Genomic DNA, 57,671 nt, shown 5'->3' with positions numbered 1-57,671 from the left:
GTGGCCGAAAGATGGGTGAAACCTTGAAAGTACTTGTCAATCGGGGCGGGTTTGTTCGCGAAATTCCAGTTACGCTTACTCAAAACCCATTGGTAAGTTATCGTCTGGAGCCACTACCTAATCAGACGGCAGAGCAAAAAGCACTCTACAACAAGTGGTTGTATATCAAGTAGCTGGTTTTTAAACGGAGAGGCACGCAAAGCACAGGGTTTTACATTTTTAGTGTAAATAATCCTGTGCTTCTATGTTTAAGTGGCTACCTGAATTTTACAAAAACAGGCTCGATTTTACCCCCACCCCCTGAAGGGGGCTTAGTTCATCGTGGGAATAAGCCCCCTTCAGGGGGGTGGGGGTAAGTTATTAAAAATCTGATTTTTGCGCAGGTTCTAAGTCATCAACGTTTCAGATACTTATTATCGATCGAAGATTTATTAGTAAGAGTGGTTATTGCCAATCAGGATTTACTTCAATGTTGGACGGAGCGTAATTAATGTATTGTACAAACCGGGGTTCTCTCGACCTATTTGGAGAACTACCATGCGGTAAAGCCTGATGCCAGATAATAAAGTCACCCGCATTGGCAGCGATCGATAGGCGTAGTGCCGAAAGCATGAAGGTTCTGCGTTCTGGGATTGGCCTGAGGAGGCAGTTGGGTAATCCAGTCGGCGATTCGATGCTGGAATCCAGGCACTAAGGTAAAGGCTCCCTGATTAGGCTGGGTATCGGACAAGTAAAGCAGACCCTGCAGCCCAAACGGAATTGGGAGAGTTAAGCTGACATCCCAATGTAGATTAGGTCCAGGAAATTGCCAGCTTTCTGTTTCGGGTGGATTAAAGCCGACTCGGTCGGTAGATACCCACAAATCCGTTCGATTCCGCAACTGTTCGTAGGCTTTTCGGATACGAATCGACGAGCGGTTCCTGGCCAAAAGTGGATGTTGAAACAATTGAACCATGATTCCCTGTTGCATTGGGCTGGGCCGGTACCATGTTTCGGACTTATAGCGGTCAATATCAATGGAATCACAGATCAGCTGAATGGTTTGATCGCAATCCTTGCGAGAAACTGCATTTCGTACAATCACATAGCCATATGTATCCCAGTGCGTAATATCCTCAAACGTAGCGCATGACCTAACGATGAGTTATGATGTGAATTTGGCCAACAATGGCTACGCCCGAATAATTAGTGGGTTATAGGGGTTTCATTGAATCTTCCACAATAGCCAAAGGCGACCAAGCGGTCGCCTTTGGCTATTGTGGAAGATTGCCAGATTCAGAAAGCTCGGTTGCTGTTGATCCAAATTCCTTTTTAAACGCAAATGAAAAATGCGATAAATCTTCGAATCCTAGATCCTGGTAAATATCTGTGACTTTTTGCCCTTTTTCTTCAATCAGGAAACGGGCTTCCTGTAACCGTCGTTTCACCAGCCAGCGATTGGGTGTTTCATCAAAAATGGTTTTGAAGTCTCTTTTGAAGGCCGACAAACTTCGCCCGGTAAGGAAGGCAAAGCGCTTCATGTTCACGTTGAACTTATAATTCTTTTGCATAAACGCTTCCAGATCTACTCGGCCGGGAACGCCATAATCAAATAACACATCCGATAATTCTGGCTGTAATGCCAGGAGGATCAGCAATAATTCCTCCCGTTTTAAGTCAGAAAAAGTAGTGCTGATAATGCCGGAACCATTGTAGTAAGGTTCCAGCGAGAGTAGAAAGCTGTTGATTAACTTATCTTTTTTGATCCGAATGAACGCATCTTTTGACGTGTGCTTTTTTAACGTTATGGTGTGCTTTTGCTGGAAATTTTTCAAAAATGGTTCATCAAAAAAGATAATGACTTTTTCGAACTCGTTGTTCGATTTTATTTTGTTGTAACGGGCCAGTCTGTTTTTACGAACCAGGCAGCTTTCGCCGGGGCTGAGTATATAGTGCTTGTTGCCGTCATAACCGTTCATGGTTCCCTTTGCCAGAAACAAAAAGAAATGCTCGGCAATGAATTGCTCCGGCGATATAGCCGGGCCTACGAAACACGATTTTATTTCCGTTATCTTCATTGCTTTGCCTGCAATTTTATATCCTGTACTTCCAAAATAGATTTGCTATATCCTTTGGCTACGCAGTTAATCATGGCCAGTCCTACTTCCCGCATGGTACAGGTCCAGTTAGGGAGAATGGATAGCCATAATGGATAAAAAGCTTCGAAAACACGGTAAATCAGCCGCACGTTCTGTTGCCCTTTTACCGGTTTCATAAATCCAGGGCGAAAAGCATACACGGCTTTAAATGGTAATTTCAGCAACGCATTTTCGGTTCGCCCCTTTACTCTTGCCCACATAACTTTTCCCTGCTCGGTACTGTCGGTACGATTTCCTGAGACATAGATGAAGGTCATTGCTGGGTTGATTTCTGAAAGAGTTTTGGCAAATGGAACGACAAAATCATACGTCTTTTTGGTAAACGATGCTTCATTTTCGCCAATACTACTGGCGCCCGCGCAAAAAAAGCAGGCATCATATTTTTTTAGTTGCGCACTGTACTTGTTGATGTCTGAAAAATCGTTTACAATCAACTCGCTTAGTTTTGCGTGTTTACGGGCCAGTGACCGTCTATTAATGATAAGCACTTCTGTTACTACGGGGTTTTCTAGGCAGACCAGCAAAACGCCTTCGCCTACTAATCCTGTTGCACCGGTGATGATTAGTTTCATGGCTATTTCGTTTTTACAATACCTAAGTTGATTAAACTAGTGGCAGTCGCTAAAATTGCCTCTTCGGTAGAACGTGGTTTCCAGCCTAGTTGCGATATGGCTTTTTCACTGCTTGCTCTTTTTACCATGCCTAAATACGGCTCAACCGCTTTGAGTTTCGGATTGAATAGGGCCAGTAATTTAATGAGCCAATTTGGTAATTCTCTGGTTGGGACATTTGCGGCTTTTTCGCCCAGATTTTTTCGGAGCACATTAGCTACATCCAATAGCGAAAAACCGTCTCCGGCAACGGCAATAAAGCGTTGTCCGTTAGCCTGAGGCATGGTCATCGCTTTCAAATGCAAGTCGGCAACGTCACGGACATCCACGTAGCCCGAAATTAGTTTAGGGCAGGCTGTCATATCACCATTCAGCATTTGTTTAATATTTTGAATGGAATGCGAAAAATCGTCCGACAAAATGGGCCCCAGCACACCTGTAGGATTTACTACGGCAAGTTCCATTCCGTCGCCTTCCGTTTCGATAAAATTCCAGGCTGCTTTTTCCGAAATGGTTTTCGATTTTTGATAAGGAGCCACGGTTTCGTTCAGTACTGTCCAGTCTTCTTCCGTGTAAGGGGTAGTTTTTACGGTACCCATACCCACTGCTCCGAAAGCCGACGTAAGTACTACTCGTTTCACGCCTGCTTTCCTGGCTGCCCGAAGCACAAACAGTACCCCGTTTTCGGCCGGGATAACGAAATCATCCTCTGTTTTGGCGTCTGTATGAGGTGTAGGCGACGCTACGTGAATAACATACTGGCAGCCTTCCGTTGCTTTTTCCCAACTCGATTCGTTTTCTAAATCAGCTTCCGCAAAAGATAACCCCTCAACTGAACGCAAGCCGCCTTCTTTCAGCATTTGTTTTACCAGTTCAGATTTGTTGAGTGACCGCAGGGTAGCTTTTACCTTATACCCACTCTTGAGCAACGCAATGATGCAATAAGAGGCAATAAATCCTGAACCTCCAGTTACTAATACGGTTTGTTGAGTTTCCATGTCATGATTGAACGTTTGATACTGCAAAGTTCAGCCATGCTATGGAATTGTGATTTGTTGAAAAGTCCAAACTAGTTTGTTGAAAAGTTCAGATTTTTCTAACGAAGACCTATGGGGTAGCGGGTAATCACAGTTTACTGACCAATGTTGCCAACCCAAAGAGTGTATTTCTTATTCGATTTGGCTGGTTTCTGAAAGCCTCGGAGATCGTTGCCTACTACTACAAGGTCAGTCTGTGGAATTGTTTCCAACTGCAGAAACATAGAACCTGTCGACTGAAGCCGGGGCTGACAATTCGCAATACGCACTTTCTTGCTGGCGGTTACGCGGATATAAGCTTCACTTTTGGCCGAGTGCATCGCTGTAACGCCATCCACTATTGCCTGATCCACATCGTTGAGCACAACGGCTGGTCGATCATCCGATTTTTGATAGGACAAGTGTAGGTTATGCATCGAAAAGTTGCGGACATGGCGTACCTGAAAACCATAGGCATTGTTTAAACCAAATTGCTCCGCATCTGGATATTTTTTCTCATTCTCCGGCAGAGCTCGCTGAGCATCCTCCAAGGTGCCACCTCCAGCAAACGAAATGGAAATATTCGACAAATGCACATTGTCGAGTTCATGACCAGGTAATCCAGCCACTAAACACCCCAGCTTAGACGCGCCAGTAGCCACGATATTCGATAATTGCACATTCCGGAACGTACCAACCGGAACCTCACCCTGATCTTTTTTATACGGCCTTGCCCGGTTGCCTAGTCTCAGAAAAATGGGTACCTGTGGCCCATCGATTCGGATATTGTCGATGACAATGCCATCCAGTTGACCGCCATCTACACTGGCCAGTGTTATACCACTATTGCCCCGAGGATTGCCGTAGATAGCCTTATCTGAAATGACAGAGGGCCGTACTACACAATTGGTAATGGCAATATTCCGAAACCCACCCGACGACTCGGTACCGCATTTAATGGCATTGCAGTGGCTACTGAGGATACAATTGCTGATCACGACATTGTCGACGGGCTTTTCATTCATGCTCTTCAAGGTAATGCCATCGTCGTCGCTATCGCCAAGGCAATTCACAATCCGTACGTTTTTGCAACCGTCGATGTCCATCATATCATTGTTTTTATTGCTATGATTAAACACCTCAATGCCATCGATCAGCAGGTCTTCGCAGTTTAAGTAATGTTGCATCCAAAACCCTGAATTCCGTAGATGCAGTCCGCTGACCGTTAATCCTTTCACGTTAACAAACCAAAGTAGAAATGGTCGGCAGTTGTAGTTTTTAGGGAAGAACTGTGAACTGTCAACAAACGCGCTTCCCTGCCCATCAATCGTACCTTGCCCTTTCAGGGTAATATTTTTTTGACCCTCGGCATAAAAAAGGGCAAAATGAATATGTTCACTACCGTAGTAGGAAATAGCTGGCGTAATAACAGGATACTGCTGTATATCGGTGGCGCCTACCAGGGTGGTACTGGCAGGTATCTCCAGCGTTATGTTGTCTTTCAGAAAAATGGTAGCCGTTACGTACTTTCCTGCCGGAAAGAAAACCGTTCCCCCTCCCTGAGCAGCGCATTCGTCGACAGTTTTCTGAATGGCTTCGGTATCCAGCGTATGGCCATCCCCTTTAGCGCCCCGGCTTTTAACCGTAAAAACGTCGGATTGCTGGGCGAATGCAGGGGTACTCAGCCAGATTAAGGCAAGGAAAAATAACCGTTTATACATACACGACATTCTACAATGATAAGCGCAGCCATCTCAATAGTTTTGTCGTTGTCTATTGTCCGGCCACTGTGTATACATACTGGTTTGTGGCTCAATCGTACCTGTTTTAGAATGAGAATTTTCGTGAGGTGTGAAACAGAAAAAGGCGACCAGTTGGTCGCCTTTTTCTGAAGTATAATGGGCTGATGTTTAGAAAAATACACCCAGAGATAGCATAAGGTTTGTGCTGCGATTACTGGTAGCAACCGTCGGTGTATCAGCACTGCTGGGTAACTCAAAAGGAGAGTAACCCGATTTATAAGTTAGGTAAGAACCCGATACGTCAGCAAAAAAACGATCGTTTCGGACGCCCAGCCCGGCAGTAAGGAGCAGTTTAGAGCGGTCGGCTTTGGCTACTCGATCCAGGTCGATTTTATAAGCGCTTGGCATATAGGCTACTCCGCCCCGTAAACGAAGAATGCCCGCCCGAATTTCGGCACCCGCCCGAATGTTGATCACATTCTGATAGGTATCCTGAACAAAGCGCTTCACATCGTTTTTGAAGTCGGTGTTGTCCTGTGCGTTCGTGAAGGATGAGGTACGTACCCGCATTCCCTGGTAATTCACATACTCTGCCGTTGCGGTCAGGAAGCCAATTTTGCCATTACCGATAAAGTAGGTAGCACCACCTGATGCCCGTAATGGGGTTTGTAGCGAATACGTAAAGTCATTCGACGGATCAACCACATCGACATAGTTCGTCTTCAGTTGCAGATTAGGATCTTTGGCGACTGCCGTCAGGGTTTGGCTAAATGTTTCGTTGGCGCTACTGAAAGTAGGAGTAACGATTGTTGCACCTACCTGAAGTTGCGGAATTAGTTTATAGATAAGGCCAAACGTAGCGTTGATCCCGTTGCCTCTTACACTTAAGCCATTCGTTTGGCCATAGTTCGCAAAGGTTTTCCCATTTACAGGCGTTTCCAGAAAGACGACCTGCGAATCATATTTCAGGTGGGTTAAGGCAATTGAGCCACCAATGTACAGCTTGTCGTCCAGGTTTCCCGAATAGGCGAATGTCCATTGGGAGTGCGCACCCGAGCGAGTAATGGTCGAGCGTTGATCTTTCTGCGTAGTAGCATCATACCGCGTATAAGGCGGTCCTGAATAACTTGGTGTTGTGGTTGTAGTCGGGTTAATCAGAAACAAACCATAGGCCGCAGCCTCTTTAAAATCGGCCTGACGATTATTGGGGTCAAACCCGTTGATCAGTTCCGTTTCGCTATACTGCGCTGCATTGGCCGAATTGACATAAGTCTGCGCAATAGACGAGTTTGGATTGTTATTTAAACCACGGGCATCAACATAATCAAAGAAATTCGCTGACTGCGAGTAGCCTACACCAAACGAACTTCGGCGCCAGCGGCCACTGCCGTTGTTGTTTTTTCCGGGTAAAATAAGGCTCAATTGCCCAATGCTCACTTTGCCGCTGCTACCGGTTGTCTGTTGACCTAAAAACGTGCTCTGATTGTTAGCTGATGTAAACATCGGGCTAATGCTAAGTTCCGAACGGTTATAGAAGGCTAAACCGGCCGGGTTGCCTCCTAGGTTACTGGCATCACCACCCAATGCTGAATGGTTACCGCCAATGCCCCGGAAACGAGCGGTGCCATTCTGATTAAAATCGGAGTAGCGAAAAGCATCATCGGCGTAATCAAAAGCAGCTCCCTGACTAAAAGCCAGATGCGATGCGACCATGAAAGCTACTGTAAAAAAGGAATGTTTATTCATATTCATAAAGCTTTATAAAGCGAATAGGTGGAGTGTAAATGGCTTCAAATCTACGCTACGAGCTTGTTCTTAGAACAGATTACTCTATAAACGTTTAATTACCCCGTTACAAATATGTGAGCTCCACAACACATACAAAACGAAAATCCCCGCTAATTGTCTAATCAGCGGGGATTTTTATTTATAATTTAATTCCTGTTAGCGTGGACCACGTCCGCCACCGCCTGAGTGACCACCGCCACCACCAGAGAATCCACCACCTCCCGAAGGAGCGCTGTAGCTTGGTGCGCTGTAACTACGGCTTGGTTGGCTGTAGTTTGGCTGGCTGTAACTCTGTTGAGGTTGGCTATAGCTACCTCGGCTGCTTTGGCTCTGATAAGACGAAGATGGCTGCTGGTAGCTTGGTTGATAACTGCTTCGGCCGCTACCGCTGCTATAGGTAGAACCACTGGTCGAAGGTGTGTAGCTACCCCGATTGCTCTCACGTGGCCGAGCATAGTATTCGCTATTGCCATTGCTGGAGCCGCTATTGTAAGAAGGAGCTACTGTGTTGGTGCTAGTCCGTCCGTTACTGCTCGAACTGTTGTCGTAGTAGTAACTTCCGCGATTGCTACCACCGCTAGGACGGGCATAATATCCATCGCTTCTCGATGTTGAGCCTGAGTTAGCACTCGTACGGCCACCTGCTGGATTATACGTCCGAGCCGAGTTATCAAAAGGAGCTGAATAGCGCCCTGCCGAACGATCGGCTGTTCGGGCATAGGTCCGGGTGCGATATGGGTCAGCACCAACTACATAAGCGTTGTTGACGTATGAGCCACCGTAATATCCTCCGCCATAGTACGACGAATAGAATGGGCTATAATAACCACCGTATCCATACGCATAGGAGCTATAGAACGGATCATAAAATGAGCCATAGCCGAATGGGCTATAAGCAAAAGCACTGCCGTAGAAAGGAGAGTAGAACGGCGAATAGAATGGACTGCCGAAGCCAAATCCAAAGCTGTTGTAGCCATAACCACCCAAACCCATCCCCATGCCCATTCCTAAACCGAGACCGCTATAGAAGCCTGTATTGTTGTAGCCCCAACGGTTCCAGCTGTAAGCCGATGTTGTAGCGGCATTGTAGCCATTTACAAAGCCTGAATTGTAAGCGTTTGAACCATTGTCGTTCCAGCCTGGATCGGGCGAGAGACCCCGATTTAGTTTACGGGCACTTAACTCGGTGTAATACTCATCGGTGTTGTTCGTGCCCATTGCGCCATACTGCTGATCGTCTGCGTAATCAGGATTGGCATTTCGGAGGGAACGTTGCTGCTGGCGGTCGTAGCGTTGGAGTGAACGACTCGACTGCTGGCCACTGTACCCATCCGACTGTCGATTGCTGGCATAGACTGGTGCATTACCAGAAACACCATACAGATCATCCGCTTCGCTGGTGTTCTGCGCAGTCTGGCGGCTGGAGGTACAACTCCAGATACTAAACAGAGCAGCCAACGTCAGATAAGAATATAGTCGTTGCGTTTTCATTTGGCAAGGGAATTAAAGTAACAAAAACTCGTAAAAACTGCCATTTTAATCTATAACACTAGAATGACAGGTTTGATTACAAAAATAGAGTAAAAACCTATCTTTGCAAGTTATCTTTTAGTTAGATTCCATTTTGTACATAAAGGTTTAATCCGTCTTAAAAAAAAAGTTAAGAATAGTTAAATATAGTCAAGAATAGTCAAGTGTGGTCAAGTATGGTCAAGGGTTGTGAGGAATAGTCAGGTATGGTCAGGAGTTGTCAGGAATGCTAAGCATTTTTTGATTAACCTTGACCAATCTCGACAAAACCTGGCCACTCTTCACTACTCCTGACCACTTCTGACAAACCCTGACTACCCTTAACCATTCCTGACGAGTGAAAACATGGCAAAAGCAATTCCATCCCGTAGTGAAAATTATTCCGAGTGGTATAATGAGTTAATTAAAAAGGCTGATCTGGCCGAAAATTCGGCCGTTCGGGGCTGTATGGTTATTAAACCCTATGGATTTTCGATCTGGGAAAAGATGCAGCGTGCCCTGGATGATATGTTTAAGGAAACAGGGCATTCCAATGCTTACTTTCCTTTGTTTATCCCCAAGTCATTTCTGAGCAAGGAGGCCTCACACGTAGAGGGCTTTGCTAAGGAGTGCGCCGTTGTTACACACTATCGGCTTAAAAATGCGGAAGATGGCTCGGGGGTGATTGTTGACCCAGAAGCGAAACTGGAAGAAGAACTGATCGTGCGGCCTACATCGGAGACGGTGATCTGGAGTACCTACAAAAACTGGATTCAGTCGTATCGGGATCTGCCCTTGCTGATTAATCAGTGGGCCAATGTAGTTCGCTGGGAGATGCGGACGCGGATTTTCCTGCGTACAACTGAATTCCTCTGGCAGGAGGGACATACTGCTCATGCGACCTCCGAGGAAGCACAGGCTGAAACCCAGCAGATGCTGGATGTGTATGCACAGTTTGCCGAAGAGTGGATGGCCGTACCGGTGATCAAAGGGGCTAAAACGGCTAACGAGCGTTTTGCTGGTGCCGAAGATACGCTTTGTATTGAAGCTATGATGCAGGACGGGAAAGCGCTGCAAGCAGGCACATCGCACTTTCTGGGTCAGAATTTTGCAAAGGCGTTTGATGTGCAGTTCCTGAATAAGCAGAACCAGCTAGATTACGTCTGGGGAACGTCCTGGGGTGTTTCAACCCGTTTAATGGGCGCGCTGATTATGGCTCACTCCGACGATGATGGTTTAGTGTTGCCACCAAAACTGGCACCTATTCAGGTGGTTATCGTGCCAATTTATCGTACTGAAGAACAACTGGAGTTGCTGACCGCCAAAATCAAACCGCTGATTCAGGAACTGAAAAAGGCAGGCGTTTCGGTGAAATACGACGATTCGGATGCTAACAAACCAGGCTGGAAGTTTGCTGAATACGAATTGCGTGGGGTGCCCGTTCGGTTAGCGATGGGTGGTCGTGATCTGGAAAATGGCACAGTCGAAATAGCCCGTCGGGATCTGAAAACGAAAGAAACGGTACCGTTCGACGGACTGACCGAGCGGATAAAAGCGTTACTTGACGATATTCAGGAGACGATTTACGCGAAAGCCAAGACCTTCCGGCAATATAATACCTTCCGGGTCGATACGTTCGAGCAGTTTCAGGAGCAGATCGAGAAAGGCGGCTTTTTGATGGCTCACTGGGATGGTACTTCCGAAACCGAAGAAGCCATTAAAGAGGCTACCAAAGCAACCATTCGTTGTATTCCATTTGATCAGGAAGCGGAAGAAGGAGTTTGCGTTTATTCGGGTAAGCCATCTAAAGGACGCGTTGTGTTTGCCAGAGCTTATTAAGTCTGGTCAGGTATAGTCAGTAAATAGTCTAGGGTGGTCAGGAATTGCCAGGTGTAGTCAAAAGCGACTTACCTAAACGGGCAATTTCTGACCACCTTTAACTAGTTCCGGGCTATACCTGACCAGTAACCTGTTCATCGGCTGAAACGGGTGATCTGCCGATATTTTCCGGGCTTCGGTCTATTGCGTTTTTGGTAGTGAACGAACTGCAGTTGTTTTGATACAAAAACTGTAGTCTTAGTAAACTCCAAAACTTTTACCTATGCGTACCAGACGTTCGTTTCTTCGCGATGCCGGAGCTTTAACCCTGGGTGGCCTTGTATTGCCCGAATTGACTAAGGCCGATTCCTTGTTTTCTTCTGTTGCTTCCCGCCCCATTGGGCTTCAGTTATTTACGCTGTTTCGCCCCATGAGCGACGATCCGAAAGGGACGCTCGAAAAAGTAGCGGCTGTGGGTTATAAGGAAATAGAATCCGCATTTAGCTTACGGGAAGGGTATTACGGTTATAAAGCGAAAGAATTTAAAGCATTGGTGGAAGGACTAGGCATGACCTGGCGGGCTCACCATGCCATGGGCGCACCGTTTAAACCACGGCCAACACCACCCGCCAGCACAACGGGAGCTGCCGGTGGGGCTGCTCCAAGGCCAGCTATGGATTTTTCCAAGATACCCCCCATGCTCAGCCTGCGTGATAATTACCAGCAGCTTGTTGACCAGGCGGCTGAAGGTGGATTGAGTTATCTGGTTTGTGCCAGTACACCCGTTGCCACGCTCGACGAGATTCAAAAGTCGATTGAGGTATTTCAGAAAACGGGTGAAGCGTGTAAAAAAGCAGGGATTGGGTTTGCCTACCATAATCACGCGACTGAATTTGACCCAGTTGAAGGAGGAAAAACGCCCTATGACTTGATTCTGTCACAAACCGATAAGGAACTGGTGAAGATGGAATTAGACTTGGCCTGGGCAGTCAAAGCGGGTAAAGATCCCGTTAAACTATTCAAGGAACACCCTGGCCGTTTCCCCTTATGGCATACCAAAGATATTAAGGCCGACCTGAAAACAATCACGGAAGTTGGCAATGGAGTTGTCGATTTTAAGAGCGCGTTTGCTGCGGCTAAAACGGCTGGTCTAAAGTATTTCTTTGTGGAGCAAGATATGGCGGCTGAGCCAATCGAGAGCATCACGACCAGTTACAATTACCTAAAAAAACTGCAAGCCTGATAGCCTACCGCGATGAAAAATCTACAGTTTAACGCTAAAAAATGGCGTCCGCGTTTGGTTGGCCCGCTAGCCATTTCTTTACAGGCGGTACTTGTTCTTGGGTTGGCGTCTTTTGTTGTGCAGGACGATTCTCCCTCTCAAAAGCCTGACGATAGTCGCTTTACGCCTGTACTCGTGGCCGATGACCTGGACGAACCTATGACGTTTGAGGTGTTGAAAGATGGCACCGCTTACATCATTGAGCGAAAAGGCGGCTTGAAAAAATACGATCCGATCACAAAAACCGTCGATTTGATTGCCACGATACCCGTTAATACGAAATACACCTCGGCAGAAGGTAAGGTATCGGAAGCCGAAGAGGGATTGATGGGTTTGAGTCTTGATCCCAATTTCTCGACCAATCACTGGCTATATCTATACTACGCGCATCCAACGGAGAAAAAACACCTGTTGACTCGCTGGGAGGTGAAGGATGATAAATTGGTGAATAACTCCGAAAAAATCCTGATCGAAGTACCTACGCAACGGGAGGTATGCTGTCATACCGGTGGAGGGATGACCTGGGATCGGGCCGGAAATCTTTACTTAACCGTGGGAAACAATACGGGCAATCAGCAGGCGGCTCAAACCGACGAACGCCCTGGGCGCAGTAGTTGGGACGATCAGGGACATGCGGGTAATACAGATGATCTTCGGGGTAAAATTTTGCGCATTCACCCGGAAGCCAATGGCACCTATACGATCCCGGATGGCAACCTCTTTCCAAAAGGGACAGCTAAAACCCGCCCTGAAATTTATTCGATGGGGCATCGGAATCCCTGGCGGATTTCAATCGATAGCAAAACCGGTTATGTGTATTGGGGCGAAGTGGGTCCTGATGCTACCGCCGATTCTGAAATTGGCCCTCGTGGCTATGATGAACTGAATCAGGCCCGAAAACCGGGTAATTTTGGCTGGCCGTGGTTTGTTGGTAATCGGCAGGCGTTTCCTGTTTATGACTATGCCGAGAAAAAGCCGCTGGAGAAAAAAGACCCCGACCATGTTGTCAATAATTCGCCCAATAATACGGGTCTGAAAGAATTGCCTCCCGTTGCCCCGTCTTTTATTTACTACCCGTATGGTGTCTCGGAAGAGTTTCCGCTAGTCGGAACTGGCTCGCGTTCGGCCACGGGCGGACCGGTTTATCATCAGGCTGATTTTAAAGGAGCAAAACGCCCCTGGCCCGCTTATTATGAGAACAAGTGGATCATCACCGACTTCTCCCGTGGCTGGATCATGGCCGTGACGATGGATGCTGAAGGTAATTACAAATCGATGGAGCGGGTAGTGCCCAACTACCATCCTGTTGAGCCGATCGATATGAAGTTTGGCCCCGATGGCGATTTGTACACCCTTGAATATGGTAGTAACTGGTTTCGTAAAAGTGATAATGCGCGGCTGGTTCGAATCGAGTACAATGGCGGAAACCGCAGACCCGTCGTCGAAGCATCAGCTAGTAAGAAAGGCGGGGCTATCCCCTTAAATCTAACACTGTTAACCAACGGTACGAAAGACTTTGATGGGGATAAGCTAAGCTATCAGTGGAAAGTAACAGGGCCTGGCATGACCCCTAAGGTTTTCAATGTCGCTGAGCCAACTGTTACGTTCGATAAAGCAGGTGTTTATACGGCCACGTTGACTGTAACTGATTCAAAAGGAGCGGCTAATAGTAAATCTGTGAAGATCATTGCCGGAAATGAGCCACCTGCTGTAGCCGTTAACCTGGCTAGTAATAAGACGTTTTTCTTTCCGGGTCAACCCATTCGGTACGCGGTTAGTGTAGACGATAAGGAAGACGGGGACTTAACCAACGGAAAAATTACCCCCGACAAAGTAGCCATGAGTATTGACTACACATCAGAAGGGTTTGATTATGCCGAAGTCATGCAAAGTCAGCGGAGTGTCGATGCCTCTACACAATATGCCGTTGCGCAAACACTGATTAGTCAAAGCGATTGCAAAGTATGCCATCAGGTCAATACTAAATCGGTTGGGCCCATGTTTACCGCAATTGCAACGAAGTACAAAGGTAACGCTGGCGCAACCGATCAGCTGGTGAAGAAAATTCGGAGTGGTGGAGTAGGCGTGTGGGGCGATGTCGCGATGCCCGGTCACCCAGCTATGTCGGTGGCAGATGCAGAAGTCATCGTAAAATACATTCTGAATATAAACGATAAAACGTTCAGCTCGCTGCCGATGCAGGGAAACTACAGTGTCAAAATACCCGAAGGAGATAATGGGAAGGGTTCGGTGCTGGTACGCGCAGCGTATACGGATCGGGGTGGCAAAGCCGTTCCCATGCAAACTTCCGAGCGGATGATTGTATTGCATAGTCCGAAAATGAATGCGTCGGACGCCCCGATCGTTCATGGTGCCGATTTAAAAGCAAAGGGAATGGGCAAGGGTATGAACGTGATTCCCTACACTAATAGCTACATTGGCTACTATCGTATCGATCTGACAGGCATAAAACAATTAGATTTTGAAGCTTCTGCTCAACGACGCGAAGGCAGTTCGGGGGGCGCTATTGAAGCGCATCTGAACTCGCCAACAGGGCCACTAATTGGGGAAGCTAACGTTGAACTGGCTCCCGAAGTCGATATGGCAAAACTAATGGCTCAGATGGAGTCGGGGGCGGCAACAAAACCCGGAAGCACAACGGGAGCCGCCCCGGCAGCTAATCCTTTTCGGCGTCCGGTTCCTTCGGTTAAAATGGCGTTGAAAGACACCGAAGGAATTCACGACATCTATTTCGTCTTCAAAAACGACCAGGCCAAGTCGATTCAACCGCTCATGACGCTGTCCGGTATCAAGTTTATGGAAGCCGTGGGACAGTAGAGTAGTAGTTTGATGTTCGAAGTCCGATGTTTGACGTTAGTCTGCTTGCTTAACGTCAAACATCGGACTTCAAACATCAAACCCCAATCCTGAGTTGGTAAAAATTGATGAGAAAGTAAACTCTTGTCGGAAGTTCCGGTATTTTTGCCGCAGTGTTTACAACAAACCATTTGTATTATGGCACAAGCAAAATCTGGTGACACCGTTCAGGTGCATTACACAGGCACTTTAACTGATGGAACTATATTTGATTCATCGGCAGGGCGCACACCGCTGGAATTTACAGTTGGTAGCGGTCAGGTGATCAAAGGATTCGATGAAGGTGTAGCAGGCATGAACCCAGGCGAAAAGAAAACCATCAACATTCCTGTCGAGGATGCGTATGGAGCCGCTAATGAAGAAATGATTTTTACCCTGAATCGTTCTGATATTCCGGATGATATTCCACTCGAAGTAGGCATGACCCTCAATATGCACGAAGATGGCAATCCCCGGCCCATCCCGGTTATTGTTCGTGATTTGACAGAAACGAATGTTACACTCGACGCAAACCATCCGCTGGCAGGGCAGGAGTTAACATTCGAGGTGGAGCTGGTTGGTGTAAAATCGCCTTCAGGGTTGATTCTGTAGGAATTTACTAAGTTGATTTGTGGAGTAATTGGACCGTTCAGGATGGTCCAATTACTCCACTTTGTTTTCAAGCATCAGTAAATCGCCCAGTTCACGTAGGGCCGTTTGTATCCCCCGCAAATTTGCTCGGGCAACATAGGCCGCCAGCGCAACCGTGATGGCTCCCACATTAAGCGCAAGAGTAAGGTTCCGAATACGCCTTAGACTGGCTTGTGCATCGGCAGTAGCCTGTTGAACATTGGTCGCCATAACCGATGCATTGACAAAAGCAGGGCGAGATGCCTGCGTTTCAAGATCCTGTGCCCGATTTAGTAAGCTATTCTGGTAAGCATTCAGATCCAGATGTTGTTCGTGCGAAAGCTCGGGCCAATGTATTACCTGATACTCGTTCAGAGCCTGGGCCATGGTACAGTAGCCTCGTATTATACCAATACGTTGATCAGGGGTAAAATCTTCCATAGACAGATAATGCAGCATATATCCTCCATCAGGGAAATGGTTGGACTTTAATAGTAAAATAAGTCACTATCGATTAATTACCGGGCTAAGTTTTGAACGAACGGTCAAAATAAACTTAACCCAAAACCTAAACTTTGGGTTAAGTGGTCATGGATTTGACAACACATGCTACTGGCTATGCCTGTATTAATTTAACCCTGCAGGCCAATAAGGTTACCACAAATAGGGGAATGATCAAAAAGACATTTTCCGAGAAAGGCATTGCTTATGCGTCGGAACTGGCCTTGAAAAATGTACAGGATTTACTAAAGATTGTAGACTGGAACCTTGAAAATGGCTTTGGCCTGTTCCGTATATCATCTGATATATTTCCTTGGGCTTCTGAGTATCGGCTCGTTGATCTTCCTGATTTTCCAGACATTTGGGCTACGCTTAAGAAAATTGGTAGCCGCCCAATCCGGCTGACGATTCATCCCGGTCCATTTAATCAACTTGCTGGACAAGGAAAGACACTTGACAATACCATTAAAGACCTTGAAACACACTCAGAATTGTTTGATCTAATGGGGCTGAAGCCATCGCATTGGAATAAAATAAATATTCATGTAGGAGGCACATATGGTGATAAAGCGGCTACATTGACCCGTTTTGCCCAAAATTTCAACTTACTTTCTGACAACCTTCGAGCTCGTTTGACGGTTGAAAACGACGACCGACTGAGTTTATATACCGTTACAGATTTGGTTTCGCTTTACGAACGTACGGGTATCCCAATTGTCTTTGATTACTTCCATCATCACCTTAACCCAGGCTACCAAACAGAAAAGGAGGCTTTTATGACCGCTTATAATACCTGGGATGTACGACCTGTATTTCACTACTCTGATTCCAGACAGCTACATGAGGACCCTCAGGCCCGACGAGAAGCCCATGCCGACTGGCTCTATTCAACCGTAAATACATATGGTAAAGAGGTAGATATCATCTTTGAATGTAAAATGAAAGAATTAGCTGTTCAAAAATTGATTCATCAATAAGCTGTAGTTGTATAACCTGTTGACTATTAAAGCGTTGTTAGTCAGTGTAAAGGAGTAAAGTCTATGAGCAACGAGTTCCTTTACGTGACTTTTTAGGATTCGAATTGTCTGAGCATTATAAGTTTCTAATACATCATGAAACGTAAAACAATGCTTCCGATTCCTGGTCCCTGGACAGTCATTCTTTTGATTGCTGCAGCACTGGTTTGCTTGGTAATCAGGGCAATTTTAACGTAGTGGTTGTAAGTAGAGTGTAGTTGACTTCTAATATTTAGTAGCGTATAGGTAATTTTAATGCTACACATTCCATCAAATGTTAATTTGTAGCATGAAAAACAAGCTGTTAAGATTCCTATCTCTTATTTTTCTGCTTTTTGCCATTTCGCTTCTCGGCCTTTCTGGCTATGCGCTTTATAGCGGCAATCTATTACTTGCTTCTCTTTGCTTTGTTTCGTCAATCAGTTGTACACTCATCGGAACGGCCTTATCAATGAAGTCGGCTTAAGTTCGACTTTTACATAATATAATTATTTTGACTTTTTATTGTGATGTAATTTTTCCGAGAATTAGTTGATAATCGGGACAAACTAATACGAGTCAACGAACAGGAATGTGCTTGCTTTTTCTTGATAAAGTTATATTTAATAAAAGCTCTTTAAATTCGCTCACAACATCGTTATTGGTACTGTCTGCCCTAATATCGTACTAAAAAAAGCCCCGTACTTTGTGAAAAGTACGGGGCGGAATCAGTGGTTTGGCCAGGCTTGTCCGAAAAGACTGACCATACGTGTTGAGAATGGGTAATGAACTAGTTTGACAGGATTCGCTGTCTATTTCAGCTTAGTGCTGAATATCGACACGAGTTGTAAACTGCTTCTGATTTGGGCCAACTACGAATGTATAGGCACCAGCAGGTAAGCTCGACAAATCGAAACGGCGAGTAGAACCTTTGAACGAATCAACTTGAACCAGAACGTTCTGTGGATCGTAGATAGCCACCATAGATTCGTCTACGTTTTTAGAAGGCAACACCACTTCGAATTTGTTTTTTTCGTAGGCAGTTAGCGTTGGTTCAGCCACTTGCTGTAAATTACGCTCATCGATGCTAACAGCGTTTGCTTTGATAGTCACCCCTTGCGACATCCACCAGGCGTTGTTGCCAGCCGTCAGAAAATACTGACCATCGGGTAAACTGTTCAGATTGAACGAGGTTGCCTTTTGGTTGTTTTTAGAAATGATTCCCCGATAGAGAACGTTGCCATCAGCATCAATAAGTGCCAAGTCAACCGCTGCTCCCGGCTTTGTATAAACACGTAATTTCTTTTGTTCGGACTTCTCAACTTTCACACCACCCATTCCTGAACCATTGTCTGCATTGGCAACTCCTGTGCCGGCTAGACTCCATACTGACAAAAGTACAGCGATTGATAAACGGATCTTTTTCATTGGTTTGAAATTTTGTTTTAACCGATACAAAGGTGTGGGGTAAACACGATTTAATGCAATAGTATAATTCGTTTAAAGCCTTTTTTGGGTGAATATTCATTTAAAAATACAATTTGATATAAGTTTAGTGGGCCGATTATTGAAAAAGTACAACAAGTCCCTATAAATAACGTATGAATTGTATTTTTCTAATAATTTTAAATTATAGGACTATCTTGATTTGCAGGAATAGAATTTATTGTTATAATACAAATCGTGGATTTTTGACTAAAAGTAGTGTGTTATAGAACCGTGCGTTTTCTGGTTAAAAGCGCTTGAAATCGGATGATAAAAATGAAAATTGGATGATTCTTATCGGACCACTAGCTGGATCGTCTACTTTGTAGCGCAATTAATCATTGAAATAGTGATATTTAACGTTCGATTAATTGACAAATAGATGCGGGCTTTAGAGTGGCAACGGAAGATTTATCTAGACGGATTTGCGGGGCGGGTTTCTAAAATTCCGGCCAGTATGCTTCAGTTGAAGCAGGCGGCTATCCAGAAAATGACACCGGTGGCAAGTGCCTATATTGTAGGCGGGGCTGGGAATGAACAAACCGTTCGGGCGAATCGGCAGGGGTTTGAACGGTGGCAACTAGTCCCGAAAATGCTTCGTAATGTTGAAAATCCCGATCTGAGTATTGAGCTATTCGGACAGAAACTACCCTCGCCGATTTTATTAGCTCCCATTGGGGTTTTGGAAATGGCCCACCCCGAGGCCGATCTGGCGGTGGCCAGGGCTGCTGAGGCAACAGGCATACCCTATATCTTTTCCAATCAGGCGTCAGTGTCGATGGAAGACTGTTCGGCCGTAATGGGTAATTCGATGCGTTTGTTTCAGCTTTATTGGAGCCGTTCCCGCGAGTTGGTCAGTAGTTTCGTTCAGCGGGCTGAAGCCTGTAAGTGCAGCGCCATTGTACTGACGCTCGATACCACCATGCTCGGTTGGCGGACCCAGGATTTGTCGTTGGGACACTTACCTTTTTTGCACGGAAAGGGCCTCGCACAGTACACCTCTGATCCCGTTTTTCAGCAACTTTTAGATGAGTACATCCAACAACCGCCCAAGGCTCGCCCAACGATTACAACGACAACCATTCGCCATCTACTAGGTGCCGTTCGGCGTTATCCAAGTGGATCGTTCCTACATAAATTACGCTCTGGACGGGCAATGGGGGCGGTTTCGTTGTTTTCGGGTATTTATAGCAATCCAACCATTACCTGGGATGACCTCGCCTTTCTGCGGGAACAGACCAAGTTGCCAATTCTCCTCAAGGGAATTTTACATCCCGACGATGCGCGCCGAGCCGTTGATTACGGTATGGATGGCGTTATTGTCTCGAACCACGGGGGAAGGCAGGTCGATGGATCTATTAGCACCATTGAAGCGTTGCCTGCTGTTGTTTCTGCTATTAATGGACAGATTCCGGTACTGTTGGATAGCGGTATCCGAGGGGGGGGGCGATGTAATAAAAGCTATAGCCCTAGGCGCAAAAGCCGTATGTGTTGGACGCCCTTACGTGTATGGACTTGCCCTGGATGGGCAGGCTGGGGTAGAAACAGTTATTCGGAATCTGCTTGCTGATCTTGAACTAACACTGGGCTTAATCGGGTGTAAAGGCTTGTCAGAGATTACTGCCGATAGCCTTCGCTTTAGCTAACGCAAGCTTTAACTGCACGCTGAGTCTGTGTATCTGGGCATATTAAATTCATTTAATATGCCCAGATACACAGACTCATTTCGGGTAATAATCCATAAATCGTTTGTAGTTTGCCGCTGATAAGTCTTGTTCAGGCAGATTAAAGGTTACTAAACAGGAATAACTTTTAAACCAAATGTATCGGCTGCGACTTACACTTAACAAATACAGCTTTACAAGATATGGATCAAGTATTGAAGGGACAAATTGCCATTATAACCGGGGCAAGCAGCGGTATTGGAGCCGGTGTGGCCAAGTCGATGGCGGCTGCTGGGGCTACTGTTGTTGTAAACTATCCTGTTGAGGCCACGAAGCCGGCCGCTGATGCCGTATTAAAAGAAATTACAGATGCGGGTGGCAACGGCATCGTAGCTCAATGCGATGTTAGTAAAGAAGATCAGGTCATCAAGCTATTTGCCGATGTGGTGGCTCAATTCGGCACTGTCGATATTCTGATTAATAATGCGGGTTTGCAACGCGATTCGAAGTTCGACGAAATGACCCTCGATCAATGGAATACAGTCATTAGTGTCAATCTGACGGGACAGTTTTTATGTGCTCGTGAGGCAATCCGGGAGTTTTTACGCCGTGGTCCTCGTCCTGAAGTGTCCGCAGCCACCGGAAAAATTATCTGTATGAGCTCTGTTCACGAACTCATTCCCTGGGGTGGCCATGTCAACTACGCCACCTCAAAAGGTGGGATTAAAATGCTGATGCAATCATTGGCGCAGGAATACGGTGATCGTAAAATTCGGGTCAACAGCATTTGCCCAGGAGCCATTCAGACGCCAATTAATAAAGCTGCCTGGGAAACCCCGCAGGCGCTGAACAGTCTGATGTCGTTGATTCCCTATAACCGAATTGGTCAGCCTCAGGACATTGGCAATTTGGCCGTATTTCTTTCGTCCGATCAATCAGATTACATCACTGGAGCCAGCATCTTCATCGACGGCGGCATGACCGTTTTTGAAGGCTTTTCTACCGGCGGATGATTTTTTATATAGGATGTATGATGTAGGATATATCTTACCTCATAGATCCTACATCATACATTCAGTAACGTGACAATTGAACAGCAACGTTTAGACGATACAATTTGGCGGCTGTGGGGTCCATATGTTTCCGACCGCCAGTGGGGAACCGTACGTGAGGATTACAGCTCTAATGGTGATGCCTGGAGGTATACAACGCACGATATTGCCCGGAGCTATACCTATAGGTGGGGCGAAGAAGGCATTGCAGGCATCTCCGATGATCGGCAACAGCTTTGTCTTGCCCTAGCGCTTTGGAATGGGAAAGATCCCATTCTGAAAGAGCGCTATTTCGGTCTGACGAATAGTGAAGGTAATCATGGCGAAGACGTTAAAGAACTCTACTATTACCTCGATAATATTCCAACGCATTCGTACCAGCGAATGCTTTACAAATACCCGCAGACTGCCTATCCGTATCAATGGCTTTTAGACGAAAACCGTAAACGCACCCGTCTGGACCCCGAATTTGAGCTGCTCGATACGGGAATATTTGATGAAGATCGCTATTTCGACGTGTTTGTGGAGTATGCCAAAGCGGGTCCGAAAGATATACTGATGACGGTGACGGCGCATAATCGTGGTCCCGAAGCGGCTGAACTTCATTTGCTACCTACGCTTTGGTTTCGGAATACCTGGATATTTGGCGATGACTCAGATGGAGTGCCCAATTATCGACCGTCGTTGGTATTGCAACCCAACGGAACGGTATCGGTCGAAGATTCTGATCTGGGGCATTACGTACTGCATGCCGAAGGACAGCCTGACTGGTTATTTTGTGAAAATGAAACCAATCAGGCCCGCCTGTACGATACCCATTCCGGATCAACTTACCCGAAGGACGGCATCAACGATCATGTGGTGCAGGGAGCGAATACCGTCAACCCAGATCATACGGGTACTAAAGCGGCCGCTCATTATCAGTTCACGATTGAAGCGGGTGGCTCCGCTCAGATACGGCTTCGGCTTGAAGCGCCGGGAACGGCAGTGGCTGATCTAATCGCGCCTTTCACCGAATTTGATCAGATCATTGCGCAGCGTAAGGAGGAAGCCGATGAGTTTTACGCCCATATTCAGCCCGAGGAAGCAACACCTGATGAAAAATTAGTACAGCGTCAGGCATTTGCCGGGATGCTGTGGAGCAAACAATACTATTACTACGATGTATCGCGCTGGCTGGCTGGCGATCCGAATAACCCACCGCCACCGCCCGAACGGGCCTTAGGGCGTAATCATACGTGGCTTCAGCTCATTAATGCGGCAGTTATTTCAATGCCCGACAAATGGGAATATCCCTGGTATGCGGCCTGGGACTGGGCGTTTCACTGTGTAAATCTGGCCATAATCGATCCGGGTTTTGCCAAGCAACAGCTTATGATGTTGACCAACGAATGGTTCATGCATCCGAATGGCCAGTTGCCTGCTTATGAATGGAATTTCTCGGATGTGAACCCGCCCGTGCAGGCGTGGGCAGCCTGGCGAATTTACCATTCTGAACTTGAGCGAAAACCACCAGGCGAAGAAGATCGAACATTTTTACGGGGTATTTTTCATAAACTGATGCTCAACTTTACCTGGTGGGTAAACCGGAAAGATGAAGCGGGCAATAATATTTTTGAAGGCGGATTCCTGGGCTTAGATAACATTGGCGTTTTTGACCGAAATACCGTTTTCCCGGATGGCAGTCATCTGGAGCAGGCCGATGGAACCAGTTGGATGGCCATGTATTCCCTCAACATGATGCGCATTGCGCTCGAATTGGCTAAGCATGACCTGGTATACGATGAAATGGCGACGAAATTCTTCGACCATTTTCTGTACATCGCAGGCGCTATTACCAATATTGGAGACACGCACGTAGGCTTGTGGGACGAAAACGAAGGGTTTTTCTACGACCAACTTCGAATGAATGACGGCAGTGTGCAACGGATGCGCGTTCGAACATTGGTGGGCCTTATCCCCATGTTTGCTGTTGAGGTATTGGAGGATGAATTGATGAAGGCAAACCCGGCCTTTCTGAAACGAATGGTTTGGTTCCAGAGTCACCGGCCGGATCTGTACAATCAGGTGTCACGATATACGGAAAAAGGGGTCGATGAAAAGCGGCTGCTCAGTCTACTTCGGGGTTTTCGGTTGAAGGCCATCTTATCGAAGATGCTCGACGAGAATGAGTTTCTAAGTCCACATGGCATTCGGGCCGTGTCAAAGGTTTACCGGGATCATCCTTACGAGTTCACGCTGGATAACACCACCTTCCGATTAACTTATACCCCCGCCGAAAGCGATAGCGGTATGTTTGGGGGGAACAGCAACTGGCGCGGGCCTGTCTGGATGCCGACTAACTACCTGATTGTAGAGAGTTTGTATCGGTTTTATGGCTATTTCGGGGATAGTTTTACGGTTGAGTACCCAGTCGGGTCAGGTCAACAGGTTACCCTTAAAGAGGTGGCAAGTGGCCTCGCCAATCGACTCATCAGTCTGTTTACCAAAGATGAAGCTGGCAAACGCCCCGCCTTTGGACAGCATTCGAAATATCAGGACCCCCATTTTCGCGATTACGTACTGTTTTACGAGTATTTTGATGGCGACAATGGGCGGGGTGTAGGCGCCAGTCATCAAACAGGATGGACAGGTTTGGTCGCCGAATTAATCAGCCGAAAATATGCGAACTTAAAGTGAGAATAGACTTAGGTATAAACATAAAACGAGAGCAGCTCAATCAGAACTGCTCTCGTTTTATGTTTATGGTATGATTGAAAATCTGCTCAATTAAGCGCGTGCCGGGCGAAGCACCATGAAGCGTTGTTTAAGCAGGTAATAACCGCCAAACAAGAGGCCACTAAAAAATAGATCACCCATAACGCCATTTAAGAAAAAAGAAGTGCCGTTATAAAAAGCTAGACCAGCCGCATAGCATGTCATCAGGCCAGCCGCTGTTTGTGGGTAATAAGAGCTACCGTACCAAACGGCGAAATTGGTAACCAGAAAAAATAAAATCGACGATGTGAGCGAGGCAATGGCAATCCGACCAGCCGTTGGACGCTGTAAAGCCCATAAACCCAGTAACCAGGTTAAACCAAAGCTGATATACACAGCGCCCATACTGCCATGAAAGCCAATCAGCGCATCGCTCAAGAGCATAGCCGCAAATGGGGCTACTAAACCGATCCACTTGCGTTCGAAGGTAGCTGCGCCAAATAAAGCCAGAGCCGCTACTGGCGTGAAATTCGGCCAGTGGGGTACCAGGCGGAACAAAGCAGTAGCAAGTACTAAGGTCGAAAGGGTAAGTAAGCGAATTTGGAGTGGCTTCATGGTAAAATCAGCGGTTAATAGATTGACTCGTGTATAACAATGCCCTCGGCAGAATCGGTTCAACTAGGCGATAACCTGGGAAATGTACGTATGTATGGCAAAGGTAACTCCATAAATAGATACAGCCAAGCCCATTTGTATCAGAAGAAAGATGAAACCCATCAAACCACTGATGCTGAAATGAGTTCATAGGAGCGTACTAGCCATCTCTACCTTATGTATAGTTTACTCCTTGCCACGATTGATTGGGATAAAATGTTTACGCCTTCTATGTCTCTTTGGGAAATAGGGGTTCGGGGTACGATTACGTATTGGTTCTGCTTTGCCTACATTCGGTTTTTTAGGCGTGGCGCTGGTCAGCTTGGTATCAGCGATTTATTGTTGATTACGCTTATTTCAGATGCATCGCAGAATTCAATGGCAGGAGAATATACCTCTGTTACAGAAGGTTTTGTTCTGGTGGGTATTCTGGTTTTCTGGGATTATGCTATTAACTGGCTTGGGTATCGGTCGGTTTTCTTTAGTAAGATAGGGGAGCCCGAACCAGTTCTGCTCATTAAAAATGGAGTCATGCAGCGCCAGAATATGAAAAAAGAGCTGATTACCCCAACCGAGCTAACCGGCATGTTACGCGAACAGGGAGTCGATGATATGGCCAGCGTAAAAGCATGTTACATCGAAGGTAGTGGAAATATCAGCGTTATCTCCAACTAAATTCCATTCATCCTGAGTATCGACCATTCATCCCTAAAAATAGATTTTTCTTAATAATTAGATAGTTGTCTAAATAATTAATTAGATATTTGTCTAACAGTTTAATCATATAGCGATGAATAACCTCTTCAAGGCCTTAAACGATCCCACCCGTCGGCAGATACTGGACCTGCTGCGGGAGGGAGATCTGAACGCTGGCGACATTGCCGAGCGATTCGATATGACGAAGCCCAGTATTTCGCACCACCTCGATTTGTTACGTCAGGCTGGGTTAGTCGAAGCCACCAAGCAGGGGCAGTTTGTCAATTACTCCCTGAATACGACCGTTCTTGACGAGCTGCTGGCCTGGCTGATGAGCTTTCAGAAAACAGAAACATCAATAACTGAGAAAATTCCTGAACAGAAGAACTAAACCGATCAAGTATGAAAACTAATTCAACACCAACCGAACTGCTGATGATTGCCGTTATGTTGGCTCCATTGGCTTATATGGGCATTATCTGGAGTGAATTGCCCGCCGAAATAGCCATTCATTATGATTTGAAGGGTAATCCGAATGACTGGCAACGAAAAGAAACCGCTGCTTTATTGATAGGAGGTATCTCGTTATTTCTTTACCTGATGCTTCGATTTTTGCCTGCTCTCGATCCTAAAGGTCAATTGCAGAGCGCAAACTATCAAAAATTACGCTTTGCCGTTACGCTCCTGTTTGCCGCTATTATGGGCTGGTTATTTTACATAGCTGGCCACCCAACAGAAGGTAAGGCGACAACGGAAGTCGTTCTGGCACTGGTTGGATTGCTGATTGCAGGTATGGGAAATTACATGACTACCGTAAAACCCAACTGGTTTGTGGGCATTCGTACTCCCTGGACATTAGACAGTGATACTGTCTGGCGTAAAACACACCGACTGGGTGGCTGGCTAATGGTAGGAGGTGGCCTATTGAGTGTCGTATTGGCATTGGGGTTGCCCTTGCCTTATAAAGTAGGGGGCGTGATGAGCGTTTTTTGCTTGATTACCCTGATTCCGGTTGTCTATTCGTACATACTGCACAAACAGGAAAAAGAGCATCAGCTTAATTGATTCCATCATAGCCATTTGTTCAATTAAATTCTCCCACTTATGAATCGTCTGCTTACCGCTGCACTATTTCTGATAGCTAGTTGCCGCATTGCCCTGGCTCAAACCGAAGAGCCAATTCACTACAAAATAACGGAGCCCGCTGGTGCCGATCTCACGCTCGATGGGACATTGACAGTGCCTGACAATGCAACCAAAGGGGTACCTGTGGTGCTATTGATTGCTGGTTCTGGACCGACAGATCGTGACTGCAACAGCACCTATGGGTTTAAATCGAATGCCTTTAAAATGCTGGCCGACAGTTTAGTTCGGCAGGGGATCGCCGTAGCCCGTTATGATAAACGCTACTCGGGTACCAATTTGAAAGCCGCTGTAGCCGCCGTTGGCACCGACAAACATCGGTTTGATTATTATGTAAGTGATGCCGTTGGATTCATTCACCAGCTACAGGTCGACAAGCGGTTTTCGAAAGTGATCGTAGCCGGTCATTCCGAAGGGTCGCTGGTAGGTATGCTGGCGGCAAGGCAGACAAAAGCGGATAAATATATTTCCATTGCGGGGGCGGGTCAGAATATTGCCGATGTCATGAAAGTGCAGTTTCAAACGGCGCTTCCCGACACGCTTCGCTCATTGGCAACGGTTATATTGGACTCGCTAAAGGAAGGGTATCCAGTTAAACGGGTGAATCCTTTTTTAGCGACTATGTTCAACGCTAAAATGCAACCCGGTCTGATTTCCTGGATGAAGTATGACCCGGCTGTCGAGATTAAAAAATATGCGGGGCCAGTCTTGTTGATCAATGGGAAGCACGATATTCAAGTTGCTACCAGTGAGGCCGAACGATTAAAAGCGGCTCGTCCAGATGCTACTCTGGTGCTCATTGATCGGATGAACCACGTGCTGAAGAATGCCCCCCTTGATCGGGCTGCGAATATAGAAACGTATAATCAACCCCATTTACCACTCACGCCCGGTTTAGTCGAAACCATTGCGCGATTTGTGAAAAAGTAACAGCCAGGAACAACACTTAATTGGCCGAGTAATGTTGCAAATACGCAATCAGTCGCTCAAAATGCACTTGCTCGTACGGATTTTGGGTTAGCCGGAGCAGTAATTGCCGATAGGTGTCTACTAAGTCGTCGAAGTATGGGTTATGATTTAATCGGGCGGCAATCAGGCCTTTATAGCAACGATGCGTCTGATTATACACATACGTACAGGGCTGATTGGGCTGTTCGTTCAACAACTGATCAATTGTGGACAGGATAGAGGCCGAATCCAGAAAATTGAAGCCGTATTTATTGAAGAACAATTCAATTTTTCCACAAACATCGGTAAGCGCTTCGCCCGAGTGAATCTTGTAGCGAGGAAACTGAGCGCCACTAAAGCGATTAATCGACAATAGGAATGTATTGGCATCGAGCCGACAATCGGGCTGATTATTCAGGAATTGCTGCGCAATTTGTTCAACCTGCTCATTCCGGCAGCCAAAATTTACGTCCAGCATGGTATCATCGACATAAAACACCGACGATAAAATGATATTTTGAAATCCGCCGGTACTAATTCGCCGAAACTGTTTTTTTTCGGGCAACAGCGCAAACTCATGCTCCGCAAAAAACGGAGTCAGGTGCTGGTAGAGGTTCGTTTCGAAAGGAGTAATGGTCATCTTAGGAGAGGAATCAAGATCAAGATTAGGCTATACCCATATAACTACTAGAATAAAATTAAGTTGATAAATTTTCCTGAAATAATGTAATTAAAGTGACCTTTTGGCCAAAAACTTAGTAAATGCACGGATTGGCGAACTAAACGAGCCGGGAGTAAGTTAACCAGAACACATATCGAAAGAAAAGCTGAGTAAATCGTCTTTTTTGAGGTATGGTCAATATGGGGGCGACTGGAATTGACAGCTTGCTGAGGTCGCGTGTAAGCATGCCGGGAGTTGACGGTATTTCCCGCCCAAACAAATCGTCAAAACAATAACTGGCGAATATAACTACGCCATGGCTGCCTAATCCGGAGGATTAAGCAATAGCCATTGTCTCCCCGGCCTACGTGCTGCTGGCTGGATCAGGAGGCATCGACTCGCAGCGCTGGTCTGGATAATGGTGTTGACAACAGACGAGACAAAAGCACCTACGGATGAAGCTTGGTCTGGTACACACCGGGCCGATTCCCGACAATCCTAAGTGTACCTAAGCATGTAGAAAGCGCGTTGGTTTCCTTGACTGGACGAGGGTTCAAATCCCTCCGTCTCCACAAAAAGAACAAAAAACCCCGAAATCAGCCTGATTTCGGGGTTTTTTATAGTTGACAAATAGGAGACAATGTCTAAAGTGAAAAAGTGCCAAAGAGCTTTGAATATATTCTTATGTCGTAATAATTTATGTTATTAATTAGATATATTTTGTAGATAATAGATAAAATGATGTAGGGCTTACTGTAAAATAATAGGTAAAGTAGAGAAATAAGGTCAAATAATTTGCTGGCCAACTAAAATATTTTTATTTTTAGATTAAGTCGTTAAAGTAACAGAAATTTTAAATTAGGTCTATTCTATTAATAACTGTTAAAACTGTGAGATTCGAGGTCATAGAAATAATAGAAAAAGCAATAAATGACAAATCAATTATGCTGGATTTGTCGGCATTAAATTTACGTGATATTGAGCTCCCCGTCGAAGAACTTAGTAGGATTTCCTTCGTGAATTTAGATGATAATTTCCTTAATTCTATACCAAAAGATTTGTATAGAATGGAATTGACCTCTCTCTCAATTTCAAACAACGAAATAGGAGAATTATCTGATGATTTTAATAGTCTTAGTCATTTGAATTTTCTTTATTTAAATGGAAATAAACTTAAACGCCTTCCGAAAAGCTTTGCTGAATTAGAATTTTTAACTATTTTGAACTTGAGCGATAATCAATTTGTAAAATTTCCTAGAGTTATATCAAAACTTAAGAATTTAGAGGATTTGTATATTAGTAGGAATAGATTGCATATTTTTCCTAAAAATTTTTTTAATAAAAAAATGCAAATTGAAACTCTTGATATTTCTGAAAATGAATTTAAAAGTATTCCAAATGAAATTGAGCACTTTTCAGAAATGACTAAACTGCTGGCTTCTAGGAATAATATAAGCAAATTGCCGCCAAATATTGGTCTGAATTATTCATTAAAAGAATTAAATATTTCAGAGAATAAATTAACTGATATACCACTGAGTCTATGCTACCTACCTAGGCTTGAAACACTTAGTCTAAGTTATAATAAATTAATAGATATACCTTCAGAGATTTCTAAACTAGTAAACTTAGAAAATTTAGATATAAGTAATAATGAAATTTCTGATTTGCCAAATAATATACAATTATTGCCAAAATTAAAAACATTGAATATTCGAAATAATAAAATAGAAGAATTTTCTAAAGAACTTAAAGGCTTAGAACGCTCTGATTTAATATTGGATTACCGAGATAATCCTTTTCTAGAACGGGCCTTCTTTCGTTCACAAAGTTTTACCAAAATTTGGCAAGGTGTGCCAATTCAATTGCGCGAGATACTTAAGATTTACTTTAGTGGATTTAATACATTTTACTATCAGCGAACCCAAAAAGTAATCACCTTAAATGTAAATAACGAAAGTGATGGCTTGGTATTCGAGGTTATCCCTGACGAGAATATAGATCCTGAATTGGTGGACAAACTACTGAAAGAATTCTTCGATATTCTTAAAACAAAGATACATGAAGGTGCCGAAACGGGTATGGTATATCCTAGTCCCACAGGAGACCCAGCTATTATATTTGCCCAAACTTTGGCTACTAATTTTACTCAAAATGCCAGCTTAGTTCGGTTTTCTACAGAAAAATACATTTCCAATCAAGATATACTGGCTGGAATTTATGGCGCTATAAATGAAATGGAAAGTGGCTTAGATCAACTTATGCAAATTAGCCAGAAGTTGACACTAGAAGTACAACAACAAAAGCAAAAGTTTGCTCGCTTAGAAGGTAAATCTGAGGCCCAGCAAGAAGAGATAATCCGACGTCAACAAGAATCTATCTTAGCTATCACAAAACCCATACATGTAATTACTAACGTTACTACTAATGTTATAATTAAGCAGCAGATTGGTAACGATTTTAGTAACTTAAGGGAAGTGGTTGATCCTTATTTAAAGGAATTTCAGCGACGTGAAGGAGCTGATTTGCAGAAGGAAATTGATAGTGCCTCCCAAAAGCCAGAGTTGAAGAATGAAGAAAAAAATACCCTAGGAAAACGAATCGGTCGCTGGATTGAAAATACAAAGGGAGCTGTCAAGATGGCCAAAGACGCCGGCGAAGTTATCCCGGAGGTTGTTAAGTATTATGATAAGATAAAAGACTTTGCTGAAGGAGTACTTAATAATCCTGAATTAGCTGAATCGATTAAGCAGATTATGGATAACTTCATGAGGCCCTAATTAAAGTAAAATCGAAAAAGTAATAACAGAACTTTTACATAATCAATAAAATATTAGACAAAATGAATGAATTAGAAATTATTGAATCAATAGTTACTAAATTAAAGAAGGCAAACATAGAGGTAGAAATACTAGAGAAAGACGTATCTTTTGTTGAGGATGAAATTGAAATTGCAAAATTTATAATAGCTAAATTTGCGAAAGAAAGAGAAATAGTTAATATAACATTTTTGCCTGCTTACTCTAAAGAGAAGATTTTAAATAGTAATATTGAAAATTATAAATTTATTAAAGGTTATGAAGCGATTTGGTCTTCAAATAAAGACACTATTGAGTGTGAATTAAATCCCGTTCAGAGGAAAGCTATGATAGGGATTGGGTTTAATTTTAAACTTCGTAGACTATTTAATACAATAAAACCGATAGAAGAAACTGGTCTAATTAACGATAGATACTATTTCCCACCTTCAAACGATGGTATTAAAATTTCGATTGGAACATCAAGTGTCGATTTTAGTATCTTGACCTCGTCTCGATATAAAGAGCACCGTATAAAAGATCGCCTTACTATCCAGATAGAAAATGTAAAAATTAATACTCATGATGAAGCGAAAGATTACCTAGAAAAAATTGGAAATTCTTTTTTATTTAAACTTGATTTTTCAATAAACTTTGGCCACTACCTCGCTCAGGATAAAGAACCTAAGAATAGAGCATCTAGAGTTAAGATTGATTATGATATTGATATAAGTTTCCCGATGTATGAATATGATAAAGAGCCTATATCTTTTTTTTGGTATGCAAGATCATCCGGTGAACTACCACTACTCCAATTTCTCGCTTTTTATCAGATATTAGAATTTTATTTTCCTGTTTTTTCTGAAAATGAAGCACATTATAGAATAAAAAATATTTTAAAAAACCCTGGTTTTAACGCTAACAAAGATTCAGATATTGCCAAAGTGCTTTCTACTGTCAAAATAAGTAAAGGTCAAAAGGGATTTGGCTCAGAATTGGAGCAATTAAAAGCAACAGTAAAGAGCTGTATCAACGATAAAGAATTGAAAGAATTTATTGAATTAGATAATGAGTGTAAAGATTATTTTTTGGATAAAAGCTCAATTAGCCTTTCAAAAAAAAAAGATATTAACAACTACCAAAGAAGACATCTTAATGGATGTTTGCGAACGTATATATGATATTAGATGTAGAATAGTTCATACAAAAACTACCGATGGGTCATATGACCTTTTAACTCCAACTTCACCTGAAGTTAAATATTTACGTCATGATATTACTTTAATTGAGTTTTTAGCTAAAAAGATTCTTGTGGCAACTAGTAGGCCGATATGACCAAATGAATATAGCATAAATTTCACTTATGCTATATTTATCCTATTTCTAGATTCTATTTCCAAATTTTTTCTGAAAAAATAATAATAAACCTGTATTCGTTATAGTCTAAGTTTCCTTTTCTTGTTTGGATATTAGCGCTCGATAGCTTTTAGTGAAGCTTCTTCTGCGTTTTCATTTTCTAGTTCTTCATTGTTTTTATTATCGGATGGGGCCGATTCTGTTTTATTCGACTTAGTTTCAATGAATTTAATTAGACCCTCAAAGTTATTCTTTTTTGTAATATCGATAATGCCTGTTCCTGGGTTGCTATTCACCTCTGTTACATAGGTCTGGCCCATTTTTTCACGAATTAGATCTACTCCAGCAAACTCTAATCCTACCGCTTTTGCAGCTTTAATACACATGGCTGTTTCTGCTTCGCTTAGATTGATGGCGCGGCCATAACCACCTTTGGATAAATTCGCCCTAAAATCGCCTTGGCTGGCTGTTCGCTCCATTGCAGATACTACTTCATTTTCAATCACAATAGAACGTATATTGTAGGCCGTTAAGAGGGTGGGAGCGCCATTGTAAGAAAAGGCTTGACAAGTCCAGCTATTGCCTTCTTTGGCTAAAATAACTTAGATTACCCAATAGGAATGAATGCGCTTCACTGTGACCGTTGTGGTTTCGATATTGTTGTACCAGACCTGAGTACTGATCAGAAAGCTGATCTGTCACTTCTGTATAGAGAAGGAAAAAGCTTGGCTGTAGTGGAGCAACTACGAAAGATCAGCCATTTGAGCTTTTCTCAAGCCAAAGCTGTACTGCTTCATATGACACCCATACCAGGGCATTGCCATCGATGCAATTTTAGCGTCTTACTGGAAGGGAGCAGCTTATGCCCAAAATGTAAATCCGTAAATCTGAACTGGTAAGATTGATATAGCTTTTACGTATATAAATAGGTCGACTAAACTACTGTAGATTATTTTTTGTCATGTTTCCTTCGTCAGCAGGACAAAAACGCCCTTTCAAAATAACCTAAGCTATTAATACTTGGGTACTTAGTCTAACCTTACTCTAACCAGCCAACCGGTTTGTTAGGCGTACGACCATCACTTGGCACACAGGTCGCCGTCGGGTAATCCTTGGAGCCATAGCCCCCCTGGTTAAAAGGTTGGGAGGGCGGGCGGTTATTCAAGGCGATAAATAGGCCCGGCGGGATACCTGTCGCGTCACGTCGGTCAATCCAGTCCAGCGAGGTGGCCACTGCCGAGGCCGTAAAATAGCCAATCACGCTTTCATGTTCATTGGCCAGATTGCGCACGTTACCCACTAACGCTGTGGGAGGAGTAGCGGCCACACCCCCGTTATTCTGGGTCTGCTCTTCCACAGTCCGGTAGTACTGATAGGCCTGCCGCGTAAGCGAAGATTGCCGAAGTTGCACTAAGCAGGCATTCTTTTGGTAAAACGGAATCTGGGCCACTGAGCGGCCCAAAATCAGTCCCCCGTTACTGTAGACATCATCGAACACGTTGGTGGTGTAATTGTGCAAAATCTCCCAGCATTGGGTGCGACAGTTGTAATCGTAAACATAGTACCCATTATCATACTTCTGTCCATAGCAGTCTTCGACCAGAAATGGCGGGGTTGTCAGTGAGTAGATCGCATACTCATTATTCACACACGTTCGGCACCAGTCCTGTTTCTCCCACAGCAGCCAGTCCCAGCGGTAATAGTTGTGTTGATCGGCGGGGTCCTGAAAATCAATGGTTATATCATGCGCTCCCCGGTATTGATTAATGGAACCATCGCCAAGGATAGCGGGTAAACTCGTGGGGTTGAATTTGGTATGGATGCGGTCAATAGGAGGGACCGTGGCCATCACTTCGGTTGTTGACTGATAGTGTGTACCATCCTTAAGGGTAAAGCGCAGTTGGTACGCGTGACCCGGTTGGGCTCGAAAGCCTGCTGGAGAGCGGTAGGCCCCAGCTGTGTCGGTCTCGGTGAAAACGAGCACCTGGGCAGAATCAACCAGAACCTCCACCAGTGCACCTGTGATGGGCAGGCTGCCAAAGCGGCCCGTCAGCGAGTCGGACTTGGAGCGATTAATGTGAATCTTTTGATCCTCGTTGAGATTGGTCAGCGTAGCGTCAACCACAATCACGTTGACCCGCTGGCTCATGGGAGTCTCCAGCATATCCACGCAGGCGGTCGGCAAGATGAGCGTCGTCAGAACAAGGAGCAAAAATAGACTAGTAGCACGCATAAACAGGTTGGGGTGGAGTAGGTAACAGGTAAAATACAGTGAGTTGTGAGTTCTACTTTACGAATTCCAGGCTTCGGTTAGTACAGGCAACCTGGTTGCCCAAAGGCACGTCCAAAGTGCCCGTCAACGAACTGTATTCAATCTGTTTGGTGAGTAAGCGTTTCCAATCCTAACAATCAGTTCTACTAAGTGGTTAACCCTCTGTTCGTCGTGATGATACATACATAATACGGCTGGCAAGGGATTGCGAACAATCAATTAATGATGAAGGAAGGTATGATGGACGAAAACGAATCATCGGAATTGACGGAGGACGAAAAGCGGTTGTTTGCTGATCTGATGCCCGAAGACCTCAGCGAAATTCTTGATACCGGTGTCAACCGGCGGCATTTCCTCAAATTGATGACACTGGCGGGTGGCGGTATCCTGGCTGCCCAGTCGGCAGTAGCCGAACAGTTAATGACCCGGCCCTTTAACGAAGCTGCTCCGGCAGACTATGCATTGGAGAGTATTGAAAATGGGGTGAACGTTTCGTTCAAGGTCAATGGTACGGCCCGCAAACTAACCGTCGATTCCCGGATGACATTACTCGATACCCTGCGGGAACGACTTGATCTGACGGGCTCCAAAAAAGGGTGTGATCATGGTCAGTGTGGTGCCTGCACGGTCATCATAAATGGTCACCGGGTGTTGTCGTGCCTGACATTGGCTGCGAGTTGCGAAGGAAAAACGGTGCAGACGATTGAAGGACTGGCGCAGGGCAATTCGCTCCACCCCGTGCAGGAGGCTTTTCTGAAACACGACGGATTCCAGTGCGGCTTCTGTACACCCGGCCAGATTTGCTCGGCGGTGGCGATGCTCGACGAAGCGAAAAAAGGTCATCTGAGCTACGTTAGCGAGACTGTCCGTCAGCCTGCGGGGCCAGCAAAGCTTTCTAATGAAGAGATTCGGGAGCGTATGTCCGGAAATATTTGCCGGTGTGGCGCCTACCCTAATATTGTCGCTGCCATTCAGGAGGTTCATAGTGGCAAGCCTGTCGAACAGGTTTTTCGTTCGGTTTAATTTGTTAGCAACTGTATCTTATGAGACCGTTTACCTACAGCCGAGCTACCGACCCGTCGTCGGCGATCAAAATGCTGGCCCAGAACCCAACCGCCAAATTTCTTGCGGGCGGTACCAATCTACTCGACCTGATGAAGGAGGACGTTGAACGACCGGGCGCCCTCATCGACATTTCCGAACTAGGTTTGACTGATATTAAGCCACTAACCACCGGAACGAACCAGGGCGGTATTTCACTGGGTGGCCTTAGCAAAAACACCGAAACGGCAAACCACCCGCTGGTCCGGCAGAACTACCCCTTGCTCACGCAGGCCATCCTGGCGGGCGCATCGGGACAACTGCGGAACATGGCGACCAATGGCGGGAATCTACTGCAACGGACCCGCTGCCCGTATTTCTACGAAGTAGCTATGCCCTGCAATAAACGTGAACCCGGGACTGGTTGTGGTGCCCGCGAAGGTATCAACCGGATGCACGCCATCTTTGGCTGGTCGGAACAATGCGTAGCCGTCTATCCATCCGATATGGCCGTTGCCCTGGCAGCATTGGATGCGGTCGTTAAGGTTCGTAACGCCAGCGGGCAGGAACGATCGATTCCGCTGGGCGATTTTCACCGGCTCCCAGGTGATAAGCCAGAGCAGGACACCAACTTACCGCATGGCGAACTGATTACGGCCATTGAACTGCCGAAGAACCGATTTGCCGATAAGTCGTACTACCTCAAAGTCCGCGACCGAGCTTCGTATGCCTTTGCGCTGGTATCGGTGGCAGCTGCTTTGGAGATGGATGGAGCGAGCAACCGAATTAAAGCTGTTCGTATTGCGATGGGGGGCGTTGCCCACAAACCCTGGCGGGCGTTGAAAGCCGAGCAGCTACTGGTTGGCAAAGAAGCCACCGAAGCCAATTTCAAACTGGCCGCTACCGCTGAAATGGCTGAGGCCAAACCGCTGGCACACAATGCATTTAAAGTTGAACTGGGTAATCGAAGCATCGTTCTGGCCTTGCAAATGGCCATGAACGGCGGCAAAGCATAAGCGCAATACATCCCATGAAGGAAACAACGAAAACAATCGGCACGCCCATCAGTCGGATCGACGGGATTGCCAAGGTAACGGGTAAGGCCGCTTATTCAATGGATCATCCGGTCAAGAACCCAGCCTATGCGATTCTGTTTAAAAGCACCATTGCCGCCGGGACGATTCAGAACATCGACACCGAAGCCGCAGAGAAAGCCCCTGGCGTGCTGGCCGTAATTACGCATCAAAATGCGCCTAAACTGAACGTTAAAGGTGGTTTGCGCGGGGGAGCACTCCTCCAAAGTCCCGAGATCGAATTTTTTGGACAGAACATCGGCATCGTAGTGGCTGAAACTTTCGAACAGGCCCGCTATGCATCGCGGCTGATCCATGTTACGTACGATAAAAAAGAGCCTAAGGTCGATTTTGATAAGCTGGCCAGTCAGGCCCGTTTGCCAAAGGATAAAGAGAAAGCTGACGCCAAACGGGGAGATGCCAAAGCCGCACTCAGTCAGGCAACAATTAAAGTGGAGGAAGTGTACGAAACACCCATTGAACACCACCATCCGCTGGAACCTCATGCCGCTATTGCCGAATGGAATGGCGACAAAGTGACGCTGTATAGTAGTGCCCAAATCGTGAATGGGGCGCAAAGTGCAGCAGCCGCAACCTTGAATCTGAAGCCCGAACAGGTGCGTATCGTATCGCCCTATGTTGGGGGCGGGTTTGGTTCGAAAGGTGGGCAATGGGCTAATCTGGCGCTGACGGCTGTAGCTGCCAAACAGGTGAATCGCCCCGTTAAGCTCGCCCTTACCCGCCAGCAGATGGTCAATTCGGTGGGTTTGCGGCAGCACAACCATCAAAAAGTAAGTCTGGCCGCTACGACCGATGGAAAACTGACAGCACTGGCCCACGAGATTACGACCCACTGTGCCATCAACGATGAGTTTGTTGAGCCTTGTGGCGATTGCTCAAAAATCATGTACGACACGCCTAACTCGCTCATTACGTATCGGGTGGTGCCCATGAACCTGATTCTGCCGACCTATGCGCGCGGTCCCGGCAAATCGACGGGCAGCTTTGCCCTCGAATCGGCGATGGACGAGCTAGCCTACAAGCTAAAGATGGACCCGATTGCGTTTCGAATCAAAAACGAACCCGAACGCGACCCCTCGAATGGCAAGCCCTGGTCGTCGCGCGCAACGGTGCAGTGCCTGCAGGAAGGTGCCAAAGCCTTTGGGTGGGACAAGCGAAACCTTGAACCACGTCAGAACCAGCAGGGTAATTACTGGATTGGCTATGGTGTTTCGGCCGGAACGTACCCCGCTCACCAGCGACCGACTTCAGCTTCGGTGAAGCTGAAACGTACAGGCGATGAGGTGATTGCTACCGTTGAACTGGCCGCTGCGGACCTGGGTACAGGAACCTACACCATCCTGACGCAAACGGCTGCCGATGCTCTGGGATTACCCATCCAGCAGGTCAAGGTGAAAATTGGTGATTCGGATCTTCCCCCGGCCGCTGGTGCGGTGGGTTCAGTAGGAGCTGCCAGTTATGCCAATGCCGTGAACGATGCTTGCCGGAAGATTACGGACGAATTAGTGACGAAATCGGGCAAGCAATTTTTTGTTCCGCCAACGGCTGCGCAATTGATGCGCTCCGAAAAACTAACCGACTATCAGGTCCGGGTAGACTCCAAGGCACCTGAAAGTGCTGAAGATTATTCGGCTCATAGCTTCAACGCCAATTTTGCCGAAGTAGCCGTCAATAAATCGACAGGCATGATTCGGGTTAATCGTTTTCTGGCAGTGACCGGAGCAGGCCAGATTTTGAATCCTAAAACTGCCCGTTCACAGATCATTGGTGGAAATGTCTGGGGCATCGGCATGGCCTTGACCGAAGAGTCGGTTGTGGACCCACGCTGGGGTAATTTCGTTACCCGCTCTTTCGCTGATTATCACGTTCCGGCAAACCTGGACATCGGCCAGCTGGATGCTATTTTCATTCGTGAGAATGACACCCATGTTAATACACTGGGAGTAAAAGGAATTGGCGAAGTGGGTATTGTGGGCGTAGCAGCCGCCGTGGCCAACGCTGTCTTCAATGCGACTGGCAAACGGGTTCGTGAACTGCCAATTACGCCAGATAAGGTGTTGTAAGCGATTGAACTTCATTTAGCGTTGTACGGAATTTTTAGCCCTGGATTTGCAATCCTAGGGCTATTTTTTTTGCCAGTTCAATCTCGTTTCCAGCTGTAGAGAGCTTCGCTTGGGTGGAGTAGACTATTACTGTGTAGACGATTTTCTTAGGCCAAAAATTAGGAATTTCAACTGATTCCTGTTTTGTAATGATAGTAAAAGTGATACAAGTGAAGCCACCTGAATTAGTATAAAACATACGTTGGAGAAAATAATCGATTCGAGAACTCACTAAGTCGATGCGGGAATTAATAAGGTCAAACATGTAATTTTCTCTGCGGATTTATATCTGTTTTAAAAACAGCTCAGTAGAGTTTTTCTAGTCTCCATCGTAGTGAAAGAGCCGTCTTTAGATGCCCTATTTACAGGTTTGTTTTATAAAATGGAGAAAATTGGGTACTAAAAATGGCAGTTCTGTCTAAGAATATATCGAAAAAAGGCTACTTAAAATGGAATTATAATTTGCCGACCAATTGTGAATCGGGGAGAAATCCACAAAATTATTTTCTTAAATTATCCCGATGGTTAACAAAAATTAATGAGTAGGTATTTGCTATTTGTTAATCACGTAATTTATTCAGGCACATAGGACTTGCAGTAAATCCTGAAAGATGGTTTATAAATTGGAAATAATAAGTATTGTCAATAAACTTGACTTTTTCGTAAGAAGACTTACTATATTTGCGCTTGAGGAACTCCGTTAACGATAACTAAATTGTCGAATGAAAGCAAAACAAATTCGCTTCTTTTCTCTTGACGAGAACAGTGAAGCTAAAAAACAAAAAAAGAAAAGTACAGCTAAAGCCGCTCCCGTTACAGGCTATATTTCGTCTGCTGGCAAAGTCGTATTCCCTGACAAATCGATTGCTCAATTAGGTCTTGATCCATCAAATAACCTATTTCAGGTAGGAACCCAGGAGGGCAAACGCAAAATAAAGTCGCTCTACTTAATTCCTAGTACAAGCGAAAATCAAGAGGCATTTGAATTAGAAAAAGCGGCTAAAAGCCACAGCATTTCGTTGCCATTCATCCTGCAGAAAGGCGGCATTGACTTTGCGAATGTAAAATATACGTTCACGGTTAAGCCTTTCGACTACGATAACGATGTTGTTGGGTATGAATTGAAGTTAACAAACGATAGCCCAAAACCTGAATATACAGGAAAACCACGGGGCCGTAAACGTTTGACTCCTGCCGCTGAATAAGATTTTTGTAAACATAAATTGGGAAACCAATTAGCAATACAGACGAAAAAAGCGGACACATCGTCCGCTTTTTTCGTCTAAGCCATTTATAAAATTAGGTATTGAAAACAATATCTTAGCGCCTAAATCCATATCATTTTCGCCGATTAGAAGCCAATTATAGCAGCGTTTAATTTTAGTTTAATCTGCTCCAAAAACAAACAACAGACTATGAACAAAGTTTCCTGATTATGACCCGCGATCAACTCGATAATCTTATTTTACAGGGAGAACATACCCGTTTAGAATTCAAACGTCAATTGTCATCACCGGATCGAATTGCCCGTACACTAGCTGCTTTTGCGAACACATCAGGGGGAATTTTATTAATTGGCGTGGCCGATAATAGCAAAATTGTGGGCGTCACATCTGAGTTTCGGGAGATTGAAAAGATTGAATATGCAACCAATAAACTCATTGAGCCTGAGTTAAGTATTAGCTACGAAACAATAGCGCCTGATGGTCGACTGGTTTTAGTTATCAGTGTTACCGAGAGCGACGAAAAACCTCATTACGTGCTGGATGATTCCGGAAAACGCACCATTTATGTCCGGGCGAAAGATAAATCCGTTCCCACGAGTAAACTGATTATTACGCCGGATATGGCCAACCGCGAACTACTCAAATCGCCAATGGCCAGGACGCTGATCCAATATCTACGGAAAAATGATCACATCACGGCCGATAAATTCGCTAAGCTTATTAATATCTCCGATTACCGGGCTGGTAAATTGTTGCGCCAACTTGCCGAGCGTGGCTTGCTTATTTTGATCGATAAACCCAGGCCGGTTCGTTATGCACTTAAACTGGCAGAGTAATCAAATCGTATCTTTGCCCTTATGATGACCTCGGAGCAAGAAATTACAAAAGAGATAATTACTGATTTTTTTAAAAGTTTACAGGATCGCATCTGTCAGTCGCTTGAAGAAGTCGATGAGGCAGGGCGATTTCACGAAGATAATTGGGAGCGCCCTGGTGGAGGGGGAGGCCGTTCTCGGACAATAACGGGAGGCAATGTTATTGAAAAAGGGGGCGTTGGGTTTTCAGCTGTTTATGGTGAAGCGACAGAAGCTACTTTACGCACGCTGCAACTCACGGAGCCCGCTGATTTTTATGCTACTGGCGTTTCCATCGTATTGCATCCGCGTAGCCCCATGGTCCCTATTATTCACATGAATGTTCGGTATTTTGAGATGAGTACCGGTCACTGCTGGTTTGGTGGTGGTATCGACCTTACGCCCCATTATGTAGTTGAAGATGATGCTCGCTGGTTTCATCAACAGCTTAAAAATGTCTGTAACGATCATGACGCAGGTTATTACGATAAATTTAAAGCCTGGGCTGATGATTATTTTTACATTCCTCATCGGCAGGAAACGCGAGGAATTGGCGGTATTTTCTTTGATTATCTCAAACCGACAGATGCTTCGCACAAAGCTGATTTGTTCTCCTTTGTACAGGGTGTAGGTAATTCTTTTGCGCCTATATACACCCATTTTATGAAGCAGAATCGTGATTTGCCATTTGGTGAGCACGAAAAAAACTGGCAGTTATTACGTCGGGGCCGATACGTTGAATTTAATCTGGTATGGGATCGGGGCACTAAGTTTGGCCTCGAAACAAATGGGCGTACGGAGTCAATTTTAATGAGTATGCCCCCGCAAGCCAATTGGATTTACGATTTCAAACCAGAGGCAGGTAGCAAAGAAGAGCAGACAGGACAATTCCTTAAAAAAGGGATTAACTGGCTTTAAGTTGGTATCGGAATTTCACTTTTTATCGACCTTTACCAGAGGTGAGATAGAGCCAGGTAAATAAGTCTGTTGGCTGTTTGCTCTATCCCTGCTAACGCTTTGTGAGTCTACTGTTCGAAGGCCCAAGTGATGGTTCCCCGAACAGTAGCTAGTTGTTCTGAAAATAGTGCTTTATTGGCTCAAAACAACTTACCTGTATGAATCTATTCTGGATTTTATGGGCAATTGATGCGTTGATTGCTCTGGTATTTTTCTACTTCTTTTTTGTTGGTATCGCCGACGGTAGTATAGCCTCGTTCAATGGAGCCATGTGGTTTTTTATACTGGCTGCATTAGGGGCTGTTCTGGGAGGTAGCTATTGGTTATATACGCATCAGCATATAACAGGAGCTAAAATTTTGCTGGCTATCTTGGTAGTACCGGGCTTATTAGGCGGGCTTTTCTTCTTGATACTTATCCTGACCAATCCTCGCTGGAACTAGAAAATCTTGTAAGTGCAATTAATCAACTGTTGTAGGCAGCAACAGATAATGCGCCCTGTCGCGGATTTTGGTGAATTTTTTCGGGTAAATAGCCTCAGCCAGGAAATGGTTAATCCATTTACGTATACCTATATGGCAGATGGCTTGCTTCGGGAATAGACTGATATAATTTAGCTATATAAAGCTTAAAGAAGAAATCAATTGCCCAAGTAAAAGGCAAATCAATAGGATGCTTGATCAGATAAGCGTTAGTAAGAGCAAACGCTGACAAATAACAGGAGTCAAGTCTCGGTAAGGGATAGCCTAAAGTATAAGGTGCATAATCCCAGCCCAGCAGGCAATAGAAAAAGCCAGCATACCTAACCAAATAGCAGCACTAATAATGTTAGAATAAGTAATGCGTATGCGAATAGTCATGATAAAGCAAGATCGATATCATGAGATCAGAGCAATTCTAATGCCAACAACTTTGGTTTAGCTAATAATGCTTGGTTATATACGCCAGAAGATGCCTTGGTAGGAGATTAGTCTATTGATAGTCAATGGCTAATATGCTGGTTCAGACTTTCAGAAAAAGTGAAAAATAAAGAAATCATGCTTAAAAAACAGCTTCAATAGCCTGCTAAACACGCAAAGATCTTTTATTCTCAGTCGATGGATAGGCTCAGTATCGGGAGTGGCGAATAAGATGTCTGGTGAATGGGTATAAAAGACGGGTGTTAGAAAATAGGCTTATTGGTTGAATTAAGCACGGATGTGCAGGGGCAGAAGGATATGTACGATCTATATAGTTAATAGCATGCTGGATGATCAAACAGACTGTACGGACCAATTTTTTTCGATCTTTCCTGACGTGACGTTTATAGCTACTCAAGGTGAGTACACGAAAAAGCCAGCCGCCAAATCCATTCCATAACGAACCAGAACAACTAACCGGTACTGAGTAACAATAACGCCTTACAGACAGGTGTGGGTACATTTTTTTTATAATCATGGCAGTAATTGCACAAGAAGATTAGTGCATTTACGCCAAAGATTATCCGTTTGGATTGGCCGAATAATAAATAGGGAAGAACTTAGAAAAGAAGCCGGATAATGACACTCCAGAACAGGAGCGAAATGCCTAGCATACTTAACCAGATGAACACCTTGGGCAGGTTAAGCGATGTGATGCAAAATCGAAAAGCCATAGCAGTATATGTCCAGTTCTATAACAAACGAAAAATACGATGAGTTGGCTTTAGAATTAATATAATGGTATTCTGTGGGACAATATAGAGCCATTTTGTAAAAAAAAGTTAGCTTAAAAGAACGTTAAACGATTAATTCGGGTACCATTAAAAATAAATTGCCGACTGGGCCTCTCTTGATGAAAAAAATTAAAATCGCGTTGCTTGCATTGTCCGTACTTGTTGGTAGCTGCCAATCAGCTGATAAGCAGCCTTGTACTCAAACAGCTGTTGACACAAAAGCACCTCTGGAAGAGTCCACAGCTTTAAAACGATATATCGAAGGGAATAAAATTTCTGCCAAAGCCGATACCCGCGGATTTTATTATAGTATCCAGAAGGCAGGCTCGGGGAATAAACCAACCATTTGCGATAATGTGACGGTTAATTATACAGGTACGTTAACTAATGGAAAAGTATTTGATAGTGGAGAGGGAATAAGCTTTGGCCTAAACCAGCTTATCCTTGGTTGGCAGGAAGGCATTCCTTTAGTAGCACCTGGTGGCACTATTACGCTCTATTTACCCCCAAGTCTGGCCTATGGTTCTCAAGAGCAGAACGATATTCCTGCTAATTCCATACTGGTCTTTAAAATTGATCTGGTTGGAATCAATTAACTAATGCTTTAACAATTTAGATTCTAGAGATTCTCGGGTTCGCCCGCGCGGTTGATTCTAATTGATGGCTTAGACATTGATTAGCAGTAGAATACCGTCAATAGAATCCGAGAGAATCAACCGTGCGGGCGAACCCGAAAATCTACTTTGGTAAAGCACTTGTTTGTTTCTCTTGTTGCTATTGTGTTGATAACCAATGGATGATATTCAGTCAGAATCTAAAGAAACTAATTTTCATCCACAAGGATATAGCACGGTTACAGCAATAACACTAAAAGGCCATAGGCATAAAGCAGGCAAAGGGTGACAGCGAACAGCCAGGTTAAGAAGTTTACTAAATCGAAAGGGGTTGAACGTTGCAGGCGATTCATGGTTCGTTAGGAAGGTAGAAGTTACATATAGTTCTGTAAAAACAGAAATAGGTCTATATCTACTTATCTTAATCCAATCCTAAACGTACTCGGGCTTATATAAATTGTTCTGCCTGGAACTGGTTGAAGTACTCACCTATGGATATGAAATGTACCCCTGGTTGAATAATCTGGCAAACTGATTGAGATTGTTTGGGCCGTCGGTGTAGGGATGGAGTCAGCGCAAACGAACAGGTACGGTAATGCCAACCGCCAAATCCAGACCAGAGTGAGCCAGTTGCACTAACGGGTAGAGTATAACAGTTACGACCCGGGCCAAATTTGAAAATTTTAGGATAGAATCTCATGGAATGTAAGCTTATAGGTGGAAGAGGAGGGAAACAACACCCATTAAACAGATAAGGCTAATTCCTAAAACAACCGACCAGGTAATCGTCTTAACAAGGTCAAGAGAACCTAAACAAACGCGACTCGTAACCATACAAGTAATGATTGGTGAACAGTAATAATTCGATTATGAGTATGGATTAGATTCGCTTTACTTACGATAAATCGCAGTAGTCAGATTTTAAGACAAAAAAAAAATTGTAAAGTCACATTTTGGTCAGAATATCTTGTGTGTTGCCTGAGAATAGTAGAGGCTAGGAGAAGCGGCAAGGAATAACTTTATTGTAGCACCAGGAGAGGGAGCTAGGCTTTAAGCGATATATAGCCAATTGAACTGAGTGCCCACTAACGGGCTAGCCATAAACGTTTGCTGGAGTGAGAACGGGAAACGCGTTACAAAGAGACACTATTTTATGCCGAATTGATGTGCAGGGACAATCACTACCATTGGTCGAAATTATAAGCAGTAAGTAGCTGAGCAGCTACAATTGACCGGCTTGCTCCGTAGTTCACAAAGCAAGCCGGTCCTTATGCCGCGATGATTAAAAGTTACTGCCAACTCGCCTTTGGCCTAGGCCAGCTTAGCTTGGGGCGAAATATACGTACTCCAGTCGGGTTGAATCTGGTAAGACCCCGCGTAAGTGTTTTTAGGTATGTTGATACCTAATTGATCGATAACCGGACTGATTCGCCTTCTGCTAATAGGTAGGCGGGCTCCGTTACGCATGATCAAATGGGCAACAATAGAAGAAACCACAATACAGCTATGAATATGCAACGGGTTAATCAGATGAGCCTTATGAATACGAATGAAATGGGGCCACCGATCGTTGTACCATTTTAAAGTTCTGCTTGATAAAATAGCTTTACCATTGATCAAGTGAACATAGCAGTAGTTAACATCCCCAGTTAAATAAATAACTTGAGTTGGGTCGAACTTATGCTGAAGTTGAGCAGCAGCTAATCGCTTCATAACATAAATGGCTTAAGTGGATGGGAAATTTTTTACAAAGAGATCAATACGGAATGGATAAAAATGAACTAGAACTCAAGTAAAATTCAAACTATTAATTTTTAGGTGTTAAATTTCTGTAATTCAGTGTGTTATGATCTGTTATTCCAACAGGCAAGGCTAAATAAATGTCAAATTAGGCACAATTAATAAGAAATGTAATTCATGTGTAAGTTACCGTTTACTTAAAACGATCAATATTAAGTACCGTGTTGCGAATATAATAAACATTAAGAAATAGAAAAGAAAGTAGTCAGGGAAATTGAAGTGATTTATGGGACACCTAACGTTACTTAGCTAGTCTGGTGACTTTCTGCTAGCGTATCAATCCTGTAGGTAATGCGTAAGGCGGAGGAGAGAGCTAAGGAAATTTCGGGCAATATAATTACAGCCCTATCTTATAAAGTAGGAGAGGCCCAAAACTCAGCAGAATAACCAGGGCTAGATTAGATGATTGCTAAAAAAGTAATCATGAAATTGCCCATAACAGAAGCGCTCCAGCGCCAAGAATGAGCAGTAGAATAAGCAATACACCAATAAACTGTACAAAGTCAAACTTGGGAAACTTCATTCGGTAATGGATTCTGTGAATAATCTCCTTACCAACAGTAGCATGATTAACCCAGCTATGACTAACACCAGCACCCAAGTGACTGCATTGAGCCACGAATTTTTATTGTCAGACATATCCAAAGTCGTAAAGTTGGCAGGATAACGAATACCCTATTATACGTAACAACTCTCCCTTTGGTTGCCTGAATAGAAAAAATAGGATGCAGATAATATTTAGTTGTAGAAAGATTAGGCAGATTTAAAGGATACGACAATCCCTACGATTGTAGAGATGAGCGAAGAGAGAAACGCAAGCACGGCCCAAAGGGTATTATGCTGATATAGATAAAAAACACTACCCACAAACAAGAACAGACCGGTTAGTAATAATAAAAAAGATAGAGATCGAGCCATCACTTTTTTCATGAATATAGATAAATAAGGCTGTATGAAATAGCCAGGATAGGTTTAACGGTACTAAGTGAAAATAACTAAACAACCATTTTGTTGATTTGTACGATATGGGGCTGAATCGCAAAAAGGAAAAAATATTTGATAAATGCTCAACAGTAAAAATACGTAGCTTACTTTAAGCAGATAATGATCGTGTCGATTCAAACAAACTTATATGATAATAACGTTTTCGGCAGGATGTACATTGGTAAGCCTTACTCGGAATTAGCTTCATTGGCTTAGGCCGAGCTACGCGATCGGGGTGCTCATTTCCACAAGCGGGGCAAGTTTTAGAAAAACGAAATGTTTTATATACGTAAATCAGGGACAAGATAGAGGCAATACTAGCGACGGCGATGAAAGTTATGTATTTGAGTTGCATGTTAATAGGGAGTTACTGGACGAATTAGCTTATTAACTACAATATTATCAAGCAAACTATTTAGATAACTATGAAGACTGAAACGGAATCCTTTCAAAATTCTATCTTTTGCCAAATTTTAGATGATTGGGCAACGTATAACAACCGATTAGTTTTATTGATTTACGGTAGAAATAAACATGTTATCATTGATCTGTCAACACCTACTGACAAATTAGGCTCTGCATAATCCACGTCAACCTCGCAGGAACGGTCGTCCCTATATGTTAGGACTGGTAATGGGTGACCAGGAGGCTAGTTGGGGAAAAATCACTAAAAAGCCCCAACAGACAATTGTCCTTTGGGGCTTTTTAATAATAATAGGTCGATGATTCTTTAGAAAATAAGTGTCAAAAGTTCTTCAGCTACCAGCCAGAAAAGCGAGGTGGCTATAAACAGTATAAGTGTCCAGGGACCAGGAATGGGTAGTGATCTGCGATTCATTACGGTAGGTATTTATGCTTAGATGCAGAGCTGCTAAAAAAGTCACAATACCTATCTAGTTGGTGGCAAAAATTGTAGTATTTACCACAACGTTAAAATAACGCCCACAAAATATAAGTAGCCAGTAAAGCGCTGATGAGAAATACGCTTAGCCAAGTAATCGCATTAACTGCCTTAAACAAAGAAGGACGTGGCATACGAAAAATATATAGATAAGAGACCGTAAAAACACCTATAAGTTTGCAACCATAACGGTTATGCTGCAACACTTATATTGCTTTTAAGACAATAAATAACTGAAATAGTTATAATTTTTGCAAGCGTATAATCAGAAAGTTATCAGGCCGATTTTGTCGAGAGGAAAATAGCAAGCCCTGTGCAGCTAATGGCAGAACCAAAGGAGAGTAAGGCCGTAGATAGTTTGCTCTGATAAAGAGCGAAGCCTGCCAGAAACAAAAAGGCTATGGCAGCTAGCAAAAAAAGTAGACTTAATAAGCGTAAGAAGTTTTTTTGCATGGTGTAAACAGCAACTAACTATATGTCTTGGAACTAGTGATTAACGGTTGAGTTTAGGCTAACCCATCTGAATTTATTAATTGGCGTAATAAATCCAGCACCACACAATGGGTAAATTATTTTTTTAAACAACGTATTTCCTGAAAAATCCCGATCAGTAATCACCGACCGGGATACATAGTTTGTTTACTAATTAGGCTCGAAAAGGATGTTGGGGACTTTGCCATCCTAGTTGATAAAAACGTTTTCCGCAGGCTGAGCACTGGTAAGCCTTACATGGAATTAATTTCATCACCCTAGAACGAGCTTTTCGGTCTGGATGTGGATTTCCGCAAAGCGGGCAGTCCGGTTTCAGACGGAAAGTTCGAAATAGATAAAGAAGGAAGAGGCCGAAAGCGAGGCTGCCTCCGCCAAGGAAAATAAGTTTGAGTGTCATGAGTTAGAGGGAGTTTGCTGTTTGGAATGACAGAGTTAAAAAAAGTCACGTAAAAACAGAGCCGTAGAATCACAATCTCAAACACTAATTTATTAACCGGATAATCGATGTAATTGTCTGATTTTAAAGCCTCAAGGTCGCTACTAGAATCGGCCAGCTAAGGTGCTAATCCTCTACGTTATCTAAAGATTACATGCCCACTAGATTGAGCCCTGAAGCTCACAAGACTACTACATTGATGGTTCTTTTTTCTACTGACCCAATCCACAAATTTTGGGATTGATCCCTGATCCATCCATCGCCCTCCGCAATTTTTAGAACTAGTAGGGAAAACAAAAATCCCTCAAATCAAGAACAGATTTGAGGGATTTTTTGTGTCACCGCAGTGACTTGTTAGTGACCGATACGGGAATCGAACCCGTGTTACCGCCGTGAAAGGGCGATGTCCTAACCGCTAGACGAATCGGCCGTCTTGTTTAAAAGACCCATCAGGTTTGTTTGTGGCTGCCCTGGTGGCGAATCGTGGTGCAAAGGTAAGGCGTTTTTTTTTACATGCAATACCTGCCCCTAAAATTTTTTCAAAAAAAAGGTTTGTGGCCGATTTACTGCTATTTTTGAAGAGGTTAGCTTTTTCATTTTTTTTTTTCATCGCATACATGAAACACCTTTTATTGCTGGCTGGTCTGACGGTTGCATCGCTGTCAGTTCAGACTAGGTCAGTTCAGGCGCAAGCGCCTTCCTCCTCATCAACTACGCCATTATCTCCCGCTCAGTTTCTTGGTTACAAGATTGGCGATCGATTTACTCCCCACCATCGTGTATTGGCGTATGCCGAACAGGTAGCCCGTCAACTTCCCAATCGGATTAAACTGATTCCGTATGGAACCTCCTACGAAGGTCGACAGCTTATGGTTGTTGCGCTTGGCTCAGAAGCCAACATGGCCCGACTGGAGGAAATCCGAACCAACAACTTAAAACGGATAGGCCTGATGGAAGGTAGCCCAACATCGGCTACCCAACCGCCAATTGCCTGGCTTAGCTACAACGTTCACGGTAATGAGGCTGTCAGTTCCGAAGCGTTTATGGACGTCTTGTATCGATTATTAAATACCTCAGATGCCGTTTCACAGAAGATTATGAACTCAACCGTGGTTATTCTTGATCCCGGTCTGAATCCTGATGGCCATGATCGGTATGTGAACTGGTATAATCAGATGCTGGGACGTAATCCGAATCCAACTCCATCGGCTCGTGAACACAGCGAACCCTGGCCCGGTGGTCGTTATACGCACTATCTGTTCGATCCAAACCGCGACTGGGCCTGGCAAACACAGGAAATTACCCAACAGCGAATGGCACTTTACCAACAGTGGATGCCTCAACTGCACGGTGATTTCCATGAAATGGGTGTAGAGAGTCCCTATTATTTTGCCCCATCGGCCAAACCTTATCACGAAGATATTACACCGTATCAGCGGAAATTCCAGCAAACGATTGGCGAATATTGCAGCCGTTATTTCGACAAAAATGGCTGGCTTTATTACACCCGCGAACGCTTTGATTTGTTCTACCCAAGTTATGGCGATACGTACCCAACCTACAATGGGGCAATTGGGATGACGTATGAGCAGGGTGGCAATAGTCGGGCAGGTCTGGCTATTGAAAAAGCGGATGGCGATACGCTTACGTTACGCCAACGAATCGATCACCACTATACAGCTAGTATTGCAACCCTGGAATCGGTTGCTGACCGCCCTGCGGAAATTGTGAAAGAGTTTGGGCAGTTCTTCGACAAATCGCGAAATACGCCCATAGGAGCTTACAAGAGCTACGTGATCAAATCAAATGGCGATGCTGGACGGTCGAAGGCTTTGCTACAATTGCTGGAGCGTAATAAAATCAGTTTCGGTTATGCTGGTAAAGCCCAGACGGTGGCTAGTGGATTCAATTATACCACCCAGAAAACGGATAAAACGGTTTCGATAGCGGCCGAAGATATCGTAATTAGCGCCTATCAGCCTAAATCTACGCTTCTCAAAATCCTGTTTGAGCAAAATTCTGCATTAGAAGATTCCGCGACTTACGACATTACGGCCTGGTCATTGCCCTATGCGTTTGGATTGCAAACCTATGGTCTAACGACTAAACTAACGCCAACATCAACGGCTCCCGCAGCTTCTGCTGCCGCCCCTGTGCCAGCCTCGGCCTACGCATATCTGGTTCGCTGGCAGTCGGTGCCAGCGGTGCAAACACTGGCGGCTCTGCTCAAACAGAAAGTCCGGGTCCGCGCGGCTGAAAAGCAGTTTGAAGTAGAAGGTAAAACGTATCCATCTGGCACGTTAATCATTACCCGAACAGGAAATGAACGTCTTGGCGACCGATTGGGTAGTGTGGTCATGCAGGCCGTTTCACAAGCGGGTGCCGAAGTTGTAGCGGTGCAAACGGGCTTTGTAACGACAGGGTCTGATTTTGGCTCTGATTATGTGACTGGCCTGAAAGCTCCACGCGTAGCGGTTGTGCTTGGCGATGGAACACCACCTCCATCGGCTGGTGAAGTCTGGCATTTCTTCGATCAGGAGTTGAATTACCCGATCACATTGCTGGATATGAATACGCTTGGCAATGTTGAATGGAACAAACTGGATGTACTCATTCTGCCAACCAACTACAACTATGGTCGCTTCCTGAATGAGCGAGTTCTGACTGCCATCAAAGAATGGGTTCGGACAGGAGGGAAGCTGATTGCCATGGAACGGGCAGCTGCATTTTTGGCAGGTAAGGATGGTTTTGCGCTGAAAGAGAAGGAAGATAAACCGGCTGACAAAGACAAGGCTAAAAAGGACAACACAACCGATTCAATCAAGCTCTATGCTGATCGGGAACGGACAGCTATTTCCGACGATATCCCCGGTAGTATTTATCGAGTGAATATTGATACGAGCCACCCACTGGGATTTGGCTTGACCGGCGGATATTACGCGCTGATTCAGAATGCGTTCAACTTCGATTTTCTGAAAGATGGCTGGAATGTAGGTTATCTGAAAGGCGACAATTACGTAGCTGGTTTCTCGGGTAAAAACGCCAAAGAGAAATTAAAAAATACCCTGCTCATGGGCGTTCAGAATTATGGCCGGGGAAGTATCGTGTATCTGGCCGACGATCCACTTTTCCGGGGTTTCTGGTATAACGGCAAATTGTTGTTTAGCAATGCTGTGTTCATGGTGGGTAATTAAAAATTACTCCCATTTTTGTTAAGTTAGTTTAGGGCTTTTGTTCGGTGCTGCGATAATCCAGATAGTTCAATTGAACCATGGGGTCGCGCCGAGCGAAAGCCCTTTTTTTGTAAATAGGCATAGAATAACAGATATAACCTGAAAAAACCATGAAACACATACTACTCGCTTGCCTCTGTTTAACATTTGCCAACGTAACGGCTCAGCTAAAGGGGAGCAGTTTGAAAATCAACCAACAACGAATTCAGGCCCGGTTGTTGGAATTGTCAAAGTTTGGTGAATTACCCAATGGTGGAATAGGGCGAGTGGCGTACAGCAAAGCCGATCAGGATGGGCGTGCTTACTTCATCGACCTCATGAAAAAGGCTAAACTTGACGTATCCATTGATTTTGCCGGGAATATTATTGGCCGACGAAAAGGCAAAAATCCAGCGTTGAAGCCCATCGCTTTTGGATCGCACATTGATAGCGTGCCGAATGGGGGCAATTATGATGGCCCTGTCGGTTCTATAAGTGCGCTGGAACTAATCGAGACTCTCAATGAAAATAATATAATTACCGAACACCCGTTGGAGTTGATCATTTTTGCCAATGAAGAAGGTGGGACGGTTGGCAGTGGAGCTTTGATTGGTAAAATCAGCCCGGCAGCGTTAAAATCGGTCACGCAAAGTGGGCTGACAATTGCCGATGGTATTCGGGCCATTGGTGGAAATCCCGATAGCCTTAGCAAGGTAGTCAGAAAAAAAGGCGATGTGGCTGCGTTTATCGAGTTACACATTGAGCAGGGTGGTATCCTGATGACCGAAAACCTCCAGATTGGCGTGGTGGAAGGGATTGTTGGCATTGAACACTGGGATGCAACGATTGAGGGAGCTGCCAATCATGCAGGAACTACTCCCATGAACGTGCGACGCGACGCGCTGTTAGCCGCTGCCAAAGTGATTGTTGCGTTGAATGAAGTGATTACGAGCCATGAAGGTCGGCAAGTGGGCACCATTGGAAAAATTGCTGCTGAGCCCGGTGCGTACAATGTAATTCTTGGTAAGGTAGTGTTGGGCGTTGAAATCCGGGATTTGTCGCATGATAAGATCTGGCAACTGTTTCGGGAGTTCGACGCGAAAGCTCAAGGAATTGCCAAAGCCTCCGAAACGACCATCACATTTACGCAATCGTCTATTGGGGTCACGCCGGCGCTTACGGCCAAACCAATTCAGGATAAAATTATCAATGCCGCTAAAATGTTGGGCTTATCCTATCGATATATGCAAAGTGGTGCCGGACACGATTCGCAGGAGATGGCTCAAATTGCACCTGTAGGCATGATTTTTATTCCGAGTGTAGGAGGCATTAGCCATTCACCCAAAGAGTTTTCGAAAGGAGTGGATCTTGGCAATGGTGCCAATGTGTTACTGCAAACGATGTTGGCGCTGGATCAGGAGAAATAAGCAGTTTGACTCCATACGGGCCTGATTGGGTAGGTTGAAAAACCTAGGGGCAAAACTAGTGTTTGCTGTTCTTCACGCGAATAATCTCACCGGCAATGCTAATGGCGATTTCTTCGGGTGTTTGACTATGTATGGGTAAACCGATAGGGGCATGAATCCGACTCAACGTTTCATCGTCAATGCCTTCTGTCCGATAGTCGTTAAACAGTTTTTCGATTTTGGTCTTGCTGCCCAGTACTCCGATATACGTAAGCTGTTTATCCAGTAACGCTCGTATCGCCAGATCATCGGTACGGTAGCCAAAGGTCATGATAACGACATAATGGTGTTCGCCAGGCTGTATCAGATTGGTTAGGTCATTATAACTACTGACCTCGATTTTTTCGTGTGCTGCGTCATTTAATCCAGCAGTATACAAATCTGGGCGGTCATCAAACAGGCGTATATAGAAGTCCATCGTTCCCATTATGCGCGATAAAGCCAGCGCACAATGTCCGCCACCAATGATAGAAAGCTGGTTTTTGTAGCCTAATCGTTCCTGATACGACCAGTTCTCCTCCGATTCCATTGTGAATCGGTAATTGGTTTCGGGCACCTGATCAGCGAAGAAATGAATACCCGAAGGCGATAACTCAATCAGTCCGTTTCGGTTCTGTTCAAGACAAGTTATAATGGCGTTAATGGCAGTCACATCAACCGCCTGGACACGATACAACAGAATCGTTTGGTCACCAGAGCAGATCATGCCACTTTGGTTATGAGCTGCGGTTTTGTCGTGGTATTGCGTCCGAATGGAAAGCTCAGAAGTTGAATAGTTCAGTTTCTCCTTCGCCATTTCCACAAACTTATGCTCCATGATACCCCCACCGATAGAACCCTCCATCTCACCCAGTGTATTAACGGCCATCAGGAAACCCTGACGTCCGGGGCTGCTTCCGTGACTTTCGAGTACATACAGCAGCATGACCGGCAGGTTCTGTTGCCCACTTTTATGGATTAACTGCCAGGTCGTTAGCTGTTTGGGTTTGGGCATAAGATGAAGTCTGGGCAGGGTTCACATGATACAAAGCCAGCAGGACTTTTTCCGGAGTCATGGGGGCATCAAACGGAATCGTGGCCGATGGGTTGAATGCCAGCACCGCATTCCGTAAGGCAAAATAAGCGCCAATGCCGTACATTAACGGGGGTTCCCCAACGGCTTTCGACCGAAATAGGGCTAAGTTTTCGGTCTCTGTCTGGAGAGGTTCAATCGTAATTTCTTTCGGAACGGAATAAATATCCGGGACTTTGTACGTCGATAAGGCGTTCGAACGTAGTCGACCGGCTTTATCGAACACAACTTCTTCCATCGTCATCCAACCAATGCCCTGTACAATGCCGCCTTCAATTTGACCCCGATCAATGAGCGGATTCATGCTAGACCCAAAATCATGCACCACCTTAACGGCATCGATTTCGTAGGTTCCCCGCAGACAGTCGACCGTTACTTCCACGATGGCCGTGCCGTAAACATGGTAGGCAAATGGATGTCCTTTCTCCAACGATTTATCATAATGAATGTCTGGCGTGGCATAATGGGCATGCTCGGATAAGCTCACCCGTTGCGCATAGGCCGCAATCAAAAGTCGGTTCCAATCCCAGTCTGTTTGCTGACCATTTACATAAACCCATTCGTCTTTCAGGCTGACGCTGGTTACGTCGACGTTTAATTCTTCAGCTGCAACAGCTTTCAATCGACGCATAATTTCGATACAGGCAATCTCGACCGCTTTCCCGTTTAAATCGGCAGTGGCGCTGGCGGCAGAAGGGGATGTATTGGCAATACGATAGGTGCTAGTCGATTGAATTTTGACCCGCTTACTATCGATGGAAAATATGTGTGCCGCTACCTGGAGCATTTTGGTATTTACGCCCTGGCCCATCTCTACCGCACCCGTACTGACGCCTACGCTACCATCGGTATAGACATGCACCAGGGCGCGAGCCTGATTCATTCGGGTGTTTGTGAACGAGATTCCGAAGCAAATGGGCATTAATGCCATGCCCTTCTTATACAGTTGGTTAACACTGTTAAATGAGGCTATTTTTTGCCGAATTTCGCTCACTGCATATAGCTCATCTGTTTTGTGCCAGCAAGCGTGCGCTTCGCTCTGGGCCTTCTGGCCAAAGGGGAATTCGTCGCCCGTTTGTTGCAGATTTTTCTCCTGAATGACCGATGCATGGACGCCTAATTCTTCGGCGGCTTTGGCAATAGCGGCTTCAATTACGAACATACCCTGCGGCCCACCGAATCCCCGAAATGCCGTGTTGGGCGGTAAATGCGTTCGGCAACTATATGCTGTTGCGGTTACGTTCGGAATGAAATAAGTGTTCGTGCAATGGAACAATGTCCGCTCCATGACCGCCGGAGATAAGTCGGCGGCCGCACCGGCGTTCTGATAAAAGGTTACTTCGTAAGCAACCATCTTCAGGTCTTTATCGAGCCCCAGTTTAAAGTCGGACGAGTAGGGGTGACGTTTGCCCGTCATGGCCATATCCTCCATTCGATGCAGCGAGTATTTGATGGGCTTATTCAAAATATGAGCGGCTAAGGCGCACAAGGCGGCCCACATATTGGCCTGATCTTCTTTCCCGCCAAATCCACCACCTAGCCGGGTTACGTCGACATCAATCTGGTGCATCGGAAGCCCCGATGATTTCGAAACGGCACGTTGAACCGCCGTTGGTCCCTGCGTTGACGAATAGAGTTTGATCCCGTTATTCTCCTGGGGAATAGCATAAGCGCCCTGCGTTTCAATGTAAAGATGCTCCTGGCCATTCGTATCAGCGGTTCCTTCCACGATATAGTCGCACGCTGTCCAGGCAGTGGCTGAGTCGCCCAAACGGAATGTTCGCGGAGGAACAATTAACTGGCCAACGGCCTGCGCTTCTCGCGGGTCGGTGATGACGAGCAATGGCTCAATATCGATCGTAATGCGTTTAACCGCGGCTCGAGCTTCATCATCAGTTTCAGCAATCACAAAAGCAACGGGCATGCCGCAATAATCGACATGGTGCTCGGCCAGTAACGGTTCGTCGGGAATAATGCCGCCAATCTGATTCTCACCAGTTACGTCTTTATAGGTTAAAATACGAACCACTCCCGGCATGGCTTCGGCCGCTGCCAGATTGAGGTTCTTGATGAGTCCATGTGCTACTGGCGAACCAAAAGCGGCTCCGAACAACGTACCCTGAATAACCGGAATATCGTCCAGATAAACCGACTCGCCCCGTACGTGTGTCCTGGAATCTATGTTTTTCATTGCGTTTATGCCGATTTTCAAATGATTCAAGTGATGTCAGATTCTTAAATCTGACATTGCGAGGTTTCTTAAAACCTCGTGTTAGAGTAGGTTTTGAGAAACCTCTCTCGTCAGTTTTGAGAAACTGACGCCACAGATTGATCGCGTTCTATACTTTGAGTGTTAGCAACTGTTCTACCTTCAATTCAGGAAACAGTTTGATAAAATGTGCTTTGATTAATTGTCCAAGCAACAAACGTTTGTAGGCTTCGGTACCTCGGGCATCACTGATAGGCGCGCTTTCGGTTTGTGCAACGGCTATAGCGTCCAGAATCAACGCTTCAGTCAGGTGCTTTCTGGTTAGAAATTCCGCTGTGTTGATTAGTTGCTTTGGAATAGGAGCGATGCCACCTGCCGATAGTCGAACGTGGGTAATCACATCGTTTTCGACTGTAATCGCAATAGCTGAATTAACGCTGGCAATGTCGAGGTGTGTTCGTTTGCTGACTTTCTCGAAATTGAATCGGGCTTGTTTGTTCGGTAGCGAAAAGCGTATCTGTTCCAGCTGCTCTTCGGGATGTTTGTCGAGGGTTTTATACCCCAGATACAAGTTGCGAAGCGGGATTTCTCTTACGGAATCGCCTTCACGAAAGGTTAATTCGGCATCCAGAGCCAGAAAAAAAATGGTGAAATCGCCAATGGGTGATGCGTTGATGAAGTTGCCCCCAATGGTCGCCATATTTCGGATAGGCGTTGAAGATACCAGCGTTGTATACTGCTTGAAATCAGGGAAATACTGCTGAATTAAAGGAGATTCGATGAGATCCGTGACCGTTGTCGCCGAACCGATCACGCATTGATCGCCTTGCTGTCTGATTCCTTTTAAGTCCGTATTGTCGGCTAGAAAGCGAATCGAGGCATCCTTGATTTCATCGTGTTTCTGTACGTACAGATCTGTTCCACCGCCCACGCGTTGAGCCGTTGGGACTTCATTCGCCAATTCGCCATTTGGAGTTGAGGACAATGACTGTAAGCGAGCCTGAATAGTGGCAAAATAGGCGGGTAGAATAGCGTGACTGGCAGCAAATTGTACCGGGTTTTGATCGTGTCGGTTTTCCAATAAATACGCCACCCGAGTAGCCGCCCGTTCGATGGATTTGTAACCTGTGCATCGACAGATATTCCCGTCGACAGCAGCGATGGCGTTTTGCGGGGTCGGTGATTTCTTACTCAGACAAAAGCCCG

46 protein-coding genes, 1 tRNA gene and 1 other RNA gene (2 of these 48 cut by a window edge) are annotated in these 57,671 nt (G+C 45.0%); 28 read left to right on the top strand and 20 right to left on the bottom strand.

Annotation, left to right across the window (positions count from 1 at the left end; translation table 11 throughout):
- Positions 1-173 carry the 3' portion of a M61 family metallopeptidase gene (locus H3H32_RS12770; RefSeq protein WP_182463072.1) on the top strand. The gene continues 1,684 nt to the left of window position 1, outside the view, so only the last 173 of its 1,857 coding nucleotides appear in the window; its start codon lies beyond the left edge, outside the window; its stop codon occupies positions 171-173.
- A 271-nt stretch (positions 174-444) separates the two neighbouring features.
- On the opposite strand, the gene H3H32_RS38240 is transcribed toward H3H32_RS12770, so the two are convergent.
- The 8 genes from H3H32_RS38240 to H3H32_RS12735 form a co-directional block, all read right to left on the bottom strand.
- Positions 445-612, bottom strand: coding sequence for a phytanoyl-CoA dioxygenase family protein (locus H3H32_RS38240; protein ID WP_220472639.1), 168 nt, complete (start codon positions 610-612; stop codon positions 445-447).
- The gene (locus tag H3H32_RS37145) at positions 569-970 is read right to left on the bottom strand and encodes a phytanoyl-CoA dioxygenase family protein (RefSeq protein WP_220472638.1); all 402 of its coding nucleotides are present in this window, start codon (positions 968-970) and stop codon (positions 569-571) included. The genes H3H32_RS38240 and H3H32_RS37145 overlap by 44 nt, the downstream gene beginning before the upstream one ends.
- 283 nt (positions 971-1,253) lie before the next feature.
- Positions 1,254-2,057 (bottom strand): helix-turn-helix domain-containing protein, encoded by an 804-nt coding sequence (locus tag H3H32_RS12760; protein ID WP_182463071.1) that lies wholly within the window; start codon positions 2,055-2,057, stop codon positions 1,254-1,256.
- A complete protein-coding gene (locus H3H32_RS12755) occupies positions 2,054-2,710 on the bottom strand; it encodes an NAD-dependent epimerase/dehydratase family protein (RefSeq protein WP_182463070.1) in 657 nt (218 codons plus the stop codon). Before H3H32_RS12755 ends, H3H32_RS12760 begins: the two co-directional genes overlap by 4 nt.
- A gap of 2 nt (positions 2,711-2,712) precedes the next feature.
- Positions 2,713-3,747, bottom strand: coding sequence for an SDR family oxidoreductase (locus H3H32_RS12750; protein ID WP_182463069.1), 1,035 nt, complete (start codon positions 3,745-3,747; stop codon positions 2,713-2,715).
- Between the two features lie 134 nt (positions 3,748-3,881).
- The gene (locus tag H3H32_RS12745; protein WP_182463068.1) at positions 3,882-5,486 is read right to left on the bottom strand and encodes a glycoside hydrolase family 28 protein; all 1,605 of its coding nucleotides are present in this window, start codon (positions 5,484-5,486) and stop codon (positions 3,882-3,884) included.
- Positions 5,487-5,675: 189 nt separating this feature from the next.
- Positions 5,676-7,253 (bottom strand): hypothetical protein, encoded by a 1,578-nt coding sequence (locus H3H32_RS12740; RefSeq protein ID WP_182463067.1) that lies wholly within the window; start codon positions 7,251-7,253, stop codon positions 5,676-5,678.
- Between the two features lie 198 nt (positions 7,254-7,451).
- Positions 7,452-8,786 (bottom strand): hypothetical protein, encoded by a 1,335-nt coding sequence (locus H3H32_RS12735; RefSeq protein ID WP_182463066.1) that lies wholly within the window; start codon positions 8,784-8,786, stop codon positions 7,452-7,454.
- A gap of 384 nt (positions 8,787-9,170) precedes the next feature.
- On the opposite strand from H3H32_RS12735, the gene proS reads away from it, so the two are divergent.
- The 4 genes from proS (at position 9,171) to H3H32_RS12715 (ending at position 15,372) form a co-directional block, all read left to right on the top strand.
- A complete protein-coding gene (gene proS, locus H3H32_RS12730; protein ID WP_182463065.1) occupies positions 9,171-10,643 on the top strand; it encodes a proline--tRNA ligase in 1,473 nt (490 codons plus the stop codon).
- 262 nt (positions 10,644-10,905) lie between these two features.
- Complete coding sequence (locus tag H3H32_RS12725) at positions 10,906-11,865, top strand: sugar phosphate isomerase/epimerase family protein (protein WP_182463064.1); 960 nt, start codon at positions 10,906-10,908, stop codon at positions 11,863-11,865.
- 12 nt (positions 11,866-11,877) lie between these two features.
- Complete coding sequence (locus tag H3H32_RS12720; RefSeq protein ID WP_182463063.1) at positions 11,878-14,742, top strand: PQQ-dependent sugar dehydrogenase; 2,865 nt, start codon at positions 11,878-11,880, stop codon at positions 14,740-14,742.
- Between the two features lie 177 nt (positions 14,743-14,919).
- A complete protein-coding gene (locus tag H3H32_RS12715; protein ID WP_182463062.1) occupies positions 14,920-15,372 on the top strand; it encodes an FKBP-type peptidyl-prolyl cis-trans isomerase in 453 nt (150 codons plus the stop codon).
- Between the two features lie 51 nt (positions 15,373-15,423).
- Here H3H32_RS12715 and H3H32_RS12710 read toward each other — a convergent pair whose 3' ends face one another.
- Positions 15,424-15,831 carry a hypothetical protein gene (locus H3H32_RS12710; protein WP_182463061.1) on the bottom strand — a complete coding sequence of 136 codons (408 nt, stop codon included), beginning with the start codon at positions 15,829-15,831 and terminating at the stop codon, positions 15,424-15,426.
- Between the two features lie 149 nt (positions 15,832-15,980).
- Between H3H32_RS12710 and uvsE the strand changes: the two genes are divergently transcribed.
- On the top strand, positions 15,981-16,868 hold the full coding sequence (uvsE, locus tag H3H32_RS12705) for a UV DNA damage repair endonuclease UvsE (RefSeq protein WP_182463060.1): 888 nt from the start codon (positions 15,981-15,983) through the stop codon (positions 16,866-16,868).
- 840 nt (positions 16,869-17,708) lie between these two features.
- Here uvsE and H3H32_RS12700 read toward each other — a convergent pair.
- Complete coding sequence (locus H3H32_RS12700) at positions 17,709-18,314, bottom strand: T9SS C-terminal target domain-containing protein (RefSeq protein WP_182463059.1); 606 nt, start codon at positions 18,312-18,314, stop codon at positions 17,709-17,711.
- A gap of 439 nt (positions 18,315-18,753) precedes the next feature.
- Here H3H32_RS12700 and H3H32_RS12695 point away from each other — a divergent pair, with 439 nt between their 5' ends.
- From H3H32_RS12695 to H3H32_RS12685, 4 genes are all read left to right on the top strand, one after another.
- Positions 18,754-19,941: an alpha-hydroxy-acid oxidizing protein gene (locus tag H3H32_RS12695; protein WP_374191826.1), complete on the top strand. Its 1,188-nt coding sequence runs from the start codon at positions 18,754-18,756 to the stop codon at positions 19,939-19,941.
- Positions 19,877-20,017: an alpha-hydroxy-acid oxidizing protein gene (locus tag H3H32_RS38235; protein WP_374191825.1), complete on the top strand. Its 141-nt coding sequence runs from the start codon at positions 19,877-19,879 to the stop codon at positions 20,015-20,017. The genes H3H32_RS12695 and H3H32_RS38235 overlap by 65 nt, the downstream gene beginning before the upstream one ends.
- A gap of 221 nt (positions 20,018-20,238) precedes the next feature.
- The gene (locus H3H32_RS12690; RefSeq protein WP_182463058.1) at positions 20,239-21,048 is read left to right on the top strand and encodes a glucose 1-dehydrogenase; all 810 of its coding nucleotides are present in this window, start codon (positions 20,239-20,241) and stop codon (positions 21,046-21,048) included.
- A 69-nt stretch (positions 21,049-21,117) separates the two neighbouring features.
- Positions 21,118-23,766, top strand: a complete 2,649-nt coding sequence (locus H3H32_RS12685) for an MGH1-like glycoside hydrolase domain-containing protein (protein WP_182463057.1) — start codon at positions 21,118-21,120, stop codon at positions 23,764-23,766.
- A gap of 90 nt (positions 23,767-23,856) precedes the next feature.
- Here the strand turns inward: H3H32_RS12685 and H3H32_RS12680 are convergent, their stop codons facing one another.
- On the bottom strand, positions 23,857-24,399 hold the full coding sequence (locus tag H3H32_RS12680; RefSeq protein ID WP_182463056.1) for a DUF6580 family putative transport protein: 543 nt from the start codon (positions 24,397-24,399) through the stop codon (positions 23,857-23,859).
- A gap of 39 nt (positions 24,400-24,438) precedes the next feature.
- Between H3H32_RS12680 and H3H32_RS12675 the strand changes: the two genes are divergently transcribed.
- The 5 genes from H3H32_RS12675 (at position 24,439) to H3H32_RS12655 (ending at position 27,207) form a co-directional block, all read left to right on the top strand.
- Positions 24,439-24,591: a hypothetical protein gene (locus H3H32_RS12675; RefSeq protein ID WP_182463055.1), complete on the top strand. Its 153-nt coding sequence runs from the start codon at positions 24,439-24,441 to the stop codon at positions 24,589-24,591.
- 24 nt (positions 24,592-24,615) lie between these two features.
- Positions 24,616-25,113, top strand: coding sequence for a DUF421 domain-containing protein (locus H3H32_RS12670; protein ID WP_182463054.1), 498 nt, complete (start codon positions 24,616-24,618; stop codon positions 25,111-25,113).
- A gap of 115 nt (positions 25,114-25,228) precedes the next feature.
- On the top strand, positions 25,229-25,525 hold the full coding sequence (locus tag H3H32_RS12665; RefSeq protein ID WP_182463053.1) for an autorepressor SdpR family transcription factor: 297 nt from the start codon (positions 25,229-25,231) through the stop codon (positions 25,523-25,525).
- Positions 25,526-25,536: 11 nt separating this feature from the next.
- On the top strand, positions 25,537-26,199 hold the full coding sequence (locus H3H32_RS12660; RefSeq protein ID WP_182463052.1) for an SdpI family protein: 663 nt from the start codon (positions 25,537-25,539) through the stop codon (positions 26,197-26,199).
- Positions 26,200-26,238: 39 nt separating this feature from the next.
- Positions 26,239-27,207, top strand: coding sequence for an alpha/beta hydrolase family protein (locus H3H32_RS12655; RefSeq protein ID WP_182463051.1), 969 nt, complete (start codon positions 26,239-26,241; stop codon positions 27,205-27,207).
- A gap of 16 nt (positions 27,208-27,223) precedes the next feature.
- Here the strand turns inward: H3H32_RS12655 and H3H32_RS12650 are convergent, their stop codons facing one another.
- Entirely contained in the window at positions 27,224-27,865 is a 642-nt protein-coding gene (locus H3H32_RS12650) for a hypothetical protein (protein WP_182463050.1), read from the bottom strand.
- Between the two features lie 223 nt (positions 27,866-28,088).
- On the opposite strand from H3H32_RS12650, the gene ssrA reads away from it, so the two are divergent.
- The 3 genes from ssrA (at position 28,089) to H3H32_RS12635 (ending at position 31,865) form a co-directional block, all read left to right on the top strand.
- Positions 28,089-28,461, top strand: a transfer-messenger RNA (tmRNA) gene (ssrA, locus tag H3H32_RS12645).
- 315 nt (positions 28,462-28,776) lie between these two features.
- The gene (locus H3H32_RS12640) at positions 28,777-30,666 is read left to right on the top strand and encodes a leucine-rich repeat domain-containing protein (protein WP_182463049.1); all 1,890 of its coding nucleotides are present in this window, start codon (positions 28,777-28,779) and stop codon (positions 30,664-30,666) included.
- Positions 30,667-30,728: 62 nt separating this feature from the next.
- Positions 30,729-31,865, top strand: coding sequence for a hypothetical protein (locus H3H32_RS12635; protein ID WP_182463048.1), 1,137 nt, complete (start codon positions 30,729-30,731; stop codon positions 31,863-31,865).
- A 288-nt stretch (positions 31,866-32,153) separates the two neighbouring features.
- On the opposite strand, the gene H3H32_RS12630 is transcribed toward H3H32_RS12635, so the two are convergent.
- Both H3H32_RS12630 and H3H32_RS12625 read right to left on the bottom strand, forming a co-directional pair.
- Positions 32,154-32,558: an ATP-grasp domain-containing protein gene (locus tag H3H32_RS12630; RefSeq protein ID WP_374191836.1), complete on the bottom strand. Its 405-nt coding sequence runs from the start codon at positions 32,556-32,558 to the stop codon at positions 32,154-32,156.
- Positions 32,559-33,079: 521 nt separating this feature from the next.
- Positions 33,080-34,273 (bottom strand): DUF4249 domain-containing protein, encoded by a 1,194-nt coding sequence (locus tag H3H32_RS12625; RefSeq protein ID WP_182463046.1) that lies wholly within the window; start codon positions 34,271-34,273, stop codon positions 33,080-33,082.
- 261 nt (positions 34,274-34,534) lie between these two features.
- Here H3H32_RS12625 and H3H32_RS12620 point away from each other — a divergent pair, with 261 nt between their 5' ends.
- The 8 genes from H3H32_RS12620 (at position 34,535) to H3H32_RS12585 (ending at position 43,875) form a co-directional block, all read left to right on the top strand.
- Positions 34,535-35,335, top strand: coding sequence for a 2Fe-2S iron-sulfur cluster-binding protein (locus tag H3H32_RS12620; protein WP_374191823.1), 801 nt, complete (start codon positions 34,535-34,537; stop codon positions 35,333-35,335).
- Between the two features lie 20 nt (positions 35,336-35,355).
- A complete protein-coding gene (locus H3H32_RS12615) occupies positions 35,356-36,369 on the top strand; it encodes an FAD binding domain-containing protein (protein ID WP_182463045.1) in 1,014 nt (337 codons plus the stop codon).
- A 14-nt stretch (positions 36,370-36,383) separates the two neighbouring features.
- The gene (locus tag H3H32_RS12610; RefSeq protein WP_182463044.1) at positions 36,384-38,510 is read left to right on the top strand and encodes a xanthine dehydrogenase family protein molybdopterin-binding subunit; all 2,127 of its coding nucleotides are present in this window, start codon (positions 36,384-36,386) and stop codon (positions 38,508-38,510) included.
- 761 nt (positions 38,511-39,271) lie between these two features.
- On the top strand, positions 39,272-39,754 hold the full coding sequence (locus tag H3H32_RS12605; RefSeq protein ID WP_182463043.1) for a hypothetical protein: 483 nt from the start codon (positions 39,272-39,274) through the stop codon (positions 39,752-39,754).
- 230 nt (positions 39,755-39,984) lie between these two features.
- On the top strand, positions 39,985-40,611 hold the full coding sequence (locus H3H32_RS12600; RefSeq protein ID WP_182463042.1) for an AlbA family DNA-binding domain-containing protein: 627 nt from the start codon (positions 39,985-39,987) through the stop codon (positions 40,609-40,611).
- 24 nt (positions 40,612-40,635) lie between these two features.
- Positions 40,636-41,547, top strand: a complete 912-nt coding sequence (gene hemF, locus H3H32_RS12595; protein WP_182464326.1) for an oxygen-dependent coproporphyrinogen oxidase — start codon at positions 40,636-40,638, stop codon at positions 41,545-41,547.
- 197 nt (positions 41,548-41,744) lie between these two features.
- The gene (locus tag H3H32_RS12590) at positions 41,745-42,029 is read left to right on the top strand and encodes an osmoprotectant transporter permease (protein WP_182463041.1); all 285 of its coding nucleotides are present in this window, start codon (positions 41,745-41,747) and stop codon (positions 42,027-42,029) included.
- Positions 42,030-43,398: 1,369 nt separating this feature from the next.
- Entirely contained in the window at positions 43,399-43,875 is a 477-nt protein-coding gene (locus H3H32_RS12585) for an FKBP-type peptidyl-prolyl cis-trans isomerase (RefSeq protein WP_182463040.1), read from the top strand.
- Between the two features lie 1,329 nt (positions 43,876-45,204).
- Here the strand turns inward: H3H32_RS12585 and H3H32_RS12580 are convergent.
- From H3H32_RS12580 to H3H32_RS12570, 3 genes are all read right to left on the bottom strand, one after another.
- On the bottom strand, positions 45,205-45,606 hold the full coding sequence (locus tag H3H32_RS12580) for a LytTR family DNA-binding domain-containing protein (protein WP_182463039.1): 402 nt from the start codon (positions 45,604-45,606) through the stop codon (positions 45,205-45,207).
- Between the two features lie 2,248 nt (positions 45,607-47,854).
- Entirely contained in the window at positions 47,855-48,031 is a 177-nt protein-coding gene (locus H3H32_RS12575; protein ID WP_182463038.1) for a hypothetical protein, read from the bottom strand.
- An 833-nt stretch (positions 48,032-48,864) separates the two neighbouring features.
- A tRNA-Glu gene (locus H3H32_RS12570) sits at positions 48,865-48,936 on the bottom strand.
- A 187-nt stretch (positions 48,937-49,123) separates the two neighbouring features.
- Between H3H32_RS12570 and H3H32_RS12565 the strand changes: the two genes are divergently transcribed.
- Entirely contained in the window at positions 49,124-51,700 is a 2,577-nt protein-coding gene (locus tag H3H32_RS12565) for a M14 metallopeptidase family protein (RefSeq protein ID WP_182463037.1), read from the top strand.
- Positions 51,701-51,849: 149 nt separating this feature from the next.
- Entirely contained in the window at positions 51,850-53,145 is a 1,296-nt protein-coding gene (locus tag H3H32_RS12560) for a Zn-dependent hydrolase (protein ID WP_182463036.1), read from the top strand.
- A gap of 55 nt (positions 53,146-53,200) precedes the next feature.
- Here the strand turns inward: H3H32_RS12560 and H3H32_RS12555 are convergent, their stop codons facing one another.
- From H3H32_RS12555 to H3H32_RS12545, 3 genes are all read right to left on the bottom strand, one after another.
- Positions 53,201-54,178 carry an XdhC family protein gene (locus H3H32_RS12555; protein WP_240543756.1) on the bottom strand — a complete coding sequence of 326 codons (978 nt, stop codon included), beginning with the start codon at positions 54,176-54,178 and terminating at the stop codon, positions 53,201-53,203.
- Positions 54,135-56,447 (bottom strand): xanthine dehydrogenase molybdopterin binding subunit, encoded by a 2,313-nt coding sequence (locus H3H32_RS12550; RefSeq protein WP_182463035.1) that lies wholly within the window; start codon positions 56,445-56,447, stop codon positions 54,135-54,137. Before H3H32_RS12550 ends, H3H32_RS12555 begins: the two co-directional genes overlap by 44 nt.
- 148 nt (positions 56,448-56,595) lie before the next feature.
- Positions 56,596-57,671, bottom strand: partial view of an FAD binding domain-containing protein gene (locus H3H32_RS12545; RefSeq protein ID WP_182463034.1) — the 3' portion only. 346 nt of this gene lie beyond the right edge of the window; only the last 1,076 of its 1,422 coding nucleotides appear in the window; the start codon falls outside the window, past its right edge; the stop codon is at positions 56,596-56,598.

Source organism: Spirosoma foliorum (assembly GCF_014117325.1).
Lineage (GTDB): Bacteria > Bacteroidota > Bacteroidia > Cytophagales > Spirosomataceae > Spirosoma > Spirosoma foliorum.
The sequence above is the reverse complement of the archived record's forward strand: the minus strand, read 5'-3'. Positions and strand labels throughout refer to the sequence as shown.

Coding starts and splice junctions, on each gene's coding strand:
- H3H32_RS38240 (WP_220472639.1), bottom strand. CDS start 612: ATGCTTTCGGCACTACGCCTATCGATCGCTGCCAATGCGGGTGACTTT.
- H3H32_RS37145 (WP_220472638.1), bottom strand. CDS start 970: ATGCAACAGGGAATCATGGTTCAATTGTTTCAACATCCACTTTTGGCC.
- H3H32_RS12760 (WP_182463071.1), bottom strand. CDS start 2,057: ATGAAGATAACGGAAATAAAATCGTGTTTCGTAGGCCCGGCTATATCG.
- H3H32_RS12755 (WP_182463070.1), bottom strand. CDS start 2,710: ATGAAACTAATCATCACCGGTGCAACAGGATTAGTAGGCGAAGGCGTT.
- H3H32_RS12750 (WP_182463069.1), bottom strand. CDS start 3,747: ATGGAAACTCAACAAACCGTATTAGTAACTGGAGGTTCAGGATTTATT.
- H3H32_RS12745 (WP_182463068.1), bottom strand. CDS start 5,486: ATGTATAAACGGTTATTTTTCCTTGCCTTAATCTGGCTGAGTACCCCT.
- H3H32_RS12740 (WP_182463067.1), bottom strand. CDS start 7,253: ATGAATAAACATTCCTTTTTTACAGTAGCTTTCATGGTCGCATCGCAT.
- H3H32_RS12735 (WP_182463066.1), bottom strand. CDS start 8,786: ATGAAAACGCAACGACTATATTCTTATCTGACGTTGGCTGCTCTGTTT.
- proS (WP_182463065.1), top strand. CDS start 9,171: ATGGCAAAAGCAATTCCATCCCGTAGTGAAAATTATTCCGAGTGGTAT.
- H3H32_RS12725 (WP_182463064.1), top strand. CDS start 10,906: ATGCGTACCAGACGTTCGTTTCTTCGCGATGCCGGAGCTTTAACCCTG.
- H3H32_RS12720 (WP_182463063.1), top strand. CDS start 11,878: ATGAAAAATCTACAGTTTAACGCTAAAAAATGGCGTCCGCGTTTGGTT.
- H3H32_RS12715 (WP_182463062.1), top strand. CDS start 14,920: ATGGCACAAGCAAAATCTGGTGACACCGTTCAGGTGCATTACACAGGC.
- H3H32_RS12710 (WP_182463061.1), bottom strand. CDS start 15,831: ATGGAAGATTTTACCCCTGATCAACGTATTGGTATAATACGAGGCTAC.
- uvsE (WP_182463060.1), top strand. CDS start 15,981: ATGGATTTGACAACACATGCTACTGGCTATGCCTGTATTAATTTAACC.
- H3H32_RS12700 (WP_182463059.1), bottom strand. CDS start 18,314: ATGAAAAAGATCCGTTTATCAATCGCTGTACTTTTGTCAGTATGGAGT.
- H3H32_RS12695 (WP_374191826.1), top strand. CDS start 18,754: ATGCGGGCTTTAGAGTGGCAACGGAAGATTTATCTAGACGGATTTGCG.
- H3H32_RS12690 (WP_182463058.1), top strand. CDS start 20,239: ATGGATCAAGTATTGAAGGGACAAATTGCCATTATAACCGGGGCAAGC.
- H3H32_RS12680 (WP_182463056.1), bottom strand. CDS start 24,399: ATGAAGCCACTCCAAATTCGCTTACTTACCCTTTCGACCTTAGTACTT.
- H3H32_RS12675 (WP_182463055.1), top strand. CDS start 24,439: ATGCCCTCGGCAGAATCGGTTCAACTAGGCGATAACCTGGGAAATGTA.
- H3H32_RS12670 (WP_182463054.1), top strand. CDS start 24,616: ATGTATAGTTTACTCCTTGCCACGATTGATTGGGATAAAATGTTTACG.
- H3H32_RS12665 (WP_182463053.1), top strand. CDS start 25,229: ATGAATAACCTCTTCAAGGCCTTAAACGATCCCACCCGTCGGCAGATA.
- H3H32_RS12660 (WP_182463052.1), top strand. CDS start 25,537: ATGAAAACTAATTCAACACCAACCGAACTGCTGATGATTGCCGTTATG.
- H3H32_RS12655 (WP_182463051.1), top strand. CDS start 26,239: ATGAATCGTCTGCTTACCGCTGCACTATTTCTGATAGCTAGTTGCCGC.
- H3H32_RS12650 (WP_182463050.1), bottom strand. CDS start 27,865: ATGACCATTACTCCTTTCGAAACGAACCTCTACCAGCACCTGACTCCG.
- H3H32_RS12635 (WP_182463048.1), top strand. CDS start 30,729: ATGAATGAATTAGAAATTATTGAATCAATAGTTACTAAATTAAAGAAG.
- H3H32_RS12625 (WP_182463046.1), bottom strand. CDS start 34,273: ATGCGTGCTACTAGTCTATTTTTGCTCCTTGTTCTGACGACGCTCATC.
- H3H32_RS12620 (WP_374191823.1), top strand. CDS start 34,535: ATGATGAAGGAAGGTATGATGGACGAAAACGAATCATCGGAATTGACG.
- H3H32_RS12615 (WP_182463045.1), top strand. CDS start 35,356: ATGAGACCGTTTACCTACAGCCGAGCTACCGACCCGTCGTCGGCGATC.
- H3H32_RS12610 (WP_182463044.1), top strand. CDS start 36,384: ATGAAGGAAACAACGAAAACAATCGGCACGCCCATCAGTCGGATCGAC.
- H3H32_RS12605 (WP_182463043.1), top strand. CDS start 39,272: ATGAAAGCAAAACAAATTCGCTTCTTTTCTCTTGACGAGAACAGTGAA.
- H3H32_RS12600 (WP_182463042.1), top strand. CDS start 39,985: ATGACCCGCGATCAACTCGATAATCTTATTTTACAGGGAGAACATACC.
- hemF (WP_182464326.1), top strand. CDS start 40,636: ATGACCTCGGAGCAAGAAATTACAAAAGAGATAATTACTGATTTTTTT.
- H3H32_RS12590 (WP_182463041.1), top strand. CDS start 41,745: ATGAATCTATTCTGGATTTTATGGGCAATTGATGCGTTGATTGCTCTG.
- H3H32_RS12585 (WP_182463040.1), top strand. CDS start 43,399: ATGAAAAAAATTAAAATCGCGTTGCTTGCATTGTCCGTACTTGTTGGT.
- H3H32_RS12580 (WP_182463039.1), bottom strand. CDS start 45,606: ATGAAGCGATTAGCTGCTGCTCAACTTCAGCATAAGTTCGACCCAACT.
- H3H32_RS12575 (WP_182463038.1), bottom strand. CDS start 48,031: ATGCAAAAAAACTTCTTACGCTTATTAAGTCTACTTTTTTTGCTAGCT.
- H3H32_RS12565 (WP_182463037.1), top strand. CDS start 49,124: ATGAAACACCTTTTATTGCTGGCTGGTCTGACGGTTGCATCGCTGTCA.
- H3H32_RS12560 (WP_182463036.1), top strand. CDS start 51,850: ATGAAACACATACTACTCGCTTGCCTCTGTTTAACATTTGCCAACGTA.
- H3H32_RS12555 (WP_240543756.1), bottom strand. CDS start 54,178: ATGCCCAAACCCAAACAGCTAACGACCTGGCAGTTAATCCATAAAAGT.
- H3H32_RS12550 (WP_182463035.1), bottom strand. CDS start 56,447: ATGAAAAACATAGATTCCAGGACACACGTACGGGGCGAGTCGGTTTAT.